The organism is Streptomyces sp. NPDC054765 (genome assembly GCF_053612065.1).
Window position 1 is genome coordinate 1 of the sequence record NZ_JBSHBP010000032.1, and the last position, 56,282, is coordinate 56,282.

Consider the following 56,282-nt stretch of genomic DNA (forward strand, 5'->3'; position numbering starts at 1 on the left):
GCCGGGAGGGCAGTCGTCAGGCGCGCGAAGCGCGTCGAGCCCGCTGCCGCAAGGTAAGCAGGAATCTCCCGGCTTCAGCCGGGAGAGCACTTCAAGAAGCTCGGGTCAAGTCAGAACTGAACCTGTGCGCGGCTCGGACCGCATACCGAAACGAACCTTGAAGAGGAGATCGTCTGCACGTTCAGCCGAGCGTGTCCGGACAGGACGCTTCTGGCGGTCGAGCGGCATATATGCATGCAGCGTATCGGTCATGTCGTCCGATGCACTGACCGCACTGACCGCACTGACCGCACTGACCGCACTGACCGCACTGACCGCACTGACCGCACTGACCGCACTGACCGCATTGATCACGTCGGGCATGTCCACTCCTTTCGGTTATCAGGTGTAGTCATGTCGGCACCGGACATCAGGGCTGCGGCCGGAACAGGCGCAGTACGGGTTCCCCGAACATGTCCACCACCGGTCCCTCAATCCGGAAGCGTTCGAGATTCACCAAGTGGTACTGGACGCCGAACCAGAGAGGCAGCAAAGGAAGGTCGTCGCAGATTCTGCCCTCGGCCTCGCGGTAGAGGGCGTGGCGCTCTGCAGCGTCGGCGGTGGCACGGGCCTTTTCTATGAGACCGTCCACGTCTGTGTTGTGGTAGCGAGTGAAGTTGTCGTCGCCGATCGATGCCGAATGGAAGAGGGGGTACAGGAAGTTGTCGACGGACGGATAGTCGATCGCCCAGGTCATGCGGAACAACGTGTCCGCGTGACCCAGCCAGGCCAGGAACTCGGGCCAGGCCATCGGGCGCGGAGTCACGCTCCAGCCCAGAGCCGAGTTGAGTTGCTCCACCACGGCGGCCACCCAACTGTCGTGGCCGAGACCTGCGTTGTACGTGAAGTCGGTCGTGACGGGGGCGATGCCGTGCTCGTCGAGCAGTGCGCGCGCGAAGACGGGGTCGTAGCGGACGCCCGTGAGGTCCGCGTCGTCGTCACCGCGCAGGGCAGGCGGCAGTATGCGCTGGGCGATCGGCCGGGTACCACTGAACGCCGAGTCGATGACGGCCTGCCGGTCGACGGCCATGGCAACGGCACGACGTACCACAGGGTTGTCAAACGGCTCTATGTCTACGGGGAAGCCGAGGTACTGCATGAGCGCGCAGGGCGTCCGGCGGAAGCGCTCTTCCAGGGACAGGGCATCGGGAATCCGGGCGGGCGGGACCTTGACCACGTCGAGGTCGCCGCGGTGCCAGTCCTGGTAAGCGTCCTCCAGTTCCTCGTAGATGCGGAACTCGAGCCGGTCGAGGTGTCCGCCGCCGCCGTCGGGGAAGGCCGCGTTGCGCGCGTGATAGCCGTCGAACTGCTCCAGGGCCAGGCCGCTACCAGGGACCCACGGGTCGGCGATGCGATACGGGCCGGTGCTGACCGGGTGGACACGGAAGGCTTCGGGGTCGCCCTCGGCGAGTTCTGCGGGGACCGCGGCGGTCACCCGGTGGCCGAAGACCGTCGGGATCTCGTGGAAGGGATGCACGAGCCGGATCCTGAGGTGGCGCGGGGCCGGCGCGGTCACGCCGTCCAGGGTGCGGGCCCGGCCCGAGCGCACCTCCTCGTAGCCCTGGACGCAGGCCAGGTGGTAGGCGAGCTTCGAACCGGTCTCGGGCCGTACGACCCGGGACAGGGAGTACACGTAGTCTGCTGCGGTCACCTCACGGCCGTGGTGGAAGCGGACGCCGGGGCGCAGGTGAAAGTCGACCTGGGTGCCGTCCGCCGACACCTCCCAGTGCTCGGCCGCCGCCGGTCGCGGTTCGCCCGTGCCGGGGTCGTAGTCCAGCAGGGGATCGGCGAGGAACCTGAGCAGGAGGGCGCCGTCGTGCTCGAATCCGTTGCAGGGGTCGATCGAGGAGGGTTCTCCGATGAAGACCCTCACCCGCGAGGGAGCTGCGGCCTCGTGGTCCGGATCTGTTGTGGTGACGGTCATCGAGTGTGTCCTTTTGTGGTTTCCGGGCGGAGCTTGAACATTTCCGGAGCAGCCAGTTGTCTTGCGAGGGCGAAGATCTCCTCCGGGGTGTCGGCCACGGACACCACGCGGACGAGATTGCTCGCTGTGCCGGCGGCGGAATCCACCACCGAGTTGCGGGCGGCGACGTGATAGACGCTGCGGATCCCAGGCACGGCCCGGAGTGTCTCGGCGTCCGGAGCCACGTCGATGAGGTGGCGGCCGTCGGGGGGCTGGGGCGTCAGGTACGCCGACCAGCGCCGGCATGTGACCTCGGTCCGCGGAGTACGGCCGACGGAGAGCCGGGCCAGGTTGAGTGGCAAGTCGTAGTCGGCGGCCAGCAGCAGCTGTTCGGGGACGCTGCCGCCGACCCGGCCGTTCACCTCAATGATGCGAGGACCGTCCGCGGTGAGCTTCACCTCGGTGTGTGTCGCGCCGAACCGCACGCCCAGGGCTTCGTGCGCTGCGCGCACGTGTGCGACCGTGTCGGCGTGGTCCGCCTCCGGTCGGAGGGCCGGGAGGATGTGGCCGTTCTCGCGGTATGGAGGGGAGAGCGGCAGCTTGTCGGAGACCGCCAGGACATGGACTTCGCCGTCCACCACCAGCGCCTCTACGGACAGGTAGTCCCCCAGTTTCCCGTCCGCCTGCTCAGGGTCGCCGACCAGTTCCTCCTCCAGCAGCATGACCGGCCGGTGGTGCGCGATCCGGGAGTCGGCGAGCGCGAGGTCGCGGGCCCGCCGCCAGACGTCCGCCAGCACTGTCGCGCGCGGGATGCGGAACGTGGTCGAGCTTCCCATGCCGACCGACGGTTTCAGTACGGCGGGAAATGTGCAGGAGGCCGCGGCGTCCGCCACGTCTTGCTCGGAGTGCAGTTCGAAGACCGCCGGTGTGGGCAGCCCGCCACCCCGCAGCCGGGCGCGCTGCCGCCGCTTGTCCTGCAGGGCATCGAGGACGTCCGGTGGGTTGGCAGGGAGACCGGCACCGTGGGCGACGCGCTGGGCCAGGTGCACCACGCGCTCGCTGAAGGCGAGCACGCCGGCTGCGCCGCCGGCGTCCACCAGGTCGGTCAGTGCCCGAGGAACATCCTGCGGCGTGTCTACCGCAACGAGCGTGCCGCCTGCGTCTTCGACTGCCCGCAGGGCGGCGACCCGCCGTTCGCGGGCCACTGCCGGTTCCACGTCGAGCCAGACCACGTGGACGGCGAACTCGTCGAGCAGTGAGGGCAGATAGAGGGACGGATGAGGTCCGCCCGGTGCATCGGCTATCACGAGGGGAGGCTTGGTCATCGAGCTGCTCCTTCCTTGAGGTCCCGACCGCCCGCCGAGGGCGATTCCGGCAGTCCGAGTTCCGAGCGCAGGGACGCCTCTCGGGCCGCGAGGCGGAGTGCCGCTCGCTCGCGCAGCGGGGCGGGCCAGTGGACGACTCCGTACAGCAGGACTGGTGTGCAACCGCGGGCGAGCTTGGCGTCGTAGGTGCCGCTGCTGAAGAAGTAGCGCTTGATCCCGTGCTCGATGCCCCACAGGATCGGCTCGTAGTACACGGCGTTGAAATACGTGAACCTGGTGTCAGTCGCGGAGTAGTCGAAGCCCGCGAGGCGCATGTACAGCCGTTCGCCGTCTACCAGGCCGAGGCTCATGCCGATGGGCTGCCCGTCCTGTTCACACACGAAGACGCGCACCCGGTCTTCCACGGTGGCACGCAACTGGGCGTAGTCGCGCAGGATGGACTCGACCGTCCCCGCGACGCCGTAGCGTTCCCGCAGCCTCAGTTGCAGTTGTGCCGTGGCCTCGTCCAGGTCCTGGGTGCCGTACAGGACACGTGTGGTGATTCCTCCCTTGGCGAACTGTCTGCGCTCTCGCCGGACCATGCCGCGCCGCGAGGTGCTCAGCGTTGCGAGGTAGTGCTCGAAGTCGGGCCAGCCGCCGACCAGTTCGGTCTGCGCGGCAACAAGGAAGGGGGCTGGGGTGCCCAGCGCGTCGGCGAGGTCCTGGGCCGCGTCCTCGGCGAGATAGAGGAATCCCGTCGCGACGCAGCCCTCCGCCTCGGCCAACTCCACGGCCGCACGTGCCAACGCGCCGCGCTGGGCCGAGCGCAGCGCGGCATCTGCCTCGGGGTCGGTCAGCAGCACGCAGTGAGCGCCGGACACCGCTGCAACGGCGCTGGGGAACAGCGGGGTGGAGCCGGGCGCTGTGCCGGTGTCCGGCCGGGCCTTCCCGGCCGGCCCGGCGTCCGTGGCCGGGCCGTCGAGGAGCGCCTGGAGGTTGTAGAGCGACATCACCTGGTCGTCGCGTACGACGCGCAGGGAGGCCAGGCCCACCGTTCGGCCTCGCTCGTCCTCCAGAGTGATGTGCCGCAGCAGGCCGCCCGAGGATGCCTCGCAGTAGCGCAGCCACGCGGGTGAGTCGTACAGCGTCCCCGAGGCGAGGAGCGGTTCGAGCGCATCCAGCGGAAGATCGTCCACGCTGTGGTGGACCCGTGTGGTGAACAGCGCGGCAGGGGTCATGGAAGCATCAGCCTTCCGGAGAGCAGGGATGTGACCTCACCACCCAGCAGCACAGCGCCGTCGTCCATGATGCGCAGGAGCAGATGGCCTTGCCGCGTCGGGTCCTGGGGCCCCTGGCGGACACGGATGTCGCCGCGGATGCCGTCCAGCGCCGCCAGAGCCCCGACCCCCAGAACCGCCCCTCCGGTCGCGCTGTCCTCCGCGCCCGACAGGGACGTGGTAAAGACCCGTACGCGCCACTCATCGGTGCCGTCGGGCGCCGATAGCACCAGGCCGTTGGTCCGCGTCCTGGCACACAGTTCCAGGACGTCTTCCGCGTCGATCCGGATGGCCGTGAGCTGGCCGGCGTCCGCGCAGCGCAGCTGGATCCGGCTGCGGGACTGACGGATGATCACCGGCTCTGCCGAGTACGCCGGATCCGCGTGGACGAAGTGCGGCCAGTCGGTCTTCTCCAGTTCGGGCGGCCCGGTGTCCACGTGACGGGCCCAGCTGATGGGGCCCTCGCGGTGGACCACCAACTGCTCGCCGCGCTCGTGCCGTACGCACCAGGGTGTGCGGTCCGGCACGTCCAGGGCGGTCAGCACGGCCAGCGAGGTCTGCAGACACTGCCCGAGCTCCTCGGCGGGCGAGAAGGTGCGCAGCACCACACTGCCGGAGTCGACCGAGGTGATGAACGCCGTGTCCGGCACGCCCAGCACCTCGGCCGAGGTTGCCAGGTCGGCGACGGGCAGCCCAGGCGGGACCACCACGGTGTGGTTGCCGCCGGTCGTTCCGCGTGCGAAGACCCGGCCCCACCACGTTTCACCATTCAGCGGTCCGGCCGACTGGTCCGTCCCGGGGATCATCCGTCGCTCCGTGCCGCGGCCGCCTCCGCTGTCAGGGCCTCGGCCAGAACGGAGACGGAGCGCAGCAACTCGTCCTCCGAGATGGTCAGGGGCGGGGTCCACTTGACGACCGCGCCGTCCGCACCGCCACGCAAGGCAAGCACACCGAGCTCCCGCATCCGGCGGACCACGGACCGGGTGAAGGCCCCCCGGTCACCGCCAGGCGCTGCCGCGACCCGGACCCCGGTCATCAGACCGCGCCCGATCGTCTCCACACGCACCTCCGGAACACCGAGGCCGCCCACAGCCCCCACCAGAACGTTGCCCAGCACGGCGGCGCGCTGCGGCAGTTGCTCGCCGAGCAGCGTGTCGATGACCACCGAGCCTGCGGCGCAGGCGACAGGGTTCGCGGAGAATGTACTGGTCTGGCGCAGCGGCGGGATGGCCTGGAGCAGTTCCCGAGGCCCGGCGACCAGCGAGACCGGCAGTCCGCCGCCCAGTGCCTTGCCCAGCACGAGGAGATCCGGCACGACGTCCTCATGCTCGAAGCCGAACATCGCCCCGGTGCGGCCGAATCCGGTGAAGATCTCGTCGACGATCAGCAACATGCCATGCCGTGCGGTGAAGTCGCGCACCTCGGAGAGCAGCCCCGGAGCGGCGGCCTGCATACCGCCGGCACCCTGGACCGTCTCCACGATCAGGCCCGCCACGTCGCCCGCGCCGAAATCAGGGTGTTCCAGGATGCGTTGGCCGAAGTCGTGGCCCGGCTCAGGGGCCGCTCCAGGCGGTACGTAACCGGGCGCAGCGGAGTACGGCAGGGACAGTCCGGCCACGGGGATCTCTGTGACCCCCGAACGGAAGCCGGCGTTGCCGGTCACGGTCAGCGCACCTGCGGTCTTGCCGTGGTAGCCCCCGAGGAAACCAAGGATCTGACGTCGGCCAGTCGCGGCGCGCGCCACCTTCAGGGCGGCCTCCACGGCCTCGGACCCGGTGGTGCACCACAGCAGGACGGGATCGTCCCAGGGCAGCAACGGGGCGAGCCGCTCCGCCAGGTCGGCGCGCGCCGGGCAGCCATACTGCCAGCCGCCGTGCGCGAAGGAGGCCAGCTGCTCCTGCATCGCCGACAGAACCGAAGGGTGCCCGTGTCCCAGCGCGAGGACGCCCGATCCCGCGGTGAGATCGAGGTACTGCCGCCCGTCCTCGCCCCATACAGTGCAGCCCTGAGCGCGTGTCAAGGCGATGCCGATGTCGGAGCGGATGGTGTGTGCCATAGAAGGACTTTCCCGGCGTACCAACGTGTCCAGGGTGCGCCCCGCGGCGGGTTCCGGCGCGGTGGGCGCCGTGTCTGCGGCAGTGGTGATCAGATCCATCCGCGCTCCTTGACCAATGCTTCCACCCGGGAGACGAGGGCCTCGGTGATGGCCTTGCCCTTCTCCGCGGTGGCGGCGCGTGGATCTCCGAGCACCCCGGACGGCACGTCCTCAGGGCGGAACCGCACCACATGGTGGGCGCGCTTGCTGACATGCAGGTCATCCCGGGTCAGGTCGCCGCTCGGCAAGGTGCCCGCGGCTACCCGGTCGGTACGCACCCGCTCCGGATACCAGTGCAGGAACACTGAGGTGAGGCCCTCCCCGCCGTGCGACTCGTTGGTGGAGTCCGACACTTCGCGGATGACGTCACTGACCAGCTGCGCCCACTCGACGACGACGACATCGGTGCCATGCCGTTCCACCAGCGACCGGGCGGCGACCAGCAGGGGCTCGTGGTTCTCGTCGTGCCCGTTGAGGATCAATAGCCGGTTGCTGTAGGGCACCACGGTCTGGGCCATGGCCTCCACCTGTCCGGTCAGTACCGAGGCGGGGACGCGCTGGCTGCCGGGCCAGTCCTGGAACGCGTGCAGCACACCTGTGCGCACGCTGCCCAGGATCACTGCGCCGTGCTCGGCGGAGGAAAACTCCGCGAGCCGTTCCACCACCAGGGTGTCCGCGGCGAGCGGGAGGTGCGGTCCATGCTGCTCGGTGCTACCGGTGACCAGCAGCCAGTAGGGAACCCCGGGTGCCCGGTCGGCGAACTCTGTCCAGGACAGGTCCTCGAGCCGGGTGGGGTCTGCTGAAGTCGTCGTCACGACAGTCGTCCTCCGTCGACGATCACGGTCTGACCCGTGATGTAGCTGTTGAGTGGGGAGAGCAGGAAGGAGATCGCCTCGGCCACCTCCGCCGCCTCGGCCAGTCGGCCGACCGGTATCTCCTGTCGGTAGCGGGCGATGGCCTGCGGCGAGTCCGGCCAGTGCGGGTTGGCGATCTTGCCCGGTGACACGTCGTTGATCAGGACGCCCTGGTGTGCGTAGCGCACACCGAACGTGCGCACCAGGGCCGCAACGCCCGCCTTCGCCGCTGCGTACGCCGATCCGGCCGTGGTTCTGCCGGTGTGCCCGGCGGCTGAGCCGACCGCCACCACCCGTCCGGAGCCGGCGGCCGCCATGGCTGGGACCAGCGTCCGCAGCAACAGGAAGCAGCTCGTCAGATTGGTGTCCAGGACCCGTCGGAACAACTCGGCCGGAACCTCGCTCTCCGGGATCATGGAGCCGTCCGCTGCCTTGGGTGACCAGCCGTGGCACATCACCAGGCCGGCAGGCGCGCCGCGCTCCGCCAGCAGCCGGTCGAGGGCCTTCTCCAGTGCGTTCTCGTCGGCCAGATCGACCTCGATCGAGGCGGCCGCAGCATGCCGGGGAGGCGTGCGGTCGAGGACCACTACATGGTGTCCTTCGGCCAGCAGCCGCTGCGTCACTGCCGAGCCCAGGAATCCGGAGCCTCCGCTGACCACCGAGTACCGGCCGCGATCGTTTTCAGCCGTCTGCGCAGTCACAGCACATCCACGGGGACGTAGCGGGCGAAATCATCGAGGGCGCCGGGATGCGACGTGGCCGCGGAGGAGACCCCCCGCAGTTCCGTGACTCCACCCGAGAGCAGGGCCAGGACGAACGCCGCGAAGACCACCCGGTGGTCAGGCGGAAGGCTGACGTGGCGCGGCGCCGTCGGCCGGTGGGGTTCGACGACCAGGCCGTCGGCCGTGGCTTCGGCCCGCGCCCCGAAGTCGTGTAGCAGTCGGACCGTCGTGGCGATCCGGTCGGTGTCCTTGCCCCGCATCTCGCTCGCGTCGCGGATGACGGTGCGGCCTGTGACAGCCGTGGCGAGCGCGGCAACCAAAGGCAGTTCGTCGATGGCGCTCTGCACCAGCCGCGGCCCGGCGACCTCGGTACCGGTGAGGCCCGTCGGCAGGCTGACGACGAGGTCAGCCACCGGCTCCGGGCCGTCGTCGGACACCGGCAGTTCACGGACCTGGACGCCCATGGTGCGCAGGATGCGCAGGAATCCCGTCCGGCGTGGATTCACGCCGACCCGGCGCAGCGTCAGCTCCTGGCCCGCCTGCGGCGAGGCCAGGTGCAGTGCGGTGAGCAGAGCGGCACCCGACGGGTCTCCGGGTACGGCGAACTCGAACGCACGTGGCCGGGCCGGGGTGACAAGCAGTTCGGTATCGCTCTCCGTCACCGGCACGCCGGTCCAGCGCAGGAGGCGCTCAGTGTGGTCCCTTGCCGGAGTACGACGGGTGATGCGCACCGGCCCGGATGCCTGTGAGCCGGCGAAAAGCAAGGCCGACACCGGCTGGGCGGAGTCCACCGCAACGTCGACCGTGCCCCCGCTCAGCCGGCTGCCGCGCACCCGGACCGGTAGCCGTCCCGGCTCCCCCAGTTCGGTGAGGTCGGCGCCGAGCTCCCGCAGCGGCTGGACAACCTCCGCCATGGGACGCGCGCGCAACAGTTCGTTGCCGGTGACCGTGCAGTCCGCTCCGCTGCCTGCCAGGATCGCCAGCAGCAGCCGCGACGTCGTCGCACTGTTCCCGGTGTCCAGGACCAGACCCGAGCCCCGCAGCCCCTCCAGGGCCCGGCCGGTGATCTCCGCCGTGGCGGGACCGGTGGCCCGGATCCCGACACCCAGCGAGGTCAACGCGCGCAGGTTGGCGCGTATGTCCCGGCAGTTGGCGAGACCGCGGATCCGGGAGGTGCCGTGGGCCAGAGCGGCGAGCAGCGTGGCGCGCTGGCTGATTGCCTTGTCCGGATGCGGGGTGAGGTCCCATTGCCTGTAGTCCGGGGCGTGCGGGACGTGTACGCGGATCCGGTCCGCGAGCTGCCCGGTGGGGCCGAACAGCTGAGACATGAGCGGCTCGTGCGAAGTCGCAACTGTCATTGGTGCCTGCTCATCGACTCGATCAGTTCGTCGTCGTCCAGCGGTCGCTCCAGCCGTTCGCCGGCGACGGGCGGGTGGGGCACGCGACCGGGCTGCTGCTGCGCGTAGCTGGTGTAGCGATGCCGCTTCCGCTGAAGCCCCAGGCTCTCTTCAGGGATGAAGGTCTCCTTGGTGATCCGCAGGTCCCCGTTACTGACCGCCTCGTCGACCAGCGCTTGGCCGCGGTCGGTCCGGGTGATGAGCAGTGACGCCTTCTCGGTCCGCCGGGTGTCGCGGCTGGTCCGGAAGATGTTGGGATCGCCGTCCGCGATCGAGACGTCGGCCAGTCCACTCCACCAGTCGGGGCAGGCCAGGCAGCGGAACGTCTTGAACTTCTTGAAATCTACGACCAGTTCGTGGAACGGGAGGGAGTGGCGGTCACTCTCGCGGTCCCAGACGGTGAACTCGCCGGGGTACTCGCCCGCCCGGTACTTCATGCCCGTGACCTCGACCAGCGGGAGCCCCAGACGCTCCTCGATCAGATACTCCGTGCCCTCGCGACGAGTGTTCGACGCGCAGCCGATCTCCACGGTGAAGGCGATGCGTTCGGCTGTCTCGAGTGGCTCCGGAAGGTTGCGCATACGGTTGATCGCTTCGATCTGGCAGGCGAGACCGACGACACCGATCCGTTCGTAGGGCGTGTCCCGGAGGATCTGCAGGTTGGGGGTGATGCAGTAACTGGCCTGTGCGCAGGAGACGATCTCCTCCACCGTGGTCGCGAGTTTGGGTTCTGGCACCCACGGGCGCTCCGCGTCCCGGCCCACGACCAACGCGGCGTCGATCTCACCGCGATTGAGGGCGGAGACGAGCAGCGCGGTGGCGGCCCCGCCCGCCGAAGCGGCTTCCTTGACCCGGGGCTCGGACGCCTGCGCGGAGTAGGTGTTGCGGACGATGCCGGTCCAGCGTTCCTCCACCTTCCTCGTCCGGCCGAAGAGACGCTGTTCGGACTCAGGAACCGCAGTGTCGCGGCCGGGGCACACGTCGGTGCACAGCGAGCACGTCCCGCAGACGTCCTCGGCGGCACCCGGGGCGGGAGTGGGAGTCGGCTGGTCGGGGGAGATGGCAAGGACGTTTTCCGGGCAAACGGCGGCGCACGCACCGCAATTGGCACAGAGGCCGGCGGTTAACACGCTGTCGCGTAGCTCAGCGAAGGTCATCAGAAGAACCCAATCGGTAGCTCAGGCGGTGAAGGGCTCCGAACGGTCGGCGCCGAGGGCGGCATCATTCGGCCGCGGCCAGGGTGTCGCGCAATTGATCCAGGTGATCGCGGTCGTGTCCGGCCAGGACTGCTAGGAGGACGCGCAGCGATTCGGCTCCCCGGTAGGAGAGGACACCTTTGCGATCGAGATCCTGAGAACTGAGTGAACGGACCAGTGCGACGGTGTTCCGGCGCGACACCGCGAATCGCTCCAGCGCGTCTTCCGCCGGCTCCACGCTGAAGAACCTGGACCAGGGATCCGAGTCATAGCCGAAAATTTCCGGCGTGTCCTCGGTGAGAATAGATCGTATACGAACAGCGTTGACGGCTTCATTGTCCGCCAGATGGTGAACGATCTGCATTGCGTTCCATTCACCGTCACTCGGCGCGACCGTGAGCTTGTGCGCCGGAACGGACTTCACCAGCTTTCGGGCAGTTGCGGGAGCCGCGTCAAGGAGTTCCAGGACGCCTTCACCGGCAGTCAGCAACTCATAGGCTCGACGTTGGCCAGGAGTGCAGAAATCGAGCGAGATCTGGTGTTCTGCCCAGGAGCGAACTTCCTGGTCCTGTGAATTCTCAAAGAGTCGATCGAGCGCGCTGGCCCAGTCGATGGAAGGCATGGTGGGGTGGCCTCCGAATGAAGGGAACCGAAGAATGAGGAGTCAGGCAGGAACGGTCTCGTTGTGTGCGTCCCCGTCACGCTTCAGATCGACGCGGTCACCGAAAAGACGCTGCCGCAGAAGGAAAGTCGAGGCGAGGAAAATGACGAGATAACAGGCGGCGACAGAGGCGTACACCAAAGCGGTGAACGGTATCCCGCGGTTGCTCGCGAACTCTCCGGACAATGGCAGAAGGGCGACCGCGGTGACGGAGATGGAAAATTCCTGCGTGATGAACAGCCGGCCAAGGATCCCCTCCGCGGCACGCATCTGAAGGAATGTGTCCAAGGTGGTAGCGCCGAGCGTGGTGGCGACGCCCAGCAGCCAGAAGGAAAGGCCCGCGACCCACAAGGTGGAACCCGCCGTAAGCATGAGCAGGGCCGCCACCGACACGGCGCAGGCGACGCCCACCAGATAGGTGCGTGTGGCGAGCCGACGGGCGAGGGTGATTGAGCACAGCGCGCCGACGGCGACACCGCCGTCCAGAACGGCAATGCCATATGCCCCCCCGTGCGCCCAGTGGTTGACGGGCGCGACCAGCACTGCGGCGAGAGCCGCGATGGTTGCCGGCATTCCGCTCAGGACCAGATGCACACAGAGGCCCGGCACGGTCTTGAGGGCCCGTCCCAGCTGTTGCCAGCTCTCGGTAAGGCTGGCCGGACGGGCCGAGGGGTCGTCGGGCCCGCTCTCAGGGCCGCCACCCGGCAACTCTTTGAGGGCGGCGAACCCAAGTGTCCCGACGAAGAAGAAGACGGTCAGCACGCACAGGACCACACCGCTCGAAAAGAACGCCGCCAACAGGGCAACGATGCCCAGACCCGTCAGCTTCGCTGCCGGGAGGAAGGCCGCACGCAAGGCGTTGATGCGCTTGAGCTCCGACAGGGGCGATACCTGTCGGGACAGCACAAAACTAGCTGAACGATACTGCGGGCGAATGAACGCCGAGATGACGAAAGCAATCATCAGCGGCAACTGCGTGTCGGTCAATAACAGGAACAGGCCGCCGAGGAGCACGGATAAACAACGCACGGAGTTCGTGAGCAATGCCACGCCAAGCGTGCTGTAGCGATCGAGGACACTGCCGCCGACGAGTTGGCCGACGAATCCGATTGCATACTCGAGGGCCACTAAGAGTCCGAAAGTGGCGGCACTTTCGGTTTTTTCGTAGAAGGCCAGGCCCACTGCTAGTGTGAATCCGCCGACTCCGATATTAGTGAGGGTGAAACCGGCGAGATAGACAGGAATTGCCTGTTCTGCGCGTAACCTGCTCATCGGGCCCGAAGTGGCGTCTGAAAAGTGCGTATGCCAGGGATGTGCAAGGTGTACCTCTCAGCTTGAGCCGGACTGCTGTCAATCACGCTGAACAGCAAGGCAATTAGCCCCGCGCCCAAGATTCTTGCCAGTACCACCGATCTCATTCAAGGGCCGTCTCAACATGTGAGACGCGGGCAGAGGGTTTTGCCGCCGCATTACGGTTGATCGTCGGAGGTTATGCCGAATGCTGCGTATTTTGCCGAGCGGTTACTGCGCGTAACGGAAGGGTGCGGCGTGTGATACACGAAGGGTGGCCGAAAATACTGGCTAAATTTGTACGCATACGATTGCCTCGGAATTTTTCGTCGGCACACGTTGTGGTCGGCAGGCTCACCGCGCCGTCCGGGGGGCGTGTCCGAGCCCTGAGGATCGCCGCCTCGGGCCGCCGCATCGTGACCGGGTGCGGTGCCCTCCTTGGGTAGGCTTCCGGACATGGCCAGGCCCAATAAGCGCACCACCCTCCGCGAGGTGGCCGAGGCCACCGGCCTCTCCACCGCGGCCGTCTCCTACGCACTGCGCGGCAAACATGTCTCCAAGGAGACCGAGGAGCGGGTGCGCAAGGCCGCCGCGGACCTCGGTTACGAGGCCGACCCGATCGCCCGCGCCCTCGCCAGCGGCCGTACGAGCACGGTCGGGGTGCTCGCCGGTGATCTGCAGGACCTGTGGCAGCAGCAGCTGATGGCGGCGATAGGGCGCGAGCTGCTGGCGGGTGACCGCTATGCGCTGATCCTCGACGCGGGCGGCGACCCCGTGCGCGAGCTGTCCCTCGCCAAGCAGCTGCGCGACCAGCGGGTGGACGGCCTCCTGGTCTCCCCCGTCGATCCGTCCGCCGAGGGCTGGTCGAAGATCGCTGACGCGGTGCCGGTGGTCTCCATCGGTGACGCCCTGAGCCGGGCCCGTACGGCCGGGGAGGTGCTCTTCGACAACCGCGCCGCCATCGACGCCGTCCTGGACTACCTCCGCGGTCTGGGCCACCGCCGGGTCACCGTACTGACCCCCACCGGCCCCTCCACCCCCGACCGTCCCGCCGACGTCTATGTGCGCGAGGCCGCCGACCGTCTCGGGATCGAGGTCGAAGTCCTGCCCTGTCCGCAGGAGTTGGGCGAGGCGACGGCGATGGCCCGCCGTGTCCTGGTCAACAGCCCGGACGGCCGCCGGCCCGCCGGTCTCGCCCCGCCCACCGCCGTCTTCTGCTTCTCCGACTCCATCGCCTACGGCGTCTACGCGGCCGCCGCCGAGGCCTCCCTCACCGTCGGCCGTGACCTCTCCGTCGTCGGCTTCGACGACCACCCCGTCTCCCGGGTCCTCACCCCGCCCCTGACCACCGTCGACTGGGGCCTGAACGACATCGCCAAGGAGGCCGCCCGGCTCGCGGTCGCCGCCATCGAGGGCCGCCGGGTCCGCCGCAAACGCATCCTGTGCGCCCCGCGCCTGTCGGAGCGCGGGTCGGCGGCGGAGCCGCGGGGATGAGCGCCGGACAGCCGCCGGGCGTGTTCCGGCCCGTCTTCCGCGGTGCGCCGCGCTGCAGTGCTTTCCTGGACACCGAGCGGCTGTTCCCGTTGCCGGACACCGAGCGGCTGTTCCCGCTGTTCGGACTGCCGCGCCACTACGGCGGCCCGCCGCCCGCGTGAGGCGGGGGCCGCGCAGGGGCCTCAGTCCAGCTTGTGCTTCTTCAGCCAGGCAGCCGCCACCCGGTCCGGGTCCTGCTTCTCCTTGTCGACGAGGCGGTTGAGTTCGGTGAGGTCGGCGGTGGTGAGGGTGTTGCCGAGCCGGGCGAGGGCCTTGCGGACCTTGGAGTCGGCCTTGCGGGCGGCGATCAGCGGGACGATGTGCTGGGCGGGGATGAGGTGCTTGGGGTCTTCGAGCAGCACCCAGCCGTTCTCCGCGGTGTCGACATCGGTGGTGAAGACATTGCCGATATCGATGTCGCCCTTCTTCAGCGCGCCCTTGACCAGCGGCCCGGACGAGTCGAGCGCCTTGAACTCCTTGAATTCCACGCCGTACTGCTCCTTGAGGCCGACGACCCCGACGACCCGCTTCTTCATCTCCGCGGCCGCGCCGAAGATCAGCTTGCCGTTGACCTTGCGCAGATCGGCGAGCGTCTTGAGGCCGTAGCGGTCGGCGGTCGCGCGGGTCACGGCGAAGCTGTCGCGGTCCTCGGCGGCCGCGTACGGGAGGACTTCGAGGCCGTCGGGCAGCACCGCGGCCAGCGCGTTCTGCATCGCGCCCGCCTCGGTCTCGGTGGCCTTCTTGTCGAGATAGAGCAGCAGGCTGCCCTGGTATTCGGGGAGCAGGTCGATATCGCCGGAGCGCAGCGCGGGGACCACGATCTCGCGGGAGCCGAGGTTCGGCTTGACGGTGGTCTTGACCCCGGCGGCGTTCAGCGCGCCCGCGTAGAGGTAGCCGAGAACCTGGTTCTCGGTGAAGTTGGCGGTGCCGATGACCAGTCCGCCGCTGCTGCTGCCGCTGTCGCCGCCGGCGCCGTCCCCCTTGAGGGAGGTGATGCCGGAGGAACAGGCGGCCAGCAGCGGGGCCGAGGCGCCGGCGAGGAGAGTGGTCAGGACGGTACGACGGTTCATGGGCGGGGCTCCTCGGGACGTACGTAGGGGCTGGGCGGCAGGTGCTCAGCGGGCGGTGGCCGGGCGGCCGCGGAACAGCAGCCGGGTCAGGCCGCCCAGAGCCAGGTCGGCGGCCACGGCGAGCACGGCGACCAGGACCGCACCACCGAGGACCTGCACCAGGTCGCGCTGCGCCAGCCCGTCGAAGACATAGCGGCCCAGCCCGCCGAAGCTGACATAGGCGGCGATGGTGGCGGTGGCGACGACCTGCACGGTCGCCAGCCGCACGCCGGTCATGATCAGCGGCAGGGCGAGCGGGAGTTCGACCTGCCAGAGGATCTGGCGGCCGCGCAGCCCCACGCCCTTGGCGGCGTCCTTGACCTCGGGGTCGACGGCCGCCATCCCCGCGTACGTATTGGTGATGATCACGGGCACGGCGAGCGCGACCAGCGACACATACACCGGCCACACGCTCAGCCCGCCGGCCAGGAACACCAGGGTGACCAGGCCGACGGTGGGCAGCGCCCGGCCGAACGAGGAGAGGTTGACGGCGAGGAAGGCGCCGCGGCCGGTGTGCCCGATGAGCAGACCGACCGGCAGCGCGATCACGGCCGCGGCGAGGGTGGCGAGCACCGAGTACTCCAGGTGCTCCAGGATGCGGGTGGCGATGCCCTCGGGGCCCGACCACTGGGCGGAGCTGGTCAGCCAGGAGGCGAGGTTCTTCAGGAGTTCGAGCATCGGCGCGTCACGCTGCCTTCCGCCACTTGAAGGTGCGCTGCCGGGTGGTGCCGCGGCGCCAGGGGGTGCACAGCCACTGGACGGTCACCAGCAGCGCGTCGGCGACCAGGGCGAGCAGCAGGGTCAGGGCCACCCCGGCGATGACCGGGGTGGGGAAGTTGCGCTGGAAGCCGTCGGTGAAGAGCTGGCCGAGGCCGCCGTATCCGATGTAACTCGCCACGCTGACCAGGGAGATGGACATGACGGTGGCGACCCGTACGCCCGCCATGATCACCGGGAGGGCGAGCGGCAGCTCGACGGTGAGCAGGGTGCGCAGCGGCTTCGTCCCCATCGCCTTCGATGCCTCACGGGCCCTGACCGGGACCGCGTCCAGGCCCTCGACGGTGTTCCGCACCAGCACCACCAGGGTGTATGCGGTCAGGCCGGCGATGGCGGTGGTGCGGGTGAGGCCGGTGACCGGCAGGAGGAGGACGAAGAAGGCGAGCGAGGGGATGGTGTAGAGGATGTTGGACGCGCCGAGGATGGCGGCGCGCAGCGGCCGCACCCGGTGGGCGAGGACCGCCAGCGGCAGGGCGATCAGCAGGCCGAGGAGGACGGCGGGCACGGCGGTGGCGAGGTGATCGGCGGTCAGCCGGGCCATTTCACCGGCATGGTCGGGGAACCAGCCCCACTCGATGGTCATGCGGGGCGCTCCGTGGCGGCGGCGGTCGTGCCCGGCGTGGTGTGCTCGGAGCCGGCGGCCCCGGGAACGGTGTGCTCGGAGCCGGGGGGCCGGGGTGCGGGGTGTTCGCAGTCGCGCGTCTCGGGTGCGGTGTCCCGGGAGCCGGGCGTCCCGGGAGCGGTGGGCCCGGCGGCCGCCGCCCGGCCGGCCTCCGCGTGGCTGCGGCCCGCCCGGTCGTGGATCGCGTCGCGGGAGGTGAGGCCGGTCAGCACCCCGTCCTCGGAGACCCGGGCGACGGCGGCGGCGGGGGAGGAGACCGCCTCGTTGAGCGCCGAGAGCAGCGAGTCGGTGTCGCGCAGTGGCCGTACGGCTTCCAGGGGCGCCTCGCCGGCCGTTCCGCCGGCGGGCAGTGCGTCGGCGTCCAGCCAGCCCAGCGGTTCGCCGCGCGGCGAGGTCACCAGGCGCCAGCGGTCGCCGCTGCGGGATATCGCGCTGACCGGCTCGTCCGCGCGTATCGCCCGGCCCGGTGCGTACGGCACGTCCGCGAGGCTGGTGAGCGAGAGCAGCTTGAGCCCGCGCTCGGCGCCCAGGAAGCCGGCGACGAAGTCATCGGCGGGGCGGGCCAGCAGCTCGGCGGGCTCGGCGCACTGGACGAGCCGGCCGCCGGTGCGGAAGACCGCGATCCGGTCGCCCAGGCGGACCGCCTCGTCGATGTCGTGGGTGACGAAGACGACGGTCTTGCGCAGCTCCTCCTGGAGCCGCAGCAGCTCGTTCTGCAGCTGGGTGCGGACGACCGGGTCGACCGCGCCGAACGGCTCGTCCATCAGCAGCACCGGCGGATCGGCGGCGAGCGCACGGGCGACGCCGACGCGCTGCTGCTGGCCGCCGGAGAGCTGGTGCGGATAGCGCTTGCCGGCGTCGGCGGGCAGGCCCACCAGCTCCAGCAGCTCGGCGGCGCGGGCGCGGGCCTTGCGCCTGCCCCAGCCCAGCAGCAGGGGGACGGTCGCGATGTTGTCCAGGACCGTACGGTGAGGGAAGAGACCGGACTGCTGGATCACATAACCGATGCCGCGGCGCAGCTCGGCGGCGTCCGCCTCCAGGATGTCGCGGCCGCCGACGCTGATCGTGCCGGAGGTCGGCTCGACCATGCGGTTGACCATCCGCAGGGTGGTGGTCTTGCCGCACCCCGACGAGCCGACGAGGACGGTGACACCGCCCTCGGGCAGGTCCAGGGACAGATCGTCCACGGCGGTCGTGCCATTCGGGTATCGCTTGCTGACTGCGTCGAACTTGATCATCCGCTGCCCCTTGCCCGGCCTGCATAGTGTCATGCAGAGTCGTAGGCACGTGAATAGAAGTCAATAGGCAGAAGTGAATCGCCTGCTACCTCTGCTGTCCCGCCTGTTGCTTCGGCTCACCGTACGGAACGAGGTGTCGGACTTCTGTCCATAAAGCGCGTTATAAGAGGGAGTTGAGCCCCTTGGTTTCCCACATGCTGGACAACGGTCCCCGTGCCGGCCGGCCCATCACCCTGGACGGCACCGGTCTGCGCACCGCCGGCATCGCCGCCCTCGCGGAGCGCACCGCCCACCCCACGGCGCCCGACCCCAAGGCCTTCGCCCGCGCCGAGGAGTCCTGGGAGACCGCCCGCCGCCTCGCCGCCACCGGCCGGGTCTACGGGCGCAGCACCGGCGTCGGCGCCAACCGCACGGAAGACGTCGGGGCCGCCGACGCCGAGCACGGCCTGCGGCTGCTGCGCAGCCACGCCGGCGCGATCGGCGATCCGCTGCCCGCCCGCGAGGTCCGCGCCATGCTCGCGGTCCGCGCCAATCAGCTGCTGGCGGGCGGCGCGGGCCTCAACCCCGCCGTCATCACCTCCCTCCTGGCCGCCCTGGACGCCGGCGCCCACCCCGTCGTCAACGAACACGGCGCCGTCGGCACCGGCGACCTGGCCGCCCTCGCGCAGACCGGACTCGCGCTGGCCGGCGAACACCCCTGGCACTGTGCGCCCGGCGGCCGGGTCCCCGCCCCCATCGCCCTCGACAACAACGACGCCCTGGCGCTGATCAGCAGCAACGCCCTCACCCTGGGCCAGTCCGCGCTGGCCCTCGACGAACTGCGCCGGCTGCTGGCCGCCTCCCTCCCCATCGCGGCGCTCTCCCTCCTCGCGGTCGGCGGCTCGTACGAGCCCTTCGCCGAGCCGGTCATGCTCGCCCGCCCGCACCCCGGCTCCGCGGCCGCCGCCGCCCGGCTGCGCGCGCTCTCCGGCGTCCCGCCCCGCCCGGCCCCGCCCCTCGGCCGTATCCAGGACCCGTACGGCTTCCGCTGCATCCCGCAGATCCACGGCCCGGCACTGGACGCCGCCGACACCCTGGACGAGGTGCTGACGGTCGAGGTGAACGCCGCCGCCGAGAACCCCCTGATCAGCATCGAGGACCAGGCCGCCTACCACCACGGCAACTTCTACGCCGCCCATGCCGTGCTCGCCCTGGACACCTTCCGGCTGGCCGTGCTGCAGACCGCCCGGCTGTCCACCGCCCGCCTCGCCGCGCTCTCCGAGCCCGACTTCACCCGGCTGCGGCCGTTCCTGGGCGACGCGGCGCCCGCCAGCTCCGGCGTGATGATCCTCGAATACGCGGCCGGCGCGGCGCTCGGCGAGATGCGCGCGGTCTCCCACCCGGCCTCGCTCGGCCACGCCGTCCTCTCCCGCGGCGTCGAGGAACAGGCCAGCTTCGCTTCCCTCGGCGCCCGCCAGACCCTGCGTGCCTGCACGTACTACCGCCAGGTCCTCGCCTGTGAACTGGTCGCCGCCGTACGGGCCTTGCGGATGCGCTCCCTGGAACCCGACCCGGACCTCCCCCTCGCCACCGCCTATGCCCTCGCCGCCGACGCCCTCGACCCGCGGATGGAGGACCGCCCGCTGACCGGTGACGTGGCGGTGGCGGCGAGGTTGCTGGACGGGCTGGCGCAGTGCTGAGGCGGGCTCCGGTAGGGGCCCGGCGGGGGCGTGGGGGTTCCGTGGGGCACCGGGGGGTGTGGGTGCCGTGGGGCTCGGGGCGTGGCGTGCCGCGTGGCTCCGGGGGTCGAGGGCCGGGGGCCGGGGGGCCGGGGGGTGATTCCGTACGGGCGGATCGCGGCGCGTAACCCGGAACGGACCGGGCCGGCAATTCCCGACACCGGCAATTCCCGAAACCGGCAATCCGGACACCGGGAATTCCGGACACCGGCAATTCCGTACGCCAGGAATTCCGTACAGTCGATTGACACAGGACAAGGCCCCGACCGGGCCGGGAAGAAGAGGCGATGAGCGGGGACGGGGACAACGGCAGCGGCGTCGGCGGCACGGCCGGCGACGAGCCGAGGGACACCGACGGTGCGATGGACGGCGGTGTGCACGATGACGCTGCGAAGGGCGGGGCTGAAGGGACGCCCGACGCACCGGCCGGCCTGGACACCGCCGGTGGTCGTCATCCCGTGGGTCCGGATGCTGCCGGTGGTCGTGACGTCGCTGCCGGCGCGGACACCGGCACCGCCGCCCGCCTCCAGAAGCTCTTCGAGGGCCACCGGCTGACCCCGACCCAGCGCCGGATCGCCCACTGCATGGTGCGCCGGGCCGCCGACGCCCCGTTCCTCTCCAGCGTCGAACTGGCCGAACTGGCCGGCGTCAGCCAGCCGTCCGTCACCCGTTTCGCCGTCGCCCTCGGCTTCGACGGCTACCCGGCGCTGCGCCGCCATCTGCGCGAGGTCGCACCCGCGGACAGGCCGGGCGACACGGGCTCCTGCAACGAGTACCAGCAGGCCGTCCAGGCGGAGATCGACAACCTCCGCCGGCTCGCCGCCGCCTTCGCCGACCCGACGCCGGTGACCGAGGCCGGCCGCCTCCTCGCCGCCTCCCGGCCGCTGCCCGTTCTCGGTCTGCGCGCCGCCACCGCGCAGGCAGCGGGCTTCAGCTACTTCGCCCGCAAGGTCCACCCCGACGTCCGCCTCCTGGACGAGGGCGGCACCATGCTCAGCGACCGCGTCGACGCCGCCGTCCGGGCCGGCGCGAGCGCCCTGCTCTGCTTCGCCCTGCCCCGCCACCCTCGCGAGGTCGTCGACGCCCTGGACTACGCCCGCACGGCCGGGCTGACCGTCGTCACCGTCGCCGACAGCGCCTTCGCCCCCGTCGCCCACCACACCGACCTGCTCCTCCCGGCCCCCGTCGGCACCGGCCTGGCCTTCGACACGGCCTGCGCCCCCATGCTCCTGGGCCGCGTCCTGCTGGAAGCGATGTGCGACGCCTTGCCGGACGCCCAGGCGCGCCTGGAGGAATTCGACGCGGGTGCGGCGGCGCGGGGGCTCTTCGTGGAGTGAGGGGGCGGGGAGCGGTGCCGTGGCGCGAGGGCGGCGGTGCCGGAGGTCATCCGTCCGGGTGGTGGTCGCGGTGGTCACGGTGGTCGCGGTGGCCACGGCAGCCACGGCGGCCGCATGCCACGGCCCGGACTCCGCTCCCCCTGGCCGTCCCGGTGGCCGTTCCCGCTCACCTCCCGCACGCCGTCTCAGGGAATCCTCATCCGGGCTGGCTACGATCCGCCGCCGGCACAGGTGTGCCGGGCGAGCAGGACGGAGCGGTCTCGGGACGAGGAGGTTTGTCGTGGGGCAGGGGACGTATGCGCCGGTGCTGACGCGGGTGGCTGTGGTGGTGCGGGCGCCGGCCGGCTGGCTGTGGTGGCCGGGGCTGCTGGCCGCGGGCATCGGGGTGCTGGTGCCGGGGCTGACCGGGCGGACGGTCGGACTGTCGGCCGGGGCGGCGCTGTTCGTGATCGCCGCATCGGTGGTGTGCGGGGCCTGGCGCAGCCGGTATACGACCCTGGCGCGCGGCGCCTCGCGTGCCGGGAAGGCCGTCATCCTGCAGGACCGGTCGGTCACCCTCCGGGTCTGGCGGCGGGCGCACCGCTGGTGGCTGCTGCTCGCCTTCCTGGCGGCGGTCGGCTCGTCGTTCGCGCTGCCGGCGGCCGGCGGGCTGCTGATGGCCGGGGCGGCGCTCGGGCTGTGGGGCAAGGCGCTGTGGCTGGGCCGCTGGGAGCGGAAGCACGAGGCGCTGCTGTGGGTACGCGCGGAGGTCGCCGGGCGGGGCGGGGCGGCGGGCAAGGAGGTCAGTGGGTACGCCCTGACCGGGACGGCCGCTGGGGACGCGCGGCCCGGCGGTGCGCGAGGCGGGGGCGCGCGAGGCGGGGGTATGCGAGCCGGCAGGCCGGGGGCCGGCGGGGCGCAGACCGGGGGAGCACGGGCCGGGGGAGCACGGGCCGGCCGATGACCGGTGGGGCGGGTGGTTGGTGAGTGGTTGATCAGCGCCCCGGCAGGCGCTCCGCTTTCCGCTTTCCGCTTTCCGCTTTCCGCTCTCCGCCCCCTGCCCACTGCTTCCCGAGGGGCCGTTGTTTCCCGAGGTCACCCGGCCCCGAGGTCACCCGGTCCCGAGATCACCGCTTCCCGAGGTCGGCCAGTGATTTTGCGTGTGCGCCGCCGCTTTCCGCGGTGAGTTCCTCCAGGGTCTGCGGAGTGCGGACGGTCGCGAAGCGGACGCTGCCGCCCGCGTCCGCCGCATAGCCGTAAATCCCGGGACGGGGAAGGGAGTTGTAGGCGAAGTGGGTGGAGAAGTAGTAGGCGCCGGTGTCCAGGAGTGCGGCATGGTCGCCGGACTCCAGGAGCGGGAGCGGACGGTTCTCGGCGACCAGGTCGCCCGCGAAGCAGCAAGGTCCCGCAACGTCCTGGGCAACCGGAGCGCCCGTCTTGGGACGCCCCTCGGCGTCGTAGGCCGCGACCCGGATCGGCCAGGCCTCGGGGACGAAGACCGTACGGGTGGCGACCTGGGCGCCGGCGTGGGTGACCGCGATGGGCCGGCCGCCGGCCGACTTGGCGTACTCGACGCGGGCGAGGACCGTGCCGTGCTTGGCCAGCAGTGAGCGGCCGAACTCGGTGACGATCCCGTAGCGTCCGGACAGCAGGCCAGGGACGGTCGAGTGCAGCAGCGCGGCATACTCGCGGTAGGTCGGAGTGGTGGCGTCCGAGGAGAAGTTGACCGGCAGACCGCCGCCGATGTCGAGGGTGTCGATCTGGCGCCGGCCCGCCTGCGCGTTGATCTCCTCGGCGAGGTCGTACAGGGCCCGTACGCCCGCGGCCATCAGCTCCAGCGGCATGCCTTGGGAGCCGACATGGGCATGCAGCCGGGTCAGCCACGGTCGGGTGAGGAAGGCCTGCACGACCCAGTCACGGACGCCCTCGTCACGCAGCCCGACACCGAATTTCGAGGTGTCCGTGGCAGTGCTCATCGCCCCGATGCTGCCGCCGCCGATCTGGGGGTTGACCCGCAGACCGATGGGCGCGCTGCTCGGTGCCGAGGCCATCAGCGCGTCGATACGCGCCAGTTCCTCGGCGTTGTCGGCATTGACGGCGATCCCCAGGGCCAGTGCCTCACGCAGTTCGGCCAAGGTCTTGGCGGGCGAGTCCAGGACGGTCCGTGCGACCGGCACTCCCGCGGCACGGGCCAGCGCCAGTTCGCCGGGGCTGGCCACCTCGCAGCCGAGCCCTTCCCGCATGAGCAGCTGCAGTACGGGGACGAGAGAGGCGGCCTTCACCGCGAAGGCGTGCAGGACCGGGGTGCCGGGAGCGGTGAACTCCTCGAAGGCGGCGCGGAGTTCGGCCGCCGACCGGCGGATTCCGGCGATATCGAGCAGCCCGGCGACGGGCTCGCCGGGCCCCACCAGCCCGCGCGCAATGGCTGCCTGTACGGCACGGTCTCGCTCCGTGAAGTTCATGGGTCAACTCCATCATTGGGTAGGGGTGTCACGCCAACCGAAACCGCGGCGGCCAAAAGCCCCCGGCTGGGGAGACTGGGCAGGGGCAGGGGCAGGGGCAGGGGCAGGGCCTCGGGCCCGATGGACCCCGCACCCGGTCAGTGGGCCCAGATCCCGGCGAGTGGGCGCGGACGCCGGCCTGCCGGGACGGGCCCCGGCGCGCGGCCCCGACATCGGCGCGCGGCCCCCACAACGGCGCGCGGCCCCGAGGCGGCGCGCTGCGGATCAGACGCCAAGGCGCGGTCCGGGTGCCGGCGCGCGGCCAGGGCTCGTGCCCGGGGCGATACTCGTGCCCGGGTCGATGCGCGGCCCGGGGGTGACGAGTGGCAGGGGCCACGCCCTCGGCACCGCCCGCCGCCCGCCGCCCGCCCTGGCTCTGATTCCCCCGGCTCAGGATGCCCGAGTCCGCTACGGCAGCCCGTCCGCCGCCCGTACCGTCCGGCCCCCGTCCGGACGGTACGGGCGGTCCGGGCCGCCGGTCCGGGCCGCCGACTTTCCGCTCAGGCCGTCCGGCCGCCGCTCCAGCCCGCCTTGCGGTGGCGTTCGGTGAGGCGGGAGCCGGATTCGCGGCGGGCGGCGCGGCGCAGGAGCGGCACGGCCAGCAGGAAGCCGAGGACGGCCCAGGCGGTGAGTATCAGGGCCACGGTCGGCAGCTCCCAGGAGCCCGCCGGTTCCGCGGCGCGTGCGGCGTCCGGGAGGAGGGCCGAGCGCAGGCCCTGTGCCATCCACTTGAGCGGGAAGACGGAGGCGATCTTCTGGACCACCGCGGGCAGCGAGGTGAGCGGGAACATCGCTCCCGAGGTCACCAGCAGCCCCATCGCGGGCAGCATGATCAGTGCAAGCGCCTCCCGCGGGTTCGGGAGCACGGCGCCGATGGCCGCGCCCAGCGGTACGACGGCGAGCAGTCCGAGCGCGCTGACCCACAGCAGCGTCAGCCAGCCGCCGGGCCCGTGCGGCAGCGGCCCGTCCACCAGTAGTGCGGCGGCTCCCAGCAGGACGGCCAGGGTCCCGAACGCCATGGTGACCACCAGCAGTGACTTGGCGATGAGATAGGCAGGTATGCCGCCGGGGGTGGCGCGCAGCCGCAACAGGGCGCCCTCCTCGCGCTCGGTCACCAGGATCTGCGGAAGATTGACCAGCCCGATCTGGAACAGCAGATAGGCGGCGAAGCCCGCGAGCGTCAGATGGGTCATCGGGACATGGGTGCCGGGCACCTTGTCGTGGATATAGCCGGCGAGCAGCAGCGCAACGACGACATTGATCAGATGGCCGCTCATCTCCTTGGGGTTGCGGACGAGGTGGCGGAGTTCGATACCCCCGCGCAGGAGACCCGCACGCCAGTAGCGGCGGCGGGGGCCCAAGGCGGACTCCTTCGCGGCCGCGTCGGCCGCGTCGGCCGTGCCCGCCGTGCCCGCCGTGCCCGCCGTGCCCGCCGTGCCCGCCGTGCCCGCCGTGCCCGCCGTGCCCGCCGTGCCCGCCGTGCCCGCCGCGTCGGCCTTATCAGTCCGCCCCGCCGTATCTGTCCGCCCCGCCGTGTCGGCTTCTCGGCCGCTGCCCGTCGCCGCTGTCGGATCTGTCACGGCTGTCACTTGGCTCCCCCTCATGCTTGCTTCTCCCCGTCCGGGGCCGCGGCCCTGCCCGCACCCCCTGCGCCGGCCTCACTCACACTCCCGGTCCGGGACTCGCCCGCGCTCCCGGCTCCGGTCCGGCCCAGACCACCGGCCCCGGTCCCGCCCAGACCACCGGTCCCGCCCGCACTCCCGCTCCCGGTCTCGCTCACCTCACCTCACCGCTCCCGGTTCCGCCCGCACTCCCCGCCTCCGCCCCGTCGCCCAGGTGCACCATGTGCAGATAGGTGTCCTCCAGCGTGGGGCGGCGGACCTCCAGGTCGGCGACCGGTCCTCCCGTGTCCCGGTGCAGCTCCCAGACCAGCTGGGAGGGGTCCTCGGTACGTTCCCGGCGGGCCGTGCCGTCGGCCGTCGTCCAGCGGACCTCGGCCTGTGCGGCGGCCCGGCGGGCCAGTTCCGCGGGGGTGCCGCCGGCCCGGATCCGGCCGTTGACCAGCACCGCTATCCGGTCGGCCAGTCGCTCGGCCTCGGCCAGGTCATGCGTGGTGAGCAGGATCGTGACGCCCTCGTCGCGGGCCAGCCGCTCGACCAGATCGTGGAAGTCGCGCCGGGCTTCGGGATCGAAGCCGGTGGTCGGCTCGTCCAGGAAGAGGAGTTCGGGGCGGCCGACGATCGCGAGTGCCACGTCCAGACGGCGGCGCTGGCCGCCGGACAGCCGGTCGACCTGCGCTCCGGCCTGCTCGGTGAGGCCGACCAGCGCCAGCAGCGCGGCGGGGTCGCGGGGGGCCGGGTAGTACAGGGCGAAGTGCGTCAGCAGCTCGGCCACCCGCCAGCGGCGGTGGTCGCGCCAGGACTGCAGGACCAGGCCGATCCGGCCGCGCCAGGTGTCGTCGCCGCGCGCCGGGTCGGTCCCCAGGACGCTGACCTCCCCGGCGGAACGCTGCCGGAAGCCCTCCAGGATCTCGACGGTGGTGGTCTTCCCCGCGCCGTTGGGGCCGAGCAGCGCGAAGATCTCGCCGCGGCGGATGTCCAGGTCGATGCCGTGCAGCACATGGGTGGTGCCGTACGACATCCGCACGTCACGTACCCGGATGACGGGTGGGGCGGACACGGCGGAGTCCGTGGCCGCCGAAGCGGCCGGAGCCGGGGGGAGTGACAACTGTCCGGTGGCCGTCATCGGCCCGCCTCCGCGCGCTGTTGCTGTTGCCGTGTCCCTGATGCCGCCGCGGCGGACTCTGCCGCCGGTGTGGGTGCCGCCGTGGGCCCCGCGCCCTCGACAATGGCCCGGAGCGCGGCCACATGTCCCTCGAAGGCGCTCCGGCCGCGGCTCGTCAGCCGCACCGTCGTACGCCGCTTGCGGCCGCCGCCCTCCTTGCGGATCTCCAGATACCCGGCCTCCTCCAGGGTGTGCAGCTGCTTGGAGAGCGCCGAGTCGCTGAGCGAGAGGCTGTCGCGGATGAAGGGGAAGTCGGCCCACTCCGAGGCGGCGAGCAGCGCCACCACGGACAGCCGGGTGGCGGGGTGGATCAGTTCGTCGAAGCCGCTCGGGGTGCTCATCGGACCGCCCCCTGCCGGCCGGTTCTCGCCCCGCGGTTGCGCAGTGCGCCGACCGCCCAGCGGTTCGCCGGGCCGACGAACAGCACGAAGATGCCCGTCGAGACGGTTGCCTGGATCAGGCTGCCGAACGGCAGCGCCAGCCGGCCGACCAGAAAACCGGAGAGCAGGATGGTCACGAGGGTGACCCCCATGCCCGCGAAGAAAGTGGCGAACGACCGCCAGCTGTAACGCGAGCGGTGCAGCCGGATCCGGGTCCTGCGGTTGCGGAGCACGGCGAAGGTGCCCAGCACGACGAAGTAGGCGGTCAGTACCAGCCAGAATGCCCACATGGGCAGATCGAGGCCCGTGACGGCGAGGAACACCCACATCACCGCGGCCGTGCGGTATGCCGATCCGGTGTCGCTGTGGGCGCATCTCTCGATCTCGTCGTACACCCGCTCCTGCGGTACCCGGATGCGCTGCAGATCCTGCCAGGCCTGTTCGGCATCCACCGGTGTGCTCATGACCCTCGCCTCCCCAAGGCGGTCCGGACATCCCCGTTCACTTTCCCACTCGGAAAGTTAGCGCAGACTTTCCCGGTAGGCAAGTAAAAAATTCGGAAGCGGTTGGCCGGTTCCCGCGGTCGCGTCGAGAGCGGTGCGCCGCACCCTGTTGACTAGAGCTATTCATCGACCTCAGTATGTGAATAGCTCAATCCATTCGATGTCAGGGAGGCACGGCCCATGTCGGGACCGCGACCCGTGCGGGCGCCGCGCGGTACGGAGCTGAGTGCTCGGGGATGGCAGCAGGAAGCCGCGCTGCGCATGCTGCAGAACAACCTCGATCCGGAGGTGGCCGAACACCCGGACCAGCTCGTCGTCTACGGCGGCACGGGCAAGGCCGCACGTGACTGGCGCTCCTTCGACGCGATGGTGCGCACGCTCACCACGCTCAAGCAGGACGAGACGATGCTCGTCCAGTCCGGCAGGCCGGTCGGCGTGATGCAGACGCACGAGTGGGCGCCGCGGGTGCTCATCGCCAACTCCAACCTCGTCGGCGACTGGGCCAACTGGGAGGAGTTCCGCCGCCTGGAGGCCCTCGGGCTGACCATGTACGGGCAGATGACGGCCGGTTCGTGGATCTACATCGGCACCCAGGGGATCCTGCAGGGCACGTACGAGACCTTCGCGGCCGTCGCGGCGAAGAAGTTCAACGGCACGCTCGCCGGGACGATCACGCTCACCGCCGGTCTCGGCGGCATGGGCGGCGCCCAGCCGCTCGCCGTCACCATGAACGACGGTGTCGCGATCTGCATCGACGTCGACCCGCGGGCCATCGAGCGCCGCATCGAGCACCGCTACCTGGATGTCCGGGCGGACAGCCTCCAGCACGCGCTCCAGCTCGCCGTCGAGGCCCGCGACCAGCGCAAGCCGCTGTCGATCGGGCTGCTCGGCAACGCCGCCGAACTGCTGCCGCAGATGCTCGCCGAGGGCGCCCCGATCGACATCGTCACCGACCAGACCAGCGCCCACGACCCGCTGGCCTACCTGCCGGTCGGCATCGACTTCGACGACATGGCCGCCTACGCCGCCGAGAAGCCCGCCGACTTCACCCAGCGGGCGCGCGAGTCGATGGCCCGGCACGTCGAGGCCATGGTCGGCTTCATGGACGCCGGCGCCGAGGTCTTCGACTACGGCAACTCGATCCGCGGCGAGGCCCAGCTCGCCGGCTACGAGCGGGCCTTCGCCTTCCCCGGCTTCGTCCCCGCCTACATCCGGCCGCTGTTCGCCGAGGGCAAGGGGCCCTTCCGCTGGGCCGCGCTGTCCGGCGACGCCCGGGACATCGCCGCGACCGACAAGGCGATCCTCGACCTCTTCCCGGAGAACGAGTCGCTGGCCCGCTGGATCAAGCTGGCCGGCGAGCGGGTGCACTTCCAGGGTCTGCCCGCCCGGATCTGCTGGCTCGGCTACGGCGAGCGGGACAAGGCCGGTGAGCGGTTCAACGAGATGGTCGCCGACGGGACGCTGCAGGCGCCGCTGGCCATCGGCCGGGACCACCTCGACTGCGGCTCCGTCGCCTCGCCCTACCGAGAGACCGAGGCCATGAAGGACGGCTCGGACGCGATCGCCGACTGGCCGCTGCTCAACGCCATGGTCAACGTCGCCTCCGGCGCCTCCTGGGTCTCACTGCACCACGGCGGCGGTGTCGGCATGGGCCGCTCGATCCACGCCGGACAGGTCACCGTCGCCGACGGCACCGCGCTGGCCGGCGAGAAGATCCGCCGGGTGCTCACCAACGACCCCGGCATGGGCGTCATCCGGCATGTCGACGCGGGCTACGAGCGCGCCGACGAGGTGGCCGCCGAGCGCGGCGTCCGCATCCCGATGCGTGAGGGCGAAGGCGGGGGCGCGTGACCGCCTCGTTCCACGGGATGTGGGAGGAGTTGCGGCCGCTCGGCCGTGACTCCTCCTCCGGGGGCTACCGCCGCTTCGCCTGGACCGCCGCGGACACCGACTGCCGTGCGTGGTTCAAGGCCCAGGCCGAGGCCCGCGGACTCGCCTACGAACTCGACCGCAACGGCAACCAGTGGGCCTGGCTCGGGGCGGCCGGTCCCCAGGACGTGGCCCCCGGCGACGCCGTCGTCACCGGCTCCCACCTGGACTCCGTGCCGGACGGCGGTGCCTTCGACGGCCCGCTGGGCGTGGTGTCCTCCTTCGCCGCGCTGGACGAACTGCGCAGCAGAGGAGCGGAGTTCGCCAAGCCGCTGGCCATCGTCAACTTCGGGGACGAGGAGGGAGCCCGCTTCGGCCTGGCCTGTGTCGGCTCCCGGCTCGCCGCCGGGGCGCTGACCACCGAGGCCGCACACCGGCTGCGCGACGGCGACGGCACCACCCTCCCGCAGGCCATGGAGCGCGCCGGTTACGACCCCGAGGCCATCGGCCCGGACCCCGAACGGCTCGCCCGCATCGGTGCGTTCGTCGAACTCCACGTCGAGCAGGGCCGGGCGCTGGACCTGTCGGGCGACCCGGTCGGCATCGCCTCCGCCATCTGGCCGCACGGCCGCTGGCGGTTCGACTTCCACGGCGAGGCCAACCACGCCGGCACCACCCGCCTGGACGACCGCCGCGACCCGATGCTCAGCTACGCCGCGACCGTGCTCGCCGCCCGCGAGCAGGCCCGGCTGGCCGGGGCCCTGGCCACCTTCGGGAAGATCAGCGTGGAGCCGAACGGCGTCAACGCCATCCCCTCGCTCGTCCGCGGCTGGCTGGACTCCCGCGCTCCCGACCAGGACACCCTCGACACCGTGATCACCGGGATCGAGCAGGCCGCCGCCGAGCGCGCCGCCCGCGACGGAGTGGACCTGAGCGTCGTGCGCGAATCCTTCACCCCCGTCGTGGAGTTCCAGCACGCCCTGCGGGACGAGCTGACCGCGATCCTCGGCAAGCCGGGGGAGCGGCCGGTGCCCGTCCTGGGCACCGGCGCTGGGCACGACGCCGGTATTTTGTCCGGAACCGTCCCCACCGCGATGCTGTTCGTCCGCAACCCCACCGGGGTGTCGCACTCGCCCGCCGAAGCGGCGGGCGAGGACGACTGTGCCGCCGGGGTCACCGCACTCGCCGACGTACTGGAAGGGCTGGCGTGCCACTGACGACACAGGCAACACCGACGACGTACTGGCTCGAACACGCCTGGCTCGGCACGCACGTCGAGCCGGGCGTGGCCGTGGACGTCGCGGACGGGCGGATCACGGCCGTCCGCACCGGGACGGCCACCCCGCCGCCCGGCGCCACCGCACTGCGCGGCCTGACCCTCCCCGGCCTCGCCAACGCCCACTCGCACGCCTTCCACCGGGCCCTGCGCGGCACCGTCCAGGCCGGTACCGGCACCGGTACCGGATCACCCCCGCAGCGGCGGGGGCCCGCGACGGTGGAAGGCGGGGAGCGGGCGCCGGATTCCTTTTGGACCTGGCGCGAGGTGATGTACGGGGTCGCCGACAAGCTCACGCCCGACAGTTACTACTCGCTCGCGCGTGCGACGTACGCCGAGATGGCGCTGGCCGGCATCACCTGCGTCGGCGAATTCCACTACCTTCACCACGCGCCGGGCGGCACCCGCTACGACGACCCCAACGCCATGGGCGAGGCGCTGATCGCCGCCGCCGCGGACGCCGGTATCCGCATCACCCTGCTCGACACCGCCTACCTCTCGGCCGGCTTCGGGGCCCCGCCCAACCACCACCAGCTGCGCTTCTCCGACGGCACCGCCGACCGCTGGGCCCAGCGCGCCGACGCACTCAAGGAGCGCGCACACGCCCGCATCGGCGCCGCCATCCACTCCGTACGTGCCGTCCCCGCCGGGCAGCTCGCCACCGTCGCCGACTGGGCCCGCGAACGGCAGGCCCCGCTGCACGTCCACCTCTCGGAGCAGACCGCCGAGAACGACGCCTGCCGCGACGCCCACGGCTGCACCCCCACGCGGCTGCTGGCCGACCACGGCGCGCTGGGCAGCCGCACCACCGCCGTGCACGCGACCCACCTCACCACCGAGGACATCGAGCTGCTCGGCGGCTCCCACACCGGCGTGTGTATGTGTCCCACCACCGAACGCGACCTCGCCGACGGCATCGGCCCGGCCGTCCGGCTCCAGAGCAGCGGCAGCCCGCTGTCCCTCGGCAGCGACAGCCACGCCGTCATCGACCTGCTCGAAGAGGCCCGCGCCATGGAGCTCGACGAACGGCTGCGCACCCGCACCCGCGGGCACTGGACGGCCAACGCCCTGCTGCGCGCCGCGAGCGCCGACGGCCATGCCGCCCTGGGCTGGGACGACGCCGGTGTCCTGGAGACCGGTGCGCTCGCCGATTTCACCACGATCGCACTGGACTCCGTACGCACCGCCGGACCACTGCCCCGGCTGGCCGCCGAAACGGCAGTATTCGCCGCCTCCGCGGCGGATGTACGGCACACCATCGTCGACGGCCGGCAGATCGTCCGCGACGGTGTGCACACTCTTGTCCCCGACGCACCCAGCGCCCTCGCAGAGTCCATCGCCGCGGTACGCGGCTGAAGGAGAACACCCCCGCGATGACGACGATTTCCACGCCGACCACCACCGCCATCACCCACATCTCCCAGCTCGTCACCAACGACCCCTCCCTCGGTGAAGGCCCCCTCGGCCTGATCCAGGACGCCGCGGTCGTCATCGACGGCGACCGCATCGCCTGGGTCGGTGCTTCCAGCAAAGCACCCGCCACTGACAACGCCGTCGACGCCGGCGGCCGGGCCGGCCTCCCCGGTTTCGTGGACTCCCACTCCCACCTGGTCTTCGCCGGTGACCGCACCGCGGAGTTCAACGCCCGGATGTCCGGCCGCCCGTACTCCGCCGGCGGCATCCGCACCACCGTCGCCGCCACCCGCGCCGCCACCGACGACGCCCTGCACGCCAACGTCGCCCGCTATCTCGCCGAGGCGCTCCGCCAGGGCACCACCACCCAGGAGACCAAGTCCGGCTACGGGCTCACCGTCGAGGACGAGGCCCGCGCACTGCGCATCGCCGCGGAGCACACCGACGAGGTCACCTTCCTCGGCGCGCACATCGTCCCGCCCGACCACGCCGACGACCCGGCCGGCTATGTCGACCTGGTCACCGGCCCGATGCTGGACGCCTGCGCCCCGTACGCCCGTTGGGTCGACGTCTTCTGCGAGAAGGGCGCCTTCGACGGCGACCAGGCCCGCGCCGTGCTCACCGCGGGCAAGGCCAGGGGCCTGATGCCGCGGGTGCACGCCAACCAGCTCGGCCACGGCCCCGGCGTCCAGCTCGCCGTCGAACTCGGCGCGGCCTCCGCCGACCACTGCACCCACCTCAGCCCCGCCGACATCGACGCCCTCGCGCAGTCCGACACCGTCGCCACCCTTCTGCCGGGCGCCGAGTTCTCCACCCGCGCCCGGTGGCCCGACGCCCGCCCGCTGCTCGACGCGGGCGCCACCGTCGCCCTGTCCACCGACTGCAACCCCGGCTCGTCCTTCACCAGTTCCATGCCGTTCTGCATCGCACTGGCGGTCCGCGACATGGGGATGACGCCCGACGAGGCCGTGTGGTCGGCGACCGCGGGCGGCGCCCGTGCCCTGCGCCGCACGGACGTCGGCCGGATCGCCCCCGGAGCCCGCGCCGACCTCGCCCTCCTGGACGCGCCCTCGCACGTCCATCTCGCCTACCGGCCCGGCGTCCCGCTCGTCTCCGCCGTGTGGCACAAGGGAGTTCTCGTCTGACGGCCGCACGAGCACGATGACCCCTGGACCGGCTTCACGGAGCCGGTCCAGGGGCGGTTTCACGGGGCCGGTCCAGGTGGTTTCACGGAGCCGGTCCAGGTGGTTTCCGGCACCAGCACAGGAGGGCCCGTCCCGGGCGATCCCGGGGCAGGCCCTCCTGTGCGCGGGCGGCTGCCGGCCGCGTGGACCGGCAGGGACCGCGGTCCCTCACTCCTCGACCATCAGCCCCTTGCGGAGCCGCACGAGGGTGCGGGAGAGCAGACGGGAGACATGCATCTGCGAGATGCCCAGCTCCTCGCCGATCTCGGACTGCGTCAGATTGGCGACGAAGCGCAGCGAGAGGATCTTCCGGTCGCGCGGCGGGAGTTCGGCGATCAGCGGCTTGAGGGATTCGACGTACTCGATGCCTTCGAGACCGTGATCCTCGTAGCCGATGCGGTCCGCCAGCGCTCCTTCGCTGTCGTCCTCCTCGGGCTGGGCGTCCAGCGAGCTCGCGGTGTAGGCGTTGCTCGCGGCCATCCCCTCGACGACCTCGTCCCTGGTGATGCCGAGACGCTCGGAGAGTTCGTGCACCGTCGGGGCGCGGTCCAGCTTCTGCGCCAGTTCGTCGCCCGCCTTGGCGAGGTCCAGGCGCAGTTCCTGCAGGCGCCTGGGCACGCGCACCGACCAGCTGGTGTCACGGAAGAAGCGCTTGATCTCGCCGACGATGGTCGGCATCGCGAACGTCGGGAACTCGACGCCACGGCTGATCTCGAAGCGGTCGATCGCCTTGATCAGGCCGATCGTGCCGACCTGGACGATGTCCTCCATGGGCTCGCTGCGGGAGCGGAACCGGGAGGCCGCGAACTTCACCAGCGCGAGGTTGAGCTCGACCAGAGTGTTGCGGACGTACGCGAATTCGTGGGTGCCTTCCTCGAGCGTTTCGAGCCGCTCGAAGAGGGTCTTGGACAGAGCCCTCGCGTCCACCGGGCCCACCTCGTCGAACGGCGGGATCTCGGGCAGCCCCTCGATCTCCGTCATTCCCGCCGGATCTGATTCGGCAGGGAGCGACGGGGAAGGGATCTGTCCGGTCGGGTCGGACGGGGGTGTCGACGATGCGGACTGCCGGGTGTCGTCGGTGCGCAATTCGTCGAGCCGGGGTGACATGGTCTCCTCCATCGTTCTCGGCATATGGCTGCCGATGCCTCTACGTGAAGCTGCGGTGTGCGGCGCCTCCAAAGCCGGCCGTTTCGAATGTGTGCTTCTACGCCTACCTGGCTTTGCCTGAAGATGGCAAGTGCGTGTTGTCCGTATATTGAGCAATATGCGGATTGTTCGGCTACCGGGAGGCGTCAGGAGGGCGTAGGGTTTCGACGAGCGCAGTCGTAAGTAAACAGTTGTCCAGACAGCAAGAGGGGTGCGCGCGCATGGACCGCGGGACGGTCGGCAGTGCAAGCCGGGGCCGGCTTCATGTCGAGATCCGCCATCACGGCGCCAGCGCGGTCGTGACGGTTTCGGGTGAGCTCGATCACCACACGGCGGATCTGTTGCGTGAGTCACTCGAAGGCTGTGTGGACGACGGCTATGCACGCCTGGTGGTGGACTGCTCACCCCTTGAGTTCATGGACTCCACCGGCCTCAATGTGTTGCTCGGCGCGCGCCTGAAGGCGGAGGCCGTGGGGGGCGGAGTCCATTTGGCCGGGATGCAGCCGGTGGTTGCCCGGGTCTTCGAGATCACGGGCGCGGAGGCGGTTTTCACGGTGCACGACTCTCTCGACGCGGCCCTGGCCGAGTGACACGGCGGCAGTGTCCGGAAGGTTGCATTCCGGGCACGTAGTCCGTGTCACAACTTCCGTACCCAAGAAGTGGGTGTTCTCACGGTCCGGTCGGGCAGGAGACATCTGAATCCGTTGAATCAGTCAGTATCTGTTTCCCGTGAACAGGCGAATCGGTGAGGTGAAGCGCTGATGAGCACCACCCGGCCGTATCCGCCGGGCGATCTCGGCCCGGAGTCGGGCGGCGTGGATGCTTCCACCGCCCCGGCTGCCGCCACCCCGGTGGGCCAGATCCGCCGGCTGCGCCTGGCGGGCACCCGTGGGGCCGTGGCGCGTGGCCGTGACTTCGCCCGGCAGGCCCTGCACGACTGGGGCTGGCTGCCGGCCGCCGGTGCCGACCGGCGTGCCGCGGCCGAGGATGTGCTGCTCGTCGTCTCCGAACTGGTCACCAACGCCTGTCTGCATGCCGAGGGGCCCGAGGAGCTGCGGCTGCGCTGCACCGCCAAAGTGCTGCGCGTGGAGGTCAGCGACCTCGGTGCGGGCTCGCCGGCGCCGCGCAGCCCGCACCGTCCGGGCCGCCCCGGTGGTCACGGCATGTTCATCGTGCAGCGCCTGTGCCTGGACTGGGGCGTGGTGCGCAACGCCGACGGCGCGGGCAAGACCGTCTGGGCGGAGCTCGCCGCGCCGTTCTGAAGCGCGGGCGCAATCGCCGGGGAAGTGCTGAGCGCGGGCCTGCGGGCCCGCGCTTCGTCGTGTGCGGCCCGCCACCCCGCCCGGCATCCCGGATGACGGTGTGTACGGCCGGAATTCCCCGCGGTGCGGGTCCCGGCCCCGATCCGGGCTGTGCATTGCCTTCCCTCGGCAAGGTCCCCGGCGTACCTTGAGCCGCCAATCTGATGTGCCGTCAGTAACATCCGGCGGTGCGCTCACCGGGAGAAGGGGAATCCGAGGTGGCCCGCTTCTACGAACAGCACGGCAGGCGTCCGGTCCGGGCGGCCGGCCTCGCCGCGGCCGTGGCGATGGCGGCGGGGTCCGCGGTGATGCTCACCGCGCCGGCCGCCCATGCCGAGGTCGTCGACGTCAACTACCAGTGCAAAACGCCGATCGGCAACAAGGGCGCGGTCTCGCCGATCGACATCAAGGGCACCCCCAGCGGGGGCGCGTACAAGCTCGTCATGTCCTTCCAGAAGGGCGTCTCCTCCAGCCCCGTCGAGCTGGGCAAGGGCGCCATGAGCCCGAATGCGCTGATCAAGCTCGGCGGCGCGGAGAGCGGTACGGTGCCGGTCACCGGACCGCCGAACGACAAGGCGATACCGGCCAACACCCCCATCAAAATCAGTGACTTGAGCGGTACGTACACCCCCAAGGGCAGCGGCAAGGTCACGTTCACGGCCGCCACGCTCACCATCAAGGCGCTGGGCACCACCACCACCTGCACTCCCAGCAACAACCCCAAGCCCTCGCTGACCCTCGACGTGAAGGGATCCGGCGGCTCGGGCGGCACCTCGGGGAGTGCCGGTGCCGCCGCGGCAGGCGGCGGTTCCTCCGGCGGGCAGCTGCCGCAGACCGGGCCCGCGGACTCCGTGATCGCACTGGGCACCCTCGGTGGCACCGTGCTGCTGGCCGGTGCGGCCGGTGCGCTCTGGCTGACCCGCCGCCACCAGCGGGTGTGACGCGCTGCGCGGGGCGCCAGGACCCGCGCGTGCGCAACCCCCGTACCCCGTACGCCCCCATGCCCGGCCGGCACGGGGAGGCACCCCCCTGCACCAGGAGCCGCCGATGCCGTTCCGTACCCGCACAGCGGTCAGCGGCGCGATCCTCGCGACCGCCGCCGTGCTGCTGTGCCCCGCCGTGGCCGTGGCCCGGCCGGCCGCCGCCCCCGCGCCACCGGGCTGGTCCGCGGCGCCCGCGCCCGGTGACGGCGCCGAGCCGAGCGCACACGACCGCCCGTACTTCTACCTGGAGGGTGCGCCGGGCACCGTCATGAACGACCGGCTGTCCCTGAGCAACCCCGCCGGCCGCGCCGTCACCGTACGGCTGCGCAGCTCCGTCGCCGGCTCGTGGCTCACGCTCGCCGCGCGGGAGGTGAAGGTGCCGCCGCACACCCGGGCGAGCGTGCCGTTCACGGTGACCGTGCCGCGCGACGCGGCTCCCGGCGAGCACTCCGGAGCGCTGATCGCCAGTGCCGGCGCCGGCGCAGGCGCAGGCGCAACTGGAACCGCCACCGCCACCGGAGCCGGAGCCGGCAAGGGGAGCGGGGCGGGCGCGCGGGAGAACGTACCGGTCCATCTGCGGGTGACGGGGCCTGCGTTGTCCGCGCTGACCGTCGAGCACCTGTCGGTGAGCCGGCGGGGCGGTGCTGCGGTCATCCGGTACACGCTGGTCAACCGGGGCAACACGGTGCTCACACCGCGGCTCGCGGTGCGCGCCGACGGGCTCTTCGGCCCGGTGCTGCGCCGGGCCGCCCGCACCCTTCCGGTCGGGCTGCGGCCCGGCCAGGGCATGGATCTGACGGAGAGCTGGCCCGGTCCGCCCGGCCTGGACGTGATGGACGTCCGGCTCACGGTCACGGCACGCGGCGGCGCTCACGGGTCCGCCACCGTCACGTACTCCGCCGTCCCCTGGGGCGTGGTGGCCGCACCGGTGCTCCTTCTGGCGGCGGGTGCGGGCGGCCTGGTGGTCGTACGGCGGCGGCGTCGCGACGGGGCCGGGGTGCCCGCCGGAGAGGCGGCTCCTGCGGTCGTCGCTGCCGCCGGCGGCCGGGCCGGTCCGGTGGCCGGCACCATACGCCGTATGCGACGGCGACGACGACGGGCCGTGGCCGTGGCCCTGGCCGGGCTCGTCCTGTGCGCGGCGTTCGCGTCGGCCCCGCTGCCGGCCGCCGCCGCGGCGGATGCCACCTCGTTCGCGCCTGCCGCCGCCGGGGCGCATGCCGCCCCGTACGCCCCTGCCGCCCCGTACGCCCCTGCCGCAGAGGGCAATCCCACCGTCCGCCTCTCCCGGAAGGAGGCGGGCAAGGGCGGCAGTGTCACCGTGACCGGCCGCGGCTGGCGGCCCAAGGCGCTGCTCACGCTGCTGATCTGCGGGCAGAACATGATCGGCGGCACCAACTCCTGTGCCAACGGCGACGGACGGGCGGTCACTACCGACGCGCACGGTGCGTTCCACAAGAGCCTTCCGGTCGCCGAGCCGCCCAAGCCCTGTCCCTGCGTGGTGCATGTGGCGACCGTGACCGGTGAGGCTGCTGATGCGGATGCCGCGTTCAAGGTGGCCGGGCACCCGGTGGCGCCGCTGCCCCGGGAGAGTACCGGTGGCCGGCTGACGGTGCTCGCCCCGCCGCGGCTGGCGGGCAGCAGCGGCCTGCTGACCTGGTTCGGCGCCCCCGCGCAGCGCGAGTTGACCCTCACGGTCGGCAATCTCGGCTCGGCGCCGGCCAAGGACCCGGTCTTCCAGGTCGGCACCTCGCACGGGGTCTTCGCGCCCGAGTGGGAGGAGCAGCAGTGGCGGGGGACCGTACCGGCCGGGAAGAAAGCCGAGGTCACGCTGCCGGTCGAGTTGCCGGCCGGCGCACACGGGGACTATCTGGTCTCCCTCCGGTACGGCGGCAAGGTGCTCGCCGAACAGCCCTGGGGCGTCGGCAGGCCGTGGGGCGTGACGCTCTTCTGGGTGCTGCTCTGCGTGGTGGTCCCGACGGCGGTGTTCCGCATCGGGATGGCGCTCGTGGACCGGGTACGCCCGCGCCGGACGGGCGGCACCCGCAGGCATACCGCAGGAGGTACGCGCACGACCGGACGCACCCGCACCGCCGGCCGGCCGCACGGCGCGGCCGGCACCGGACCACGTATCAGCAACCGAACCGCGAGCGAGGGCTCAACGGCCGACCCCGGTACGCCGGGTGACTCCGCCGCACTGCCGTGGTTCACCCCGGACACCGCACCGTCCACCACCACATCAACCGAACGACCGACGTCGAAAGGTTCAGCGTGATGAGGCAACGGAGGAGAGCCGCGGTGGCTTCGGCGGCCGCGCTGGTGCTCGCGGGTGCGGGCATCGTGGCAGCGGCCGGGACCGCCCAGGCCGCGGAGGTGTCGTACAAGACGGAGTGTCTGCCGCCGCCGATTTCGGGGCTGCCGCCGATCGAGGGCACCACGAAGGTGGCGGTCAGCGCGCCCGGGACCGCGAAGGTGGGCGACGAAATCGAGGTGGTCTGGAAGACCGTCGAGGGGGCTTCCAAGAACCCCGACATCCTCGATCTGGGGGAGAACACCGTCCAGCCGACCGGCACGGTCAAGGTGGCCGGGGCGCAGACCGGCGATCTGGCGATGCAGGGCCCCCGGCAGAATCCGCCGATCCCCAAGGGCGCTGCGATGAAGCTGTCCGACATGAAGGGGAAGCTGAAGCTGACGAAGGCCGGTGAGGTCACGCTGACGCCCGGTTTCTACAACATCAACGTCAACAAGCCGATCTCGACGGACACCAAGTGCTCCCCCAAGGAGACGGTGCAGCCCGCGGTCACCATCAAGGTGACCGACGGCAGCGGCGGTTCCGGTGGCACCACGAGCGGCACGACCAGCGGGACCACGAGCGGCACCACGACGGGGACGTCCGGCGGGTCCACCACCGGGACGACCAGCGGGACGACCAGCGGCACCACTGCCGGGTCCACGAGCGGCACCACCACCGGCACCACCAGTGGCGGTACGACCTCCGGCCCGTCCGGCGGTACGACCTCCGGAAGCTCCGGCGGCGGGACCGGCGGCACCGGCGGCGACCCCGACGGCACCGCGTACAAGGGCAAGGAAGTGCAGGTCCCCTACGCCTGCAAGACGCCCATCGGGGACAAGAAGGCGACCTCGCCGGTCCAGATCAACGCCGTGAAGAAGGGCGGCAGTTACGACCTGACCGTGAAGTTCGGCAAGTCCGTCATGGACAGCCCGGCGGACATCCCCAAGAACTCGGTCAAGCCGTCGATGGAGGTCAAGGTCGGCGGCGCGGACAAGGGGACGGTGAAGACCGAGGGGCCGACGAACGCCGCGCCGATCAAGTCGGGCCAGCCGATCGCGATCCCCGACCTGAAGGGCACGTACAAGCCGGGCGCCACCGGCAAGGCCACGCTGACCCCGGGCGTGCTCACCGTCAACGCCCTGGGGACGACCACCACCTGCACCCCGGAGAAGGACCCGGGCGTCTCGCTCGTGCTGGACACCTCGGCACAGCAGGGCGGTACGTCCGGCGGCGCGGCGGGCGGCGCGGCGGCCTCCGGCGGCGGCACGGCCGGACCGGCCGGCGGGCCGGGCGGCAGCGGCAGCAGTGGCGGTCTCGCCGAGACCGGTGCGAGTGACCACGGCGCGCTGACCGCGCTCGGCATCCTCGCCGGGACCGTCATCCTGCTGGGCGGGGCGGTCTTCACGTTCCTGCCGCGGCACCGGGCGCGGGTCCGCTGACGCGCCACGTCTGACGCGCCACGTCTGACGCGCCACGTCTGACGCGCCACGTCTGACGCGCCACGTCCACAGGAACGCACGAAGGGGGCGCCGCACCGTCCGGTGCGACGCCCCCTTCCGTCGTGCGGGGCCGGCAGACGTCAGTTGACGCTGCCCATCAGCTCCTTGACGCGCTTGCGGTACATCCAGATGCCGAAGCCCGCGACGACCGCGAAGGCGGCCTCGACGGCGACCGCGCCCGAGGTGTTCAGGTCGACGTTCAGCTGCGGCGACGTCAGCAGACCTGACACGGAGTCACCCGCGGTGACCGCAAGGAACCAGACGCCCATCATCTGGGAGCTGTACTTGGCGGGCGCCATCTTCGTGGTGACCGACAGGCCGACCGGAGACAGGCACAGCTCACCGACGGTCTGGATGAAGTAGATCGCCACCAGCCACATCGGGCTGACCTTGCCGCCGTTGGCCGCGGTGTCGAGCAGCGGCACCATGAAGACGACGAAGGAGATGCCGATCAGGGTGAGGCTGGACGCGAACTTGACGGCGGTGCTGGGCTCCTTGCCGCGCTTGTTCAGCCACAGCCACGCCGAGGCGACCAGCGGGGCGAGCGCCATGATGAAGACCGGGTTCAGCGACTGGTACCAGGACGTCGGGAAGTGGAATCCCAGCAGGTCGTTCGTCGTGGAGTTCTCGCCGAAGATCGACAGGGTCGAACCGTTCTGGTCGTAGATCATCCAGAAGACGGCGGCGACCACGAAGAACCAGATGTAGCCCGAGAGCTTGGACTGCTCCAGCTCCGTGAGCTCCTTGTCGCGCTTCATCCGGACCAGGACCGCGATCGGGATGACCAGGCCGGCGATGGTGATCGGCAGCAGCGCCCAGTTGGCGAAGTTACCGGTCGCGGCGAGCACGGTGTAGAACACGGCCGCGACGATCAGCCAGATCAGGCCCTTGCGCAGCACGGACGCCTTCTCCTCGGGCGTCGCGGGCTGTGTGACAACGTTGCTCTCCGCACTCAGGTGGCGGGTGCCGAGCAGGAACTGCGCGAGGCCGAGCGCCATGCCGACGGCGGCGAGCGTGAACCCGAAGTGCCAGTTGACGTTCTCGCCGACGGTGCCGATGCTCAGCGGGGCCAGGAAGGCACCGAGGTTGATGCCGATGTAGAAGAGCGTGAAGCCACCGTCACGGCGCGGGTCCTCCGGGCCGTCGTAGAGGTGGCCGACCATCGTGGAGATGTTCGCCTTCAGCAGGCCGGAGCCGAGCGCGACCAGCACCAGACCGCCGAAGAAGGTCGCCGCGCTGGGCAGGGCGAGCGTGATGTGGCCCGCGATGACGACGATGGCGCCGATCGCGACCGTCTTGCGCGGCCCCCAGAAGCGGTCGGCCATCCAGCCGCCCGGCATGGCCAGCAGGTAGACCATCGCCATGTACACGGAGTAGATCGCGGTGGCCGTGGTGGCCTGCATGTGCATGCCGCCGGGCGCGATCAGGTACAGCGGGAGAAGAGCCTTCATGCCGTAGAAGCTGAAGCGCTCCCACATCTCGGTCATGAAGAGCGTGGCCAGTCCGCGGGGGTGGCCGAAGAAGGTCTTGCCGCCGTCAACAGGGTTCCCCTGTTGGGCCGCGCCCTTCGTCAGGCTGGACGCCATGGATGCTTCCTTGCTGCTACGGGACGCGCTCGCAGACCGATGCGCGCCCGGGTTGGGGGGTCACCCACCGGCGTAGCTCCGCCCGCCCCCACGTCCGGGAGGTTCGGCTCCCCGCGGGGGGTCGGCAGGACGGTCGTACCCCGGAATCCACGCCTCCCGTGCAACAAGCGCGGTGGACCCGGCCGGCAGGTCGATCACTGTGTATCAGGGCCGGTGACACCGGCCCGGGACACAACGAGGGACCGATGACGTCAGTTGAGAGTCAAAGGCCCCGGAGGTTGTGCGATGGACGTCGAAACACCATACGTCTGGTTCCCCCGCCGTTGGGTGGCGTGAGACAACGCTCACACTGCAATGGGGAACCGCCGGCGCCCCTCCGGGCGCCCGCGCGCCCTGGTGCGCGCCCGCGCTTGCGCAGCTCACGGCGCCAACGGCGCGGGAACGGGTCCATCGTCGGCCATCCGCGCTGGTCCGCCCCTCGGCCCGGATACATCGGACTACCATCGGCCCATGACCCGTGTACTGCTCGCCGAGGATGACGCGTCCATCTCGGAGCCGCTCGCCCGCGCACTGCGCCGTGAGGGTTACGAAGTCGAGGTGCGCGAGGACGGCCCGACGGCGCTCGACGCCGGTCTCCAGGGCAATATCGACCTCGTCGTCCTGGACCTGGGGCTGCCCGGCATGGACGGCCTGGAGGTCGCCCGCCGGCTGCGCAACGAAGGCCACTCCTTCCCCATCCTGGTGCTGACCGCCCGCGCCGACGAGGTGGACACCGTCGTCGGCCTGGACGCCGGCGCCGATGACTACGTCACCAAGCCCTTCCGGCTCGCCGAACTCCTCGCCCGCGTACGGGCCCTGCTGCGCCGCGGTTCCACCGCCGAGCCCCAGCAGCCGCCCGCCACCCACGGCGTACGCATCGACGTCGAGTCGCACCGCGCCTGGATGGGTGACGAGGAACTCCAGCTCACGGCGAAGGAGTTCGATCTGCTGCGGGTCCTGGTGCGGGACGCCGGCCGGGTCGTCACCCGCGACCAGCTGATGCGCGAGGTCTGGGACACCACCTGGTGGTCCTCCACGAAGACGCTCGACATGCACATCTCCTGGCTGCGCAAGAAGCTCGGGGACGACGCCGCCAACCCCCGCTACATCGCCACCGTCCGCGGAGTCGGCTTCCGCTTCGAGAAGAGCTAGGGGCCCGTGCGCCGCCGCCTGATCAACTCCACGCTCGCCGTGGTGCTCGTCGTGATCGCCGTCTTCGGCGTCTCGCTCGTCATCGTCGAGACCCGCACCATCCAGGCCGGCGCCCAGGAGAGCGTGGCGTCCGAGGCGGTCCGGCTGGTCGGGATAGTGGAGAGCCGGCTGGGCAGCGGCGAGAAGATCACTCCGGACATCCTCTCCGAGCAGATCACGGCCAAGCGATACGCCACGATCAAGGTGCCCGGCAAGGCGCCGATCGAGATCGGCAAGCGGCCCTCGGGCAATGTCATCCAGTCGGAGGTGCGCGGCGACCGCGGTGAATCGGTCACGGTCCAGGCATCCCGCTCCATGGTCAGCGCGGAGATCGGCCGGACGCTGCTGGTCATCCTGGCCGTGGCGCTGCTGGCGATCATCGCGGCCGTCATCCTGGCCGTCCGCCAGGGCCGCCGGCTGACCGCGCCGCTCACCGATCTCGCCGAGACCGCCGAACGGCTCGGCTCCGGCGACCCCCGCCCCCGCCACCGCCGCTACGGCGTCCAGGAGCTGGACCGGGTCGCCGATGTGCTGGACGCCAGCGCCGAGCGGATCGCGCGGATGCTGACCGCCGAGCGGCGGCTGGCCGCGGACGCCTCCCACCAGCTGCGGACGCCGCTGACCGCGCTGTCCATGCGGCTGGAGGAGATCACCCTCACCGACGATCCGGACACCGTGAAGGAAGAGGCCACCATCGCGCTGACGCAGGTGGAGCGGCTGACGGACGTCGTCCAGCGGCTGCTGACCAATTCCCGGGACCCGCGCAGTGGCTCCGCGGTCGCCTTCGACCTGGACGAGGTGGTCAAGCAGCAGATCGAGGAGTGGCGGCCGGCCTACCGCAGCGCGGGGCGGGCCATCGTGCGCTCCGGCAAGAAGGGGCTGCGGGCCGTCGGCACCCCGGGCGCGGTCGCCCAGGTGCTGGCCACCCTCATCGAGAATTCGCTGATGCACGGTGACGGGACGGTCGCGCTGCGTACCCGCGTCACCGGCAATCAGGCAGTCGTCGAGGTCACCGACGCCGGGCCCGGGGTCCCGCCGGACCTCGGCTCGCGGGTCTTCGAGCGGACGGTGTCCGGCCGGAACTCCACCGGGCTGGGGCTGGCCGTCGCCCGGGACCTGGCGGAGGCCGACGGCGGGCGGCTGGAGCTGCTCCAGCAGCATCCGCCGGTCTTTGCGCTGTTCCTGGCCCGGGAGGCGGAGACCGTCGAGGAGTGAGGCCGCGGCTGCCGGTGCGTCTGCGGGGCCCGGCGTGCCCCGGGCTACTTCCGGGAGGTGCTGCGCGGGCGCTGCGAGCCGTCGGCGAGGAAGGACTCGGCGGTTTCCACGGCCTCCCGCGCGGGCAGCGTGCGGAAGACCCAGGTGCGGTAGGACCAGAAGCGGAAGAGCGTGGCGAGGCCGATGCCGAGGAACTTGAAGACGTTGCTCTGCAGCGGGCTGTCCCAGTGGAAGCCGTACGTCGCGACGTAGAGCAGACCGTTCTCGATCACCAGGCCGACCGCGCTGAACAGCAGGAAGAGTGTCAGCTCCTTCGTGCGGCCCTGCCGGTCGCGGTCACGGTAGGTGAAGTAGCGGTAGCCGAGATAGTTGGTGCCGGTCGCCACGACCGTCGCGATGATGCTGGCGCGGACGACGGGCACCTCGGTCAGATGCCGCACGAGGTTGAACACCGCGAAGTTGACTACGACACCCGCGCCGCCGACCGCGCCGAATTTCGCCACTTCGCGAATGAGCGCCTCCAGCCGCGACCGCAGTGCGCTCCGTTCACTCATGGTGATCGTTCAGCTCCCGTCGTGGGCGGTGTCCGCGGCCGTCAATCCTGGTCCGCTTCCTCATGCTAACCAGGGGCCGGGAGTGATGCCTGCCATCTGTCGTCTCCGTGCGCAACACCCCGCGGGCCGTACGGGTCAGCGGACGGTCACGCGGAAGTTGAGGCTGCGGGCGCCCTTCTCGTCGCCCGCGCCGGCACCGCAGCGCCGGCAGCGCAGCAGCCGTAAGTCCGTACGGCCTGGACGGACGGCCTCGAAGGAAAGATAGCGGGTGGTGCCGGAGCCGGTCGCGGGCGGGCCGGTGACCGTGCGCCCGCCGGTGGCCTTGAGGACCGCCGGGTCGGGGCGGGGCTCGGCGATGATCCAGCGGTACCCGTCGGCGGGGTCGTCGGCGACCCGCACGCTGAAGCGGTCACCGGCGGAGACCGTGATCTCGGTGTCGTCCGCGTCATAGACCTTCGGCGCCGACAACTGGCTGAAAACGGAGTGCAGGGCGATCAGCAGCGCGGCGATCGCGATCACGATCACCAGCGTCCTGGAGCCCCCTGGTATGCCACTGTTCTCCATCCGGCCTCCCCTTTGCCGGGCCCCCTCCGGGCGCCGGCCCCGCACCCCGGCCCGAGAGTAACCGCCCGTACCGATCTTCCTCCGGCGATCTTCGAACGTGCGAACTCAGAGGATCATCCAAGCCCCCGTCGGGGCCGCGGCGGGGTACGGATACCCTGGGGGCGTGACGTTCCCGGTAGTCGGCATGGTCGGCGGCGGTCAGCTCGCCCGTATGACCCACGAGGCGGGTATCCCCCTCGGCATCAAATTCAAGCTCCTCAGCGACACTCCGCAGGATTCGGCGGCTCAGGTGGTCGGTGATGTCGTCATCGGCGACTACCGCGATCTGGAGACGCTGCGCGCCTTCGCTCGTGGCTGCGATGTGATCACCTTCGATCACGAGCATGTGCCCACCGAGCATTTGCGGGCATTGGAGGCCGACGGTATCCCCGTACGGCCCGGCCCCGAGGCGCTGGTGCACGCCCAGGACAAGGGGGTGATGCGGGCGAAGCTGGACGCGATCGGTGTGCCCTGCCCGCGGCACCGCATCGTCTCCGACCCGGCGGACGCGCGGCGTTTTGCGGCCGAGGTCGGCGGGGGCGGCGCGGAGCGCCTCGGTGAGGGGCGGTGGCCGGGCGACGAGGGTGACGGGTCGGGCGGCTTTCCCGTGATCCTCAAGACCGTCCGCGGGGGCTATGACGGCAAGGGCGTCTGGGTCGTACGATCCTCCGAAGAGGCGGCCGAGCCGTTCCGCGCCGGGGTGCCCGTCCTCGCGGAGGAAAAGGTCGATTTCACCCGCGAACTGGCCGCCAACATCGTCCGCTCCCCGCACGGCCAGGCCGTCGCCTACCCGGTCGTGGAGTCCATCCAGGTCAACGGTGTCTGCGACACCGTGATCGCGCCGGCGCCCGGCCTCGACCCGGAGCTCGCGGGCCGCGCCCAGGAACTGGCGCTGCGCATCGCCGAGGAGCTGGACGTCGTCGGTCATCTGGCCGTCGAGCTCTTCGAGACCGCCGACGGCCGCATCCTGGTGAACGAGCTCGCCATGCGCCCGCACAACTCCGGCCACTGGACCCAGGACGGCGCGATCACCTCGCAGTTCGCCAACCACGTCCGTGCCGTGCTCGACCTGCCGCTCGGCGATCCCCGCCCGCGCGCCCGCTGGACGGTCATGGCCAATGTCCTCGGCGGCGACTACCCCGACATGTACTACGCGTACCTCCATTGCATGGCGCGGGACCCGCAGTTGAAGATCCATATGTACGGCAAGGACGTGAAGCCCGGCCGTAAGGTCGGCCATGTCAACACCTACGGCGACGACCTGGCGGATGTGCGCGAGCGCGCCGCGCACGCCGCCGGCTATCTGCGAGGAACGATCACCGAATGACGCCCAGCACTCCCCCGGCTACCGCTGGGAGGTCCCCCCGGCCTGAGAACGCCGGCGCCCCCTCCTCCGCTCCGTCCCCCGTGGTCGGCATCGTCATGGGCTCCGACTCCGACTGGCCCGTCATGGAGGCCGCCGCCCAGGCCCTCGCCGAGTTCGAGATCCCCTACGAGGTCGACGTCGTCTCGGCGCACCGCATGCCGCGCGAGATGATCGCGTACGGCGAGGAGGCGGCCGGCCGCGGACTGAAGGCGATCATCGCGGGCGCCGGCGGCGCGGCCCACCTCCCCGGGATGCTCGCCTCGGTCACCCCGCTCCCGGTCATCGGCGTCCCCGTCCCGCTCAAGTACCTGGACGGCATGGACTCCCTGCTGTCCATCGTGCAGATGCCGGCCGGGGTGCCGGTCGCCACCGTCTCGGTCGGCGGAGCCCGTAACGCCGGATTGCTGGCCGCCCGGATCCTCGCCACCCAGGACGCCGAACTCCTCGGCCGGATGCGGGAGTTCCAGCAGGAGCTGAACGACCAGGCCACCGAGAAGGGCAAGCGGCTGCGCAACAAGGTCGCCTCTCCGGCCGGCTTCGGCTTCGGGGGCGGCAAGTGAGCTCCTCCCGGGACGCCGCCCGGGACCTGCTCGCCCGCTGGCCCGTCGTCGACGGCCACAACGACCTGCCCTGGGCGCTGCGCGAGCAGGTCCGCTACGACCTCGACCGGCGCGATATCGCCGCCGACCAGTCCGCGAACCTCCACACCGACCTGCCGCGGCTGCGCTCCGGCGGCGTCGGCGCGCAGTTCTGGTCGGTGTACGTACGCGCCGACTACGCGGGCGACAAGGCCGTCAGCGCGACCCTCGAACAGATCGATGTGGTGCGGGAACTGGTCGCCCGCCACCCCGGCGAGCTGCGCCTGGCGCACACCGCCGACGAGATGGAGGCGGCCCGCGCCGAGGGCCGGATCGCGTCCCTCATGGGTGCCGAGGGCGGCCACTCCATCCACAACTCGCTGGCCACCCTGCGGGCGCTGCACCGGCTGGGCGTGCGCTATATGACGCTCACCCACAACGACACGATCGCCTGGGCGGACTCCGCGACCGACGAGGCCCGCCACAACGGGCTGACGGCCTTCGGCGAGGAGGTCGTCCGTGAGATGAACCGCTGCGGGATGCTGGTCGACCTCTCGCACGTCTCGGCCGACACCATGCGCGACGCGCTGCGCGTCAGCACCGCACCGGTGATCTTCTCGCACTCCTCCGCACGCGCCGTCTGCGACCATCCGCGCAACATCCCCGACGACGTGCTGGCGCAGCTGCCCGCCAACGGCGGTGTCGCCATGGCCACCTTCGTGCCGAAGTTCGTGCTGCCGGCCGCCGTCGCCTGGACCCAGCGCGCCGACGAGAACATGCGGGCCCACGGTCTGCACCACCTCGACACCACCGAGGCGGGCATGACGGTCCAGCGGGCCTTCGAGGCCGCCCACCCGCGCCCGATGGCCACCGCGGCCACCGTGGCCGACCACCTCGACCACATGCGCGAGGTGGCCGGCGTCGACCACATCGGTATCGGCGGCGACTTCGACGGCACCGCCTTCACCCCGGCCGACCTGGCCGATGTCGCCGGCTACCCGAACCTGATCGCCGAGCTGCTGGACCGTCAGTGGTCCGAAGCCGACCTGGCCAAGCTCACCTGGCAGAACGCCGTCCGCACGCTGCGCGCCGCCGAGGACGTGGCGCGCAGCGAGCAGCAGCGGCGCGGCCCGTCCCACGCGACGATCGAGCAGCTGGACGGCTGACGCACCGGGCCGGGGCCCTCACCTCATGCGGAGAGGGCCGGGGCGCTCACGTCATACAGAGGCAGAACGGGTGCCCGGCCGGGTCGAGATAGACCCGCCAGTCGCGCTTGCCGTCGTCGTGCTGGACGAGCTTGGCGCCCAGCGCGACGACCGTGCGCTCGGCCTCGTCGATCTCCGCGCGCGGGACGTCGAAGTCGAGGTGCAGCTGCTGAGGCATGTCCTGGCCGGGCCACTGCGGCGGCCGGTAGCCCTCGGCCACCCGCTGGAAGGCGAGGGTCCGGCCGCCCGGTCCGGCGATCTCGACCCAGTGGTCGTCTTCTTTGGCCACCTGCCAGCCGAGCATGTCCGCGTAGAAATCCGCGAGGGTCCGGGGGTCGGGACAGTCCAGTGCGACAACGCCGAGTGTGATGAGGCTCATGCCGTCACGATAGCTGCGCTGGGGCCGGCTTCCCACGTAATTGGCTGTCCCGCCGCGGGGGTTGCTCGCCGTTGCGCGCTTTGCGGCGCCGCGTACGTTATCGGCCCTCCCGTCGCGGAGGACGCTCGCCGTTGCGCCTGCGGCGGGCCGTTGCCGCTGCGCGGGGCTGTCCGGCTGCGGGACCGCCCCTCCGGACTCCGTCCTGCGGTCCGGCCCCTCCCCGTTGGGGGTGGGAGAAGACCGGTGGGGGTGCAGATGGATGGGCGGGTGCGCCCCGTGGACGCACCACAGGGACACCGGACAGGAGACGCGCGCCCCCGCCACCTCACCACCCACCCACGGGAGGGGACGGACCGCAGGACGAAGTCCGGAGGGCCGTCACCGCACCCGACCACCCACGCCGGCCGCAGGCGCAACGGCGGCAAGCCAGTACGGCGGGAAAGCTGGGTACGTGGGGGGGCGCCGCAAAGCGCGCAACGGCGGCAAGCCAGTACGGCGGGAAAGCCAGGTACGTGGGAGGGAAACTAGGCGCGCGGGCGCCCCAGCGCCCGGTACGTCCAGCCCGCCTTGCGCCACAGTTCGGGGTCGAGGGCATTGCGGCCGTCCAGGATGCGGCGTTCGGCGACGACGTCGCCCAACGCGGCCGGGTCCAGCTCACGGAACTCGCGCCACTCCGTCAGATGCAGCACCACGTCCGCGCCGCGCACCGCCTCCAGCGCGCTGTCCGCGTACGCCAGCGTCGGGAAGAGCCGCCGGGCGTTCTCCATGCCCTTCGGGTCGTACACCGTCACCTGGCCGCCCTGGAGGTGGATCTGGCCGGCGACATTGAGCGCGGGGGAGTCGCGGACATCGTCCGAATCGGGCTTGAAGGTCGCGCCCAGCACGGCGACCCGCTTGCCGAGGAAGCCGCCGCCCACCGCGTCCCGGGTCAGCTCGACCATATGGCCGCGGCGCCGCATATTGATCGAGTCGATCTCGCGCAGGAACGTCAGCGCCTGGTCGGCGCCCAGCTCACCGGCGCGCGCCATGAAGGCCCGCAGGTCCTTGGGCAGGCAGCCGCCGCCGAAGCCGATCCCGGCCCGCAGGAACTTCTTGCCGATCCGCTCGTCGTGCCCGATGGCCTCCGCCAGCTTCACCACATCGCCGTCGGCCGCCTCACAGACCTCCGCCATCGCGTTGATGAAGGAGATCTTCGTCGCCAGGAAGGAGTTGGCGGAGGTCTTCACCAGCTCGGACGTCGGGTAGTCCATGACGATGAACGGCGAGCCCTCGGCGATCGGTGTGGCGTACACCTCGCGCAGCAGCTCCTCGGCCCGCTCACCGGCCACGCCCACGACGATCCGGTCCGGGTGCAGGGTGTCCTTGACGGCGAACCCCTCGCGCAGGAACTCCGGGTTCCAGGCAAGTTCGGCGGCGGCGCCCGCCGGGGCGGCCGCCGTCAGCCGCTCGGCGAGCCGGGCCGCGCTGCCCACCGGCACCGTCGACTTGCCGATCACCAGCGAGGGCCGGGTCAGATACGGCGCCAGCGAGTCGAAAGCGCTCTCCACGTACGACATGTCACAGGCGTACTCACCGTGCTTCTGCGGGGTGTTCACACAGACGAAGTGGACATCGCCGAAGGCCCCGGCCTCCTCGTAGGAGGTGGTGAAGCGCAGCCGGCCGGTCGAGCCCTCGATCCCGTCGACATGGCGGCGCAGCAGCTCCTCCAGGCCGGGCTCGTACATCGGGACCTCGCCCCGCTGGAGCATCTCGATCTTCTCGGGCACCACATCGAGCCCCAGCACCTCGAAGCCCAGCTCGGCCATGGCCGCGGCGTGGGTCGCGCCGAGGTAGCCGGTGCCGATCACGGTGATCTTGAGGGCCATGGATGCTCCAAAAAAAGGGGAGATGCGGCGCGGAGCGCCGGCGTTGTGGGGTGGTGGTCGGGTGACGGGTGGGGGAGATGCGGCGCGGAGCGCCGGCGTTGTGGGGTGGTGGCCGGGTGACGGGTGGGCTGAGGAAAACGGCGCTGACCGAGCATAGTCGGGCCCGGAAGAGCCTCCGCCGGCCGTCGCCCGCGCAGGTCCGTAACTGTCGGCAACCTCACGTATCCGCAAGCCGGGGTCGGCGCCTAGAATCCGGAGAGGTAAAGGGTTACTTAACGGTAGTTAGCACTGCCGTTCAGCTCACAGGGGAGTGAGAAAGCGTGGCGGGAACCGCTGATTTCGATCTGTACCGGCCGTCCGAGGAGCACGACATGCTCCGCGAGTCGGTGCGCTCGCTCGCCGAGGCGAAAATCGCGCCGTTCGCCGCCGCGGTGGACGAGGAGGCCCGCTTCCCGCAGGAGGCGCTGGACGCGCTGGTCGCCAACGACGTGCACGCCGTCCATGTCCCGGAGGCCTACGGCGGGGCCGGTGCCGACGCGCTGGCGACCGTCATCGTCATCGAGGAGGTCGCCCGTGTCTGCGCCTCGTCCTCCCTCATACCGGCGGTCAACAAGCTCGGCTCGCTGCCGGTGATCCTCTCCGGCTCCGAGGAGCTGAAGGCGAAGTACCTGGGCCCGCTGGCCAAGGGCGACGCGATGTTCTCGTACTGCCTCAGCGAGCCGGACGCCGGTTCCGACGCGGCCGGCATGAAGACCAAGGCCGTCCGCGACGGTGACCACTACATCCTCAACGGCGTCAAGCGCTGGATCACCAACGCCGGCGTCAGCGAGTACTACACGGTGATGGCCGTCACCGACCCGGAGAAGCGCTCCAAGGGCATCTCGGCCTTCGTCGTCGAGAAGGGCGACGAGGGCGTCTCCTTCGGCGCCCCGGAGAAGAAGCTCGGCATCAAGGGCTCCCCGACCCGCGAGGTCTACCTCGACAACGTCCGGATCCCCGCCGACCGCATGATCGGCGCCGAGGGCACCGGCTTCGCCACCGCGATGAAGACCCTGGACCACACCCGCATCACCATCGCGGCCCAGGCCCTCGGCATCGCCCAGGGCGCCCTGGACTACGCCAAGGGCTACGTCCAGGAGCGCAAGCAGTTCGGCAAGCCGATCGGCGACTTCCAGGGCGTGCAGTTCATGCTCGCCGACATGGCCATGAAGGTGGAGGCGGCCCGTCAGCTCACCTACGCCGCGGCGGCCAGGTCCGAGCGGATCTCCGCCGGCGGCAAGGGCGAGGACCTGACGTTCTTCGGCGCCGCGGCCAAGTGCTACGCCTCCGACGCCGCCATGGAGATCACCACGGACGCCGTCCAGCTGCTCGGCGGCTACGGCTACACCCGTGACTACCCGGTCGAGCGGATGATGCGCGACGCCAAGATCACCCAGATTTATGAGGGCACGAATCAGGTGCAGCGGATCGTGATGGCAAGGAACCTTCCCTAGCAGGGTTTTTGCAGGTCAGAGCCGCTTTGAGGCGCCGTGAGGGGCGCTGCCGGCTTGCTGTCCGTTCCGGGCCGATCAGGGCCGATCAGGGCCGTTCCTGGGCGTCATGCTGGGGGAATCCTGGGTCGCTGACGGTGCGAGTTGGGTCGCTGACCAGCACAAACAGAACAGCCCCCGGCGTCGCGCCGGGGGCTGTTGTCGTACGAGGACAGGCGACGTCTGACGTCTCTGTGCGGTGGGCCGCCGGTCAGTTGCCGGAGACCGTGACCTTCTCGTCGTTGTTCAGCTGCTGGACCAGCTGCTGGAGCTTGGCCTTGTCCCACACCAGGTTGCCGCCGGTGGAGCCGGAGATCGGCATGTTCATCGACTTGCCCTCGCCGCCGGTGACGCCCTTCATCGAGAAGAACATGCTGCCCAGGTCGAACAGGCTCATGTCCTTGTCGACGATGAGGGTGTCCAGGCCGGCGCCCATCGTCGGGTAGAGCTTGAAGGGGTTGAGGACGGTCGCGGGGGTGGCCGTCTGGCTCGCCAGGGTCGCCAGGAACTTCTGCTGGTTCTTCGTACGGTCCAGGTCCTGGCCGGCGAAGGCGTGCCGGGTCCGGACGAAGGCGAGCGCCTGCTGCCCGTTGAGCGTCTGCTTGCCGGCCGGGAAGTCGGCGCCGGAGTTCTTGTCCTTGAACGCCTTGGGGATGTCCATCTCGACGCCGCCGATGGCGTCCACGATGTTGGCGAAGCCGGCGAAGCCGATCTCGACGTAGTGGTCGATGTGCAGCTTGGTGTTGAACTCGACGGTGCGCACCAGCAGCTCCGGGCCGTCCTCGGCGTAGGCCGCGTTGAGCTTGGTGTGCCGCCCGGTGTCCGGGTACTTCTTGCCGGAGGTCGAGCCGACGAACGACGGAATCTCGACGTCCGAGTCACGCGGCAGGGATATCAGCGTCGGGCCGTTGCTGCCGTCGTGCAGGATCATCATCGAGTCGGTGCGCTTGCCCTCGGCGGAGCCGGTGTGCAGCTTCTGCTTCTCCGCGGCGGACATGCCCTCGCGGCTGTCCGAGCCGACGATCAGGTAGTTCGTGCCGTCGCCCGCCTGCGGCCGGTCGATGACCTTGCTCAGGTCCACCTTGCGGCGGAGCTTGCCGTCGGCCCAGAAGTAGGTGGCCACCGAGGCGACCGCCAGCACGGCGACCAGGGTGATGACCGTCCACTTGATGCGCCGGCCCCAGCGGGGGCGCGGCCGGCCGCCACGGCCGTCGCCGTAACCAGTGCCGTCACCGCCACCAGGGCCGCCGCCGTAGACCTGGCCGGTGTTGTAGCCGTTGTCGTATGCGTCGTCGTAGCCCTGGGACTGCTGCGGCGGTACGGCCGCGCCCCGGCGCGGGGACATCGACGGCGGCAGCGGGGGCTCGTGCCGCTGATAGCCGGGGCCTGCGTCGCGGCGCACCTGTGGCATCGCGCGCGCACCCTCCGGCTCGGCGCTGCCGCTGCCGTGTCCGTACCGATTGCCGCTCTGGTCGCCGGACCACCCATTGGGCCACTCATTCATACGGGGAAGTGTGCATCCCGCACAGGGGTGCTCCATAGAGCGGGTGCCGGATCGGGCCAGGGCTGTTGCAGACCTGATGCAAAGCCGCGGCGCTCCGCCGCCGCATACCGCACGGCGTCATGACCATTCCGACCTGCATGAATGGAAGCAACCATTCCGGATTGTTTCCGGCGAAGGCCGTGAGAGCTGCGTCACGGACCTGCGCAAACGGCGAGACCAGTCTCACGATCGGCGGGGGGCGGTGCCGTTCGGCCGCCGCTTAGGCTGGCTGTATGACCGATCTCGTCACCGACAGCCCCGAGGGCGACGTCATGGGCAAGCCCACGTCCGTGTCCCGCATCACACTCAGCCACATCATGACGGCCGGCGACACGAACCTCCTGGGAACGGTGCACGGTGGCGTGATCATGAAACTCGTCGACGATGCGGCGGGCGCCGTGGCCGGACGCCACTCCGGCGGGCCCGCCGTGACCGCCTCCATGGACGAGATGGCCTTCCTCGAACCGGTCCGGATCGGCGACCTCGTCCATGTGCGCGCCCAGGTCAACTGGACCGGCCGCTCCTCGATGGAGGTCGGCGTACGGGTCCTGGCCGAGCGCTGGAACGAATCCAGCCCGGCCCAGCAGGTCGGCTCCGCCTACCTCGTCTTCGCCGCCGTCGACGAGCAGGGCAAGCCCCGCCGGGTGCCGCCGGTGATCCCCGAGACCGAACGCGACAAGCGCCGCTACCAGGAGGCGCAGATCCGCCGCACACACCGCCTCGCCCGGCGGCGCGCGATCATGGAGCTGCGCGAACGGCGGGCCGCGGAAGGCCTCGACGACGCATAGCGGCCACCGTCAGCTGCCCGAGCAGGGCCAGCCCCGAGCCGATCACGGTGCCGGCCGCCGCGCAGATCACATCGTCGATATCGGCGATCCGCCCGGCCCGCATCAGCAGCTGTGCCGTCTCGATGGCCAGGCACAGTCCCACGCCGAGCAGGAACGCCGCGGCGGCCGACGTGCGCGGCGCAGCGAACCGCAGCAGCAGCGGTGCGGGCACGAACAGCGCGGCATTGGCGGTCTGCCGCCGCACCAGCATCGTCAGCTCCCCGGGCTCCAGCTGGGCGCCCAGGTCGAACAGCCCCTCACCGGGCCGCCACCACACCGTCGAGTCCCCCGAGCCGATCGGCTGGCTGGGCGCGAGCGTCACCACCAGGAGCAGCAGCAGCCAGCCGGCCAGCAGCATGCGGGCCGTGGTGCGCGGCGCCGCGCGGCCGGGGACGGCCGCCGTCCAGAGGGCGAGCGCCATCGCCAGCGTCAGTGCCAGCACCAGGAAGAGCGCCACCGTGGTGGGGGTGATGCCCAGCACAACCTGCCACACGATGCGCCCCTTTCAGGAAACCGGACTGCCCAGGGCATCCCGGACATCAACCACAGCTCCATTTCGTGACGTAGACCGTCTCGCCACGCTCCATGACACCCCGGATGCATTCATCCGCGAGCATCTCCACCCGGCCGCTCAGTCCGACGGCACCGCGCTGTGTCCGCCGGGTGCCGAACCACCCGGGGAACGCGGTGATCCGGTCGTTCTTCCGCTGGTAGCCGAGCCGCACGGTGATCTCGTCCGGACCGGCCGCCCGCCCGTCGCCCGCCACCGCCCCGGCGGGCGACGCTTCGCGACGCGGTGACACGCCGTGCCGCCGGTAGGTCGTGGTGTACGTGCCGTCCGACCCCACCGGACCGCGCAGACACAGCTGACCGCGCACCAGGTCCCCGCAGCCGGTCGGCTCGGGGGGCGCCGGCGGCGCCGCGGCGGCGGTGGCCGCCACCAGGCACATCGCCGCGACGGCCACCATGATCCGGCGGGCGTCAACACGCGGGTCCGGACGGCGTGCCGGTGGTCCGGGCGCGGTGCGACGGGGCGCGGGGACACTCATGGGCACACTGCCTCGTCGCCGGTGATCGCCGAGATCCCGCCCGGCTTCTGCGGCGGCTCCTCGGCCCGTACCCGCTGCACCACCTGGTGGTCCTGGCCGGTCGCCACCAGCAACGCCGGCCCCCGTCCGGCCACCGGGCGCAGCTCGGCGCCGGGCAGCGCGGCGGCCAGCGAGCGGGCCGAACGGTCCCAGCGCGGGTCGTAGGCGATGACCGTACGGGGCACCTTGCCGAGAGGGGAGCCGGCGGGGGCGCCGGTGACGGCGAAGCCGGTGGACTGCAGCTCCCCGGCCATCGCGGCGGCCGCACCGGTCCGGTCGCCGCCGCCTGCGACCTGCACCTGCACCTGCACCTGTCCCGGCGGGACGTCCACGACCCTGGCCCGCGGCTCCTTGCGGTCCCGGCGCACCGCGATCGGCTTGTCCTCGCGGATCGCCTGGAAGAGCTTCGGCGCCTGCACCGGGTCCCACCGCACGGTCGAGCCGACGCCCGGCACGGGCTGGGCCACATTGGCCAGGGGGACTGAGGTGAACTCCGAGGACGAGGGGGTGAAGCCGCGCATCGCCTGCCCGAGG

52 protein-coding genes and 1 pseudogene (1 of these 53 running past the window's edge) are annotated in these 56,282 nt (G+C 71.1%); 22 read left to right on the forward strand and 31 right to left on the reverse strand.

All coding sequences use genetic code 11. The features are described 5' to 3' along the window. The first annotated feature begins 250 nt into the window (after positions 1-250). Positions 251-391, forward strand: coding sequence for a hypothetical protein (locus ACWGJY_RS20740; RefSeq protein WP_453262285.1), 141 nt, complete (start codon positions 251-253; stop codon positions 389-391). Positions 392-409: 18 nt separating this feature from the next. Here the strand turns inward: ACWGJY_RS20740 and ACWGJY_RS20745 are convergent, their stop codons facing one another. The 12 genes and pseudogenes from ACWGJY_RS20745 to ACWGJY_RS20800 form a co-directional block, all read right to left on the reverse strand. Further along, positions 410-1,963, reverse strand: a complete 1,554-nt coding sequence (locus ACWGJY_RS20745) for an ABC transporter substrate-binding protein (RefSeq protein ID WP_453262286.1) — start codon at positions 1,961-1,963, stop codon at positions 410-412. Beyond that, entirely contained in the window at positions 1,960-3,267 is a 1,308-nt protein-coding gene (locus ACWGJY_RS20750; protein ID WP_453262287.1) for an ATP-grasp domain-containing protein, read from the reverse strand. Before ACWGJY_RS20750 ends, ACWGJY_RS20745 begins: the two co-directional genes overlap by 4 nt. Further along, complete coding sequence (locus ACWGJY_RS20755) at positions 3,264-4,484, reverse strand: GNAT family N-acetyltransferase (RefSeq protein WP_453262288.1); 1,221 nt, start codon at positions 4,482-4,484, stop codon at positions 3,264-3,266. The genes ACWGJY_RS20750 and ACWGJY_RS20755 overlap by 4 nt, the downstream gene beginning before the upstream one ends. After that, positions 4,481-5,329, reverse strand: coding sequence for a PhzF family phenazine biosynthesis protein (locus ACWGJY_RS20760; RefSeq protein ID WP_453262289.1), 849 nt, complete (start codon positions 5,327-5,329; stop codon positions 4,481-4,483). Before ACWGJY_RS20760 ends, ACWGJY_RS20755 begins: the two co-directional genes overlap by 4 nt. Continuing rightward, complete coding sequence (locus ACWGJY_RS20765) at positions 5,326-6,678, reverse strand: aspartate aminotransferase family protein (protein WP_453262290.1); 1,353 nt, start codon at positions 6,676-6,678, stop codon at positions 5,326-5,328. Before ACWGJY_RS20765 ends, ACWGJY_RS20760 begins: the two co-directional genes overlap by 4 nt. Further along, positions 6,669-7,433: a creatininase family protein gene (locus ACWGJY_RS20770; protein WP_453262291.1), complete on the reverse strand. Its 765-nt coding sequence runs from the start codon at positions 7,431-7,433 to the stop codon at positions 6,669-6,671. Before ACWGJY_RS20770 ends, ACWGJY_RS20765 begins: the two co-directional genes overlap by 10 nt. Then, positions 7,430-8,173, reverse strand: a complete 744-nt coding sequence (locus ACWGJY_RS20775; RefSeq protein WP_453262292.1) for an SDR family NAD(P)-dependent oxidoreductase — start codon at positions 8,171-8,173, stop codon at positions 7,430-7,432. The genes ACWGJY_RS20770 and ACWGJY_RS20775 overlap by 4 nt, the downstream gene beginning before the upstream one ends. Then, positions 8,170-9,522 carry a 3-phosphoshikimate 1-carboxyvinyltransferase gene (locus ACWGJY_RS20780; RefSeq protein ID WP_453262293.1) on the reverse strand — a complete coding sequence of 451 codons (1,353 nt, stop codon included), beginning with the start codon at positions 9,520-9,522 and terminating at the stop codon, positions 8,170-8,172. The genes ACWGJY_RS20775 and ACWGJY_RS20780 overlap by 4 nt, the downstream gene beginning before the upstream one ends. Before the next feature lie 26 nt (positions 9,523-9,548). After that, positions 9,549-10,505, reverse strand: coding sequence for a Coenzyme F420 hydrogenase/dehydrogenase, beta subunit C-terminal domain (locus tag ACWGJY_RS20785; RefSeq protein ID WP_453262354.1), 957 nt, complete (start codon positions 10,503-10,505; stop codon positions 9,549-9,551). Positions 10,506-10,574: 69 nt separating this feature from the next. Continuing rightward, positions 10,575-10,748 (reverse strand): annotated as a pseudogene (locus ACWGJY_RS20790) (4Fe-4S dicluster domain-containing protein); the annotation flags it as partial. Between the two features lie 64 nt (positions 10,749-10,812). Next, entirely contained in the window at positions 10,813-11,409 is a 597-nt protein-coding gene (locus ACWGJY_RS20795; protein WP_453262294.1) for a DinB family protein, read from the reverse strand. 42 nt (positions 11,410-11,451) lie between these two features. Continuing rightward, entirely contained in the window at positions 11,452-12,720 is a 1,269-nt protein-coding gene (locus ACWGJY_RS20800) for an MFS transporter (RefSeq protein ID WP_453262295.1), read from the reverse strand. A gap of 474 nt (positions 12,721-13,194) precedes the next feature. Here ACWGJY_RS20800 and ACWGJY_RS20805 point away from each other — a divergent pair, with 474 nt between their 5' ends. Both ACWGJY_RS20805 and ACWGJY_RS20810 read left to right on the forward strand, forming a co-directional pair. Next, on the forward strand, positions 13,195-14,232 hold the full coding sequence (locus ACWGJY_RS20805; protein WP_453262296.1) for a LacI family DNA-binding transcriptional regulator: 1,038 nt from the start codon (positions 13,195-13,197) through the stop codon (positions 14,230-14,232). Next, on the forward strand, positions 14,229-14,393 hold the full coding sequence (locus ACWGJY_RS20810) for a hypothetical protein (RefSeq protein ID WP_453262297.1): 165 nt from the start codon (positions 14,229-14,231) through the stop codon (positions 14,391-14,393). The genes ACWGJY_RS20805 and ACWGJY_RS20810 overlap by 4 nt, the downstream gene beginning before the upstream one ends. A gap of 21 nt (positions 14,394-14,414) precedes the next feature. On the opposite strand, the gene ACWGJY_RS20815 is transcribed toward ACWGJY_RS20810, so the two are convergent. From ACWGJY_RS20815 to ACWGJY_RS20830, 4 genes are read right to left on the reverse strand one after another with little or no spacing between them, the layout of a single operon-like run. Next, entirely contained in the window at positions 14,415-15,341 is a 927-nt protein-coding gene (locus ACWGJY_RS20815) for an ABC transporter substrate-binding protein (protein WP_453262298.1), read from the reverse strand. Positions 15,342-15,386: 45 nt separating this feature from the next. After that, entirely contained in the window at positions 15,387-16,058 is a 672-nt protein-coding gene (locus tag ACWGJY_RS20820) for an ABC transporter permease (RefSeq protein ID WP_453262299.1), read from the reverse strand. Positions 16,059-16,065: 7 nt separating this feature from the next. Further along, the gene (locus tag ACWGJY_RS20825; RefSeq protein ID WP_453262300.1) at positions 16,066-16,740 is read right to left on the reverse strand and encodes an ABC transporter permease; all 675 of its coding nucleotides are present in this window, start codon (positions 16,738-16,740) and stop codon (positions 16,066-16,068) included. After that, the gene (locus ACWGJY_RS20830; RefSeq protein WP_453262301.1) at positions 16,737-18,017 is read right to left on the reverse strand and encodes an ABC transporter ATP-binding protein; all 1,281 of its coding nucleotides are present in this window, start codon (positions 18,015-18,017) and stop codon (positions 16,737-16,739) included. Before ACWGJY_RS20830 ends, ACWGJY_RS20825 begins: the two co-directional genes overlap by 4 nt. Positions 18,018-18,211: 194 nt before the next feature. Between ACWGJY_RS20830 and ACWGJY_RS20835 the strand changes: the two genes are divergently transcribed. The 3 genes from ACWGJY_RS20835 (at position 18,212) to ACWGJY_RS20845 (ending at position 22,015) form a co-directional block, all read left to right on the forward strand. Continuing rightward, complete coding sequence (locus tag ACWGJY_RS20835; RefSeq protein WP_453262355.1) at positions 18,212-19,696, forward strand: aromatic amino acid ammonia-lyase; 1,485 nt, start codon at positions 18,212-18,214, stop codon at positions 19,694-19,696. Positions 19,697-20,022: 326 nt separating this feature from the next. Then, entirely contained in the window at positions 20,023-21,072 is a 1,050-nt protein-coding gene (locus ACWGJY_RS20840) for a MurR/RpiR family transcriptional regulator (protein WP_453262302.1), read from the forward strand. A gap of 280 nt (positions 21,073-21,352) precedes the next feature. Continuing rightward, positions 21,353-22,015, forward strand: coding sequence for a hypothetical protein (locus ACWGJY_RS20845; RefSeq protein ID WP_453262303.1), 663 nt, complete (start codon positions 21,353-21,355; stop codon positions 22,013-22,015). Between the two features lie 163 nt (positions 22,016-22,178). On the opposite strand, the gene ACWGJY_RS20850 is transcribed toward ACWGJY_RS20845, so the two are convergent. The 5 genes from ACWGJY_RS20850 to ACWGJY_RS20870 form a co-directional block, all read right to left on the reverse strand. Next, positions 22,179-23,513: a diaminopimelate decarboxylase gene (locus ACWGJY_RS20850; RefSeq protein ID WP_453262304.1), complete on the reverse strand. Its 1,335-nt coding sequence runs from the start codon at positions 23,511-23,513 to the stop codon at positions 22,179-22,181. A 539-nt stretch (positions 23,514-24,052) separates the two neighbouring features. Further along, positions 24,053-24,913, reverse strand: coding sequence for an ABC transporter permease (locus ACWGJY_RS20855; RefSeq protein WP_453262356.1), 861 nt, complete (start codon positions 24,911-24,913; stop codon positions 24,053-24,055). Between the two features lie 415 nt (positions 24,914-25,328). Next, a complete protein-coding gene (locus tag ACWGJY_RS20860) occupies positions 25,329-26,192 on the reverse strand; it encodes an ABC transporter ATP-binding protein (protein ID WP_453262357.1) in 864 nt (287 codons plus the stop codon). 101 nt (positions 26,193-26,293) lie between these two features. Continuing rightward, positions 26,294-26,677 (reverse strand): transcriptional regulator, encoded by a 384-nt coding sequence (locus ACWGJY_RS20865; RefSeq protein WP_453262305.1) that lies wholly within the window; start codon positions 26,675-26,677, stop codon positions 26,294-26,296. Beyond that, complete coding sequence (locus ACWGJY_RS20870) at positions 26,674-27,180, reverse strand: hypothetical protein (protein ID WP_453262306.1); 507 nt, start codon at positions 27,178-27,180, stop codon at positions 26,674-26,676. The genes ACWGJY_RS20865 and ACWGJY_RS20870 overlap by 4 nt, the downstream gene beginning before the upstream one ends. Before the next feature lie 219 nt (positions 27,181-27,399). Between ACWGJY_RS20870 and hutU the strand changes: the two genes are divergently transcribed. Genes hutU through hutI form a run of 4 tightly spaced genes read left to right on the forward strand, consistent with a single transcriptional unit; the run spans position 27,400 to position 32,922 of the window. Beyond that, positions 27,400-29,070: a urocanate hydratase gene (gene hutU, locus ACWGJY_RS20875; protein WP_453262307.1), complete on the forward strand. Its 1,671-nt coding sequence runs from the start codon at positions 27,400-27,402 to the stop codon at positions 29,068-29,070. Then, positions 29,067-30,305 (forward strand): allantoate amidohydrolase, encoded by a 1,239-nt coding sequence (locus tag ACWGJY_RS20880; RefSeq protein WP_453262308.1) that lies wholly within the window; start codon positions 29,067-29,069, stop codon positions 30,303-30,305. The genes hutU and ACWGJY_RS20880 overlap by 4 nt, the downstream gene beginning before the upstream one ends. Continuing rightward, positions 30,296-31,720, forward strand: coding sequence for a formimidoylglutamate deiminase (locus ACWGJY_RS20885; protein ID WP_453262309.1), 1,425 nt, complete (start codon positions 30,296-30,298; stop codon positions 31,718-31,720). Before ACWGJY_RS20880 ends, ACWGJY_RS20885 begins: the two co-directional genes overlap by 10 nt. 17 nt (positions 31,721-31,737) lie before the next feature. Continuing rightward, the gene (hutI, locus tag ACWGJY_RS20890; RefSeq protein WP_453262310.1) at positions 31,738-32,922 is read left to right on the forward strand and encodes an imidazolonepropionase; all 1,185 of its coding nucleotides are present in this window, start codon (positions 31,738-31,740) and stop codon (positions 32,920-32,922) included. Between the two features lie 207 nt (positions 32,923-33,129). Here hutI and ACWGJY_RS20895 read toward each other — a convergent pair whose 3' ends face one another. Then, positions 33,130-33,942, reverse strand: coding sequence for an RNA polymerase sigma factor SigF (locus ACWGJY_RS20895; protein WP_453262358.1), 813 nt, complete (start codon positions 33,940-33,942; stop codon positions 33,130-33,132). A 386-nt stretch (positions 33,943-34,328) separates the two neighbouring features. Here ACWGJY_RS20895 and ACWGJY_RS20900 point away from each other — a divergent pair, with 386 nt between their 5' ends. The 5 genes from ACWGJY_RS20900 (at position 34,329) to ACWGJY_RS20920 (ending at position 40,120) form a co-directional block, all read left to right on the forward strand. Next, complete coding sequence (locus ACWGJY_RS20900; RefSeq protein ID WP_453262311.1) at positions 34,329-34,697, forward strand: STAS domain-containing protein; 369 nt, start codon at positions 34,329-34,331, stop codon at positions 34,695-34,697. Between the two features lie 171 nt (positions 34,698-34,868). Beyond that, positions 34,869-35,369 carry an ATP-binding protein gene (locus tag ACWGJY_RS20905; protein WP_453262312.1) on the forward strand — a complete coding sequence of 167 codons (501 nt, stop codon included), beginning with the start codon at positions 34,869-34,871 and terminating at the stop codon, positions 35,367-35,369. A 257-nt stretch (positions 35,370-35,626) separates the two neighbouring features. Beyond that, entirely contained in the window at positions 35,627-36,349 is a 723-nt protein-coding gene (locus tag ACWGJY_RS20910; RefSeq protein ID WP_453262359.1) for an LPXTG cell wall anchor domain-containing protein, read from the forward strand. A gap of 1,120 nt (positions 36,350-37,469) precedes the next feature. Then, positions 37,470-38,663 carry a hypothetical protein gene (locus ACWGJY_RS20915; RefSeq protein WP_453262360.1) on the forward strand — a complete coding sequence of 398 codons (1,194 nt, stop codon included), beginning with the start codon at positions 37,470-37,472 and terminating at the stop codon, positions 38,661-38,663. After that, positions 38,663-40,120: a hypothetical protein gene (locus ACWGJY_RS20920; RefSeq protein ID WP_453262313.1), complete on the forward strand. Its 1,458-nt coding sequence runs from the start codon at positions 38,663-38,665 to the stop codon at positions 40,118-40,120. The genes ACWGJY_RS20915 and ACWGJY_RS20920 overlap by 1 nt, the downstream gene beginning before the upstream one ends. A 140-nt stretch (positions 40,121-40,260) precedes the next feature. Here the strand turns inward: ACWGJY_RS20920 and ACWGJY_RS20925 are convergent, their stop codons facing one another. Continuing rightward, complete coding sequence (locus tag ACWGJY_RS20925) at positions 40,261-41,766, reverse strand: peptide MFS transporter (RefSeq protein WP_453262314.1); 1,506 nt, start codon at positions 41,764-41,766, stop codon at positions 40,261-40,263. Between the two features lie 510 nt (positions 41,767-42,276). Here ACWGJY_RS20925 and ACWGJY_RS20930 point away from each other — a divergent pair. Together ACWGJY_RS20930 and ACWGJY_RS20935 are read left to right on the forward strand one after the other, a co-directional pair. After that, entirely contained in the window at positions 42,277-42,957 is a 681-nt protein-coding gene (locus ACWGJY_RS20930) for a response regulator transcription factor (RefSeq protein ID WP_030086430.1), read from the forward strand. Between the two features lie 6 nt (positions 42,958-42,963). After that, the gene (locus ACWGJY_RS20935; RefSeq protein WP_453262315.1) at positions 42,964-44,211 is read left to right on the forward strand and encodes an ATP-binding protein; all 1,248 of its coding nucleotides are present in this window, start codon (positions 42,964-42,966) and stop codon (positions 44,209-44,211) included. 44 nt (positions 44,212-44,255) lie between these two features. On the opposite strand, the gene ACWGJY_RS20940 is transcribed toward ACWGJY_RS20935, so the two are convergent. Then, on the reverse strand, positions 44,256-44,765 hold the full coding sequence (locus ACWGJY_RS20940) for a GtrA family protein (RefSeq protein WP_453262316.1): 510 nt from the start codon (positions 44,763-44,765) through the stop codon (positions 44,256-44,258). Positions 44,766-44,900: 135 nt separating this feature from the next. Next, positions 44,901-45,329: a protease inhibitor I42 family protein gene (locus ACWGJY_RS20945; RefSeq protein ID WP_453262317.1), complete on the reverse strand. Its 429-nt coding sequence runs from the start codon at positions 45,327-45,329 to the stop codon at positions 44,901-44,903. A 163-nt stretch (positions 45,330-45,492) separates the two neighbouring features. On the opposite strand from ACWGJY_RS20945, the gene ACWGJY_RS20950 reads away from it, so the two are divergent. The 3 genes from ACWGJY_RS20950 to ACWGJY_RS20960 all read left to right on the forward strand — a co-directional run bounded on the left by ACWGJY_RS20950 (position 45,493) and on the right by ACWGJY_RS20960 (position 48,478). Beyond that, entirely contained in the window at positions 45,493-46,695 is a 1,203-nt protein-coding gene (locus ACWGJY_RS20950) for a 5-(carboxyamino)imidazole ribonucleotide synthase (protein WP_453262318.1), read from the forward strand. A gap of 95 nt (positions 46,696-46,790) precedes the next feature. Continuing rightward, entirely contained in the window at positions 46,791-47,294 is a 504-nt protein-coding gene (gene purE / locus ACWGJY_RS20955) for a 5-(carboxyamino)imidazole ribonucleotide mutase (RefSeq protein ID WP_453262361.1), read from the forward strand. Next, positions 47,291-48,478, forward strand: a complete 1,188-nt coding sequence (locus ACWGJY_RS20960) for a dipeptidase (protein WP_453262319.1) — start codon at positions 47,291-47,293, stop codon at positions 48,476-48,478. The genes purE and ACWGJY_RS20960 overlap by 4 nt, the downstream gene beginning before the upstream one ends. 46 nt (positions 48,479-48,524) lie before the next feature. Here ACWGJY_RS20960 and ACWGJY_RS20965 read toward each other — a convergent pair whose 3' ends face one another. Together ACWGJY_RS20965 and ACWGJY_RS20970 are read right to left on the reverse strand one after the other, a co-directional pair. Further along, on the reverse strand, positions 48,525-48,896 hold the full coding sequence (locus tag ACWGJY_RS20965) for a VOC family protein (RefSeq protein WP_453262320.1): 372 nt from the start codon (positions 48,894-48,896) through the stop codon (positions 48,525-48,527). Between the two features lie 524 nt (positions 48,897-49,420). Then, positions 49,421-50,761 (reverse strand): UDP-glucose dehydrogenase family protein, encoded by a 1,341-nt coding sequence (locus ACWGJY_RS20970; protein ID WP_453262321.1) that lies wholly within the window; start codon positions 50,759-50,761, stop codon positions 49,421-49,423. Positions 50,762-51,081: 320 nt separating this feature from the next. Between ACWGJY_RS20970 and ACWGJY_RS20975 the strand changes: the two genes are divergently transcribed. Beyond that, complete coding sequence (locus tag ACWGJY_RS20975) at positions 51,082-52,254, forward strand: acyl-CoA dehydrogenase family protein (RefSeq protein ID WP_453262322.1); 1,173 nt, start codon at positions 51,082-51,084, stop codon at positions 52,252-52,254. Between the two features lie 247 nt (positions 52,255-52,501). Here ACWGJY_RS20975 and ACWGJY_RS20980 read toward each other — a convergent pair whose 3' ends face one another. Then, positions 52,502-53,794, reverse strand: a complete 1,293-nt coding sequence (locus tag ACWGJY_RS20980; protein WP_453262323.1) for an LCP family protein — start codon at positions 53,792-53,794, stop codon at positions 52,502-52,504. 272 nt (positions 53,795-54,066) lie between these two features. Between ACWGJY_RS20980 and ACWGJY_RS20985 the strand changes: the two genes are divergently transcribed. Next, the gene (locus ACWGJY_RS20985; protein ID WP_453262324.1) at positions 54,067-54,621 is read left to right on the forward strand and encodes an acyl-CoA thioesterase; all 555 of its coding nucleotides are present in this window, start codon (positions 54,067-54,069) and stop codon (positions 54,619-54,621) included. On the opposite strand, the gene ACWGJY_RS20990 is transcribed toward ACWGJY_RS20985, so the two are convergent. The 3 genes in view from ACWGJY_RS20990 to ACWGJY_RS21000 are tightly spaced (at most 46 nt apart) and all read right to left on the reverse strand, a layout consistent with a single transcriptional unit that may run on beyond the window. Beyond that, a complete protein-coding gene (locus ACWGJY_RS20990) occupies positions 54,572-55,153 on the reverse strand; it encodes a VanZ family protein (RefSeq protein WP_453262325.1) in 582 nt (193 codons plus the stop codon). The genes ACWGJY_RS20985 and ACWGJY_RS20990 overlap by 50 nt on opposite strands. 46 nt (positions 55,154-55,199) lie before the next feature. Next, positions 55,200-55,709, reverse strand: a complete 510-nt coding sequence (locus ACWGJY_RS20995) for a hypothetical protein (RefSeq protein WP_453262326.1) — start codon at positions 55,707-55,709, stop codon at positions 55,200-55,202. Beyond that, a protein-coding gene (locus ACWGJY_RS21000; protein WP_453262327.1) for an LCP family protein crosses the window boundary here: on the reverse strand, positions 55,706-56,282 show its 3' portion. Its footprint extends 890 nt past the window's final position; 577 of the gene's 1,467 nt are visible here — the last part of the coding sequence; its start codon lies beyond the right edge, outside the window — the gene reads right to left on this strand; it ends in the stop codon at positions 55,706-55,708. The genes ACWGJY_RS20995 and ACWGJY_RS21000 overlap by 4 nt, the downstream gene beginning before the upstream one ends.

Bases quoted from the DNA above. Each gene is read 5' to 3' on its own strand.
- ACWGJY_RS20740 (WP_453262285.1), top strand. From the start codon at position 251: ATGTCGTCCGATGCACTGACCGCACTGACCGCACTGACCGCACTGACC.
- ACWGJY_RS20745 (WP_453262286.1), bottom strand. From the start codon at position 1,963: ATGACCGTCACCACAACAGATCCGGACCACGAGGCCGCAGCTCCCTCG.
- ACWGJY_RS20750 (WP_453262287.1), bottom strand. From the start codon at position 3,267: ATGACCAAGCCTCCCCTCGTGATAGCCGATGCACCGGGCGGACCTCAT.
- ACWGJY_RS20755 (WP_453262288.1), bottom strand. From the start codon at position 4,484: ATGACCCCTGCCGCGCTGTTCACCACACGGGTCCACCACAGCGTGGAC.
- ACWGJY_RS20760 (WP_453262289.1), bottom strand. From the start codon at position 5,329: ATGATCCCCGGGACGGACCAGTCGGCCGGACCGCTGAATGGTGAAACG.
- ACWGJY_RS20765 (WP_453262290.1), bottom strand. From the start codon at position 6,678: ATGGATCTGATCACCACTGCCGCAGACACGGCGCCCACCGCGCCGGAA.
- ACWGJY_RS20780 (WP_453262293.1), bottom strand. From the start codon at position 9,522: ATGTCTCAGCTGTTCGGCCCCACCGGGCAGCTCGCGGACCGGATCCGC.
- ACWGJY_RS20795 (WP_453262294.1), bottom strand. From the start codon at position 11,409: ATGCCTTCCATCGACTGGGCCAGCGCGCTCGATCGACTCTTTGAGAAT.
- ACWGJY_RS20800 (WP_453262295.1), bottom strand. From the start codon at position 12,720: ATGAGCAGGTTACGCGCAGAACAGGCAATTCCTGTCTATCTCGCCGGT.
- ACWGJY_RS20805 (WP_453262296.1), top strand. From the start codon at position 13,195: ATGGCCAGGCCCAATAAGCGCACCACCCTCCGCGAGGTGGCCGAGGCC.
- ACWGJY_RS20810 (WP_453262297.1), top strand. From the start codon at position 14,229: ATGAGCGCCGGACAGCCGCCGGGCGTGTTCCGGCCCGTCTTCCGCGGT.
- ACWGJY_RS20815 (WP_453262298.1), bottom strand. From the start codon at position 15,341: ATGAACCGTCGTACCGTCCTGACCACTCTCCTCGCCGGCGCCTCGGCC.
- ACWGJY_RS20820 (WP_453262299.1), bottom strand. From the start codon at position 16,058: ATGCTCGAACTCCTGAAGAACCTCGCCTCCTGGCTGACCAGCTCCGCC.
- ACWGJY_RS20825 (WP_453262300.1), bottom strand. From the start codon at position 16,740: ATGACCATCGAGTGGGGCTGGTTCCCCGACCATGCCGGTGAAATGGCC.
- ACWGJY_RS20830 (WP_453262301.1), bottom strand. From the start codon at position 18,017: ATGATCAAGTTCGACGCAGTCAGCAAGCGATACCCGAATGGCACGACC.
- ACWGJY_RS20835 (WP_453262355.1), top strand. From the start codon at position 18,212: ATGCTGGACAACGGTCCCCGTGCCGGCCGGCCCATCACCCTGGACGGC.
- ACWGJY_RS20840 (WP_453262302.1), top strand. From the start codon at position 20,023: ATGAGCGGGGACGGGGACAACGGCAGCGGCGTCGGCGGCACGGCCGGC.
- ACWGJY_RS20850 (WP_453262304.1), bottom strand. From the start codon at position 23,513: ATGAACTTCACGGAGCGAGACCGTGCCGTACAGGCAGCCATTGCGCGC.
- ACWGJY_RS20860 (WP_453262357.1), bottom strand. From the start codon at position 26,192: ATGTCGTACGGCACCACCCATGTGCTGCACGGCATCGACCTGGACATC.
- ACWGJY_RS20865 (WP_453262305.1), bottom strand. From the start codon at position 26,677: ATGAGCACCCCGAGCGGCTTCGACGAACTGATCCACCCCGCCACCCGG.
- ACWGJY_RS20870 (WP_453262306.1), bottom strand. From the start codon at position 27,180: ATGAGCACACCGGTGGATGCCGAACAGGCCTGGCAGGATCTGCAGCGC.
- hutU (WP_453262307.1), top strand. From the start codon at position 27,400: ATGTCGGGACCGCGACCCGTGCGGGCGCCGCGCGGTACGGAGCTGAGT.
- hutI (WP_453262310.1), top strand. From the start codon at position 31,738: ATGACGACGATTTCCACGCCGACCACCACCGCCATCACCCACATCTCC.
- ACWGJY_RS20895 (WP_453262358.1), bottom strand. From the start codon at position 33,942: ATGACGGAGATCGAGGGGCTGCCCGAGATCCCGCCGTTCGACGAGGTG.
- ACWGJY_RS20900 (WP_453262311.1), top strand. From the start codon at position 34,329: ATGGACCGCGGGACGGTCGGCAGTGCAAGCCGGGGCCGGCTTCATGTC.
- ACWGJY_RS20905 (WP_453262312.1), top strand. From the start codon at position 34,869: ATGAGCACCACCCGGCCGTATCCGCCGGGCGATCTCGGCCCGGAGTCG.
- ACWGJY_RS20915 (WP_453262360.1), top strand. From the start codon at position 37,470: ATGCGACGGCGACGACGACGGGCCGTGGCCGTGGCCCTGGCCGGGCTC.
- ACWGJY_RS20920 (WP_453262313.1), top strand. From the start codon at position 38,663: ATGAGGCAACGGAGGAGAGCCGCGGTGGCTTCGGCGGCCGCGCTGGTG.
- ACWGJY_RS20925 (WP_453262314.1), bottom strand. From the start codon at position 41,766: ATGGCGTCCAGCCTGACGAAGGGCGCGGCCCAACAGGGGAACCCTGTT.
- ACWGJY_RS20930 (WP_030086430.1), top strand. From the start codon at position 42,277: ATGACCCGTGTACTGCTCGCCGAGGATGACGCGTCCATCTCGGAGCCG.
- ACWGJY_RS20940 (WP_453262316.1), bottom strand. From the start codon at position 44,765: ATGAGTGAACGGAGCGCACTGCGGTCGCGGCTGGAGGCGCTCATTCGC.
- ACWGJY_RS20945 (WP_453262317.1), bottom strand. From the start codon at position 45,329: ATGGAGAACAGTGGCATACCAGGGGGCTCCAGGACGCTGGTGATCGTG.
- purE (WP_453262361.1), top strand. From the start codon at position 46,791: ATGGGCTCCGACTCCGACTGGCCCGTCATGGAGGCCGCCGCCCAGGCC.
- ACWGJY_RS20965 (WP_453262320.1), bottom strand. From the start codon at position 48,896: ATGAGCCTCATCACACTCGGCGTTGTCGCACTGGACTGTCCCGACCCC.
- ACWGJY_RS20970 (WP_453262321.1), bottom strand. From the start codon at position 50,761: ATGGCCCTCAAGATCACCGTGATCGGCACCGGCTACCTCGGCGCGACC.
- ACWGJY_RS20980 (WP_453262323.1), bottom strand. From the start codon at position 53,794: ATGAATGAGTGGCCCAATGGGTGGTCCGGCGACCAGAGCGGCAATCGG.
- ACWGJY_RS20985 (WP_453262324.1), top strand. From the start codon at position 54,067: ATGACCGATCTCGTCACCGACAGCCCCGAGGGCGACGTCATGGGCAAG.
- ACWGJY_RS20995 (WP_453262326.1), bottom strand. From the start codon at position 55,709: ATGAGTGTCCCCGCGCCCCGTCGCACCGCGCCCGGACCACCGGCACGC.